We start from the raw sequence: 45,175 nt of genomic DNA on the forward strand, positions 1-45,175 counted from the left end.
CCATTCATGACTCGTACGAGTAAAGCCCAGTTAAAGAAAAACCCTAAATTGCGTGGCAAAGACTTAGAAACCACGCGCAAAGCCTGTGAAAAGTTTAAAGAAATGCCAGTGAGTATTGTTAACTTTGTTGAAGGTACGCGTTTTACTGAGCAAAAGCATTCTCGCCAAAATAGTCCTTTTGAGCACCTATTAAAGCCGAAAGCGGGCGGGGTTGCGTTTGTTATGCAAGCAATGGGTGAACAAATTTCCAAAGTAGTGAATGTAACCATTCATTACCCTGGTGGTATTCCTAGCTTTGTGGACTTTGCTAGTGGTCGAGTAAAGCAAGTCGATGTGCGAGTAGAAGTGATGGAAGTGAGTCCAAATTTGATTGGGGATTATACGGGCGATGCAGAGTTTAGAGTAAATTTTCAAGCTGAGCTAAATCGAATTTGGGAAGAAAAAAATCAACAGTTAGCCGAATTAGAAGCTAAAACGCAGTAGTATTGCTAACGCAGTCGAGAGCACACATATGTTAAAGAAATTTTTACCAAATTGGTTAACAGGCGTTCTAGTTAGTATTGTCTTGTTTGCTAATGTGATTATTTGGGGCACGCTGGTGCTGCTGTTTGGTGTGCTTAAGTTGCTACTGCCATTTAAGGTGGTTAGCGATATTCTTCATTTAGCTTATCGCGGTTGGTGTAAAGGTAACCGCTTAGCCTTGTGGTTAGGTTGCCCAACAATTGAAATTGATATTAAAGGTAAAGTTACTACAGATGGTTGGTACTTACTTATCTCTAATCATATGAGCTGGCTAGATATTGTTGTTCTGAGTGCAATCGATGTTTTACCCGCGCCAAAGTTTTTCTTAAAAGATGAGCTGAAGTATGTGCCATTCATTGGCACTGGCGCATGGGCTATGGGTATGCCTTTTATGAAGCGGGTGAGCAAAGCGCAACTGGCAAAAAATCCTAAGTTGAAAGGGCTCGATGTTGAACGCACCAAACGTAGCTGCCGTGATTTTCGTAATCACCCAACAACAATCATTAACTTTGTTGAAGGCACGCGTTTTACAAGTCAAAAACACAGTAAGCAAAATAGTCCGTTTACTTACCTTTTAAAGCCCAAAGCAGGCGGTATAGCATTTGCTCTTGAGGTGTTAGGTGAGCAATTTGATGCATTATTAAATACCTCGATTATTTATCAGGGGGAGGGCGACCATATTTGCCGTAATCTTATGCGTGGCCGTTTAAACGTGATTAAAGTTGAAGTGCAAGTGCAAGCAATTAGCGCAGAGATGATTGGTGATTATCAGCATGACCGTGCATTTAGAACGGCTTTCCAACAACATATTAATGAGTTGTGGTTACAAAAAGATGCTCAGCTACTAACTTATCACCAAGCTCAGCAAGCTGAGTACCTTGATACCATCAATAAGGAGATTGAAGCGCCATGAAGCAAACTCACCTACAAGAGTTGGTGATGCCTTGGTTTGAATCAATGCCAGACGCGGCGCTAATAAGTGCATTAACCGCTACAGCTATCGGCGTTGGCTCATTACTAATAATTTACATGTTTACCCGTCGCTTATTACTACCGGGTATTCAAAAGGTTGTTACACGCCTGTCTCCTGAGCGTATTGGTGCGCTCACACCTATGCTCAATAAGTTAAACCGTCGTTTTGCAGGGATATTGTGCTGTGTACTTTATTTAGCGACCTTCGATTATGTTTATCCAGTTCATTATGTCGCTGCATTAGTACTTAAAACGGTGGGTCAAATTGCACTGATCATTTACGGTGGCTTCATTTTAAGTAGTGTGGTGAGCATTGCTGGTGGTATTTATAACCAGCTTGATTTTGCGCGCGATATTCCGATTCAGGGCTTGATCCAAGTTGTAAAACTTATCACTTTTATGGTTTGCGCCATTCTCATTGTGAGCATTTTGCTAGAGAAGTCGCCAACTTATATTTTGTCTGGCTTTGGTGCGATAGCGGCGGTGACCTTACTCGTATTTAAAGACACCATTTTGGGTTTTGTCGCCAGTATTCAAATAGCAGCAAATCGACTAGTAACTTATGGTGATTGGATCCAAGTGGATAGCTATGGCGCAGACGGTGAAGTTATCGACCTTGGCTTAAATACAGTAAAAGTGCGTAACTGGGATAACACGATTACAACCATTCCAACTTACATGTTAGTTGCAGGGTCATTTAAAAACTGGCGTGGTATGCAAGAGTCAGGTGGTCGTCGTATCAAGCGTTCTTTAAACATTGATATGAATAGTATTCGTTTGGTGGATGATGCTTTTCGAGAGCAAATTGATGATGCAATTCCTTTGCATGACTACATACGAGTAGCAAATTTACCTAACCCAGTAACAAATCTTGGCTTATTTAGACGTTATGCTGAAGGTTACTTAAAGCAACATGAAAAAATTAATCGTGATTTAACTTTAATGGTGCGAGAGCTGCAACCAATAAATCATGGTTTACCTATTGAGTTTTATTGCTTTAGTGAGGATAAGCGCTGGATTTCATACGAGCACTTGCAAGCAGAGATCATGGATCATCTACTTGCTGTACTGCCTATTTTTGGGCTTAGACCTTATCAAAGTGTTACGGGTCAGTTGAGCACAAGCGAAGCCCAAACTGGCTTAAAGCCTAGTATCAAGGTAGCTAATCCTCCACGTGAGAAAGCTTAAAGCTGAGCAATCAATAAGCTAATCGTAATAAAGCCTAACAAAAGCCACCAAATAGGTGGCTTTGCCATTCTTAGCCACGTAAATGCTGCAATGACTAAAGCTACTTGCCATAGATTTTGCACTGCCGATTGCCAAATCGGTGAATAAAGAGCAGCGGCTAAAAACCCCACTACAGCGGCATTTAGCGCTGCGATACTGCCTGCAAAGCGTGGCTTATCTGCTAACTGTAACCAGCTTTTCATAAAGGCTAACATCAACAAAAAACCCGGTAAGAAAATCAGGATGGTCGCGACAATAGCACCTACAAGTGGAATGCTTGGTGTAACTTGTGCGCCCAAATAAGTAGCGATAGTAAACATCGGTCCAGGTATGGCTTGGGCACTGGCATAAGCCGATAAAAACTGCTCAGTTTCAAGGCTCGGTACACCAGCTTGTAAAATAGGTAACACAACGTGACCGCCACCAAAGACCATAGCGCCAGTTTGATAAAATGGGGCAAACAAAGAAAGCCATTCACCGAAAGGTAAAAAACTAATTAATAACAAGATGGCAAATAAGCCAAGTGGTAACCAAGCTATTTTCACTGATTTTTGCTCTTGGCTTTCAGGTAATTTAAGTTGTGGATAGCACCAACCTATAGCCGCTGCTGCAATAAGTACTAAAATTTGGCTCGATAATTGTGAGAAAATAATCAATACAACAGTACTTAGCACTGCTATAAGTTTATGTAAGTGGTTTTTGCAAAAGCTCATTGCCATGCTATAGGTTGCATCGGCAACAATCACTACTGCAAAGAGTTTTAGCCCAGCAATTACTGCAAAGTATATATCACCAAATTGATGAGCGCTTAGAGCCAGAAAAAACATGATTAAAAATGAGGGTAGGGTAAACCCAATAAAAGCGCACAGGCCACCCAATACCCCTCCTTTTTCAACCCCCATCGCAAAGCTAACTTGACTCGAACCTGGGCCCGGTAATGCTTGGCTAAGACTAATCAGTTGAGCATAGCGTTCAGCAGAAAGCCATTTTAAATTATCAACAAAGTGGCGTTTGAAGTAACCAAGGTGTGCTGCAGGGCCACCAAAGCTCATACAGCCTAATAAAAAGAATTGCTTAAATATGATGAATAACATTGATTTGCCATCAGTAATTTTTTTTCAATTATGACAAAATTGTATGACATTTTTGTGGTTTTTATGACACAAGGCCGTCTACAATATACAGAACCAGTGAACGTAGTCATGAGTATCACTATGAAACACTACATTGCAAGTTTGTTGTTATTTTTTTTCAGTGGCTTAGTATCTGCGAACTCTTATGAGAAAGTGTTGGTGGCTGTTGATCATGCGCCCCCTTATGGCATGATTTCTGATGATGGTAAAGTGAGTGGCGCAATTGTTGATATTATGCGTGAAATGCAACCTAGCTTACCAATTAAGTTTGAGTATGTTGCTTGCCCATTTTCTCGTTGTTTAAAGATGCTTGAGCAAAATGAGCTGGATGTGATGGGCGGCCTTATTCGCACAGAAGCGCGCGAACAAAAAATGCAGTTTCTTACCCCGCCGTATATGATGCTGTCGTCTTCTTTCGTGTTTTATGCAAAAGCTGATAGCGAGCTTAAAATAAACAATTATCAAGACCTAGTCGGTAAGCGCATTGCGGTAATGCGAGGTGCTGCGCATTTTCCCCGCTTCGACACTGATAAAACCCTCACTAAAATCGAGGCTTTAAGCGAACATAATGCTTTTGAGATGTTATTAAAAAATCGTGTTGATTTAGTGATTGCTGTTGAAGAGACTGCAGATCATGCCTCCGTTTTTTTGCAGCGACCTTCACAAGAAATTGTAAAAATGCCTTATCGCTATAAAGATGTTATTTATGGTCACATTGCCCTAAGTAAACAGTTTGCAAGCTCGAGTTTAGCCGAAAAAATTCAAGAGCGCCTCAATACCTTAGTCCTCAATGGCCGTTTAACAGAATTGGTCAAAAGTTATAACTTACCTCCGGTTACTGCTGTAGCAATCGATAAGTAACCCATTCTTCATAGTTTGTTCATAGACGTTCATTCATAATTGTTAACAATTCAATTTGAATAATTGCCATGGAGAGACACATGACTTTTACAAAATCAGTTTTAACAGTGGGCGTATTAGCCGTTTTATTGACAGGTTGTGAGACAACGAATACAGGTAAAGGCGCTGCGATTGGTGCTGCTACAGGTGCCGTTCTAGGTAAAGCAACGGGTGACCATGACGATAAACGTATTTTCATTGGTGCGGCTATTGGTGCATTAGCAGGTGCAGCCGTTGGCGATTATATGGATAAGCAAGAAGAAGCATTTCGCGATGAGCTAGCAGGCTCAGGTGTTGAAGTGGTTCGTGAAGGCGACAATATTCGTCTAGTCATGCCATCAAATATTACTTTTGCAACTGACCAATCTTATATTTCGTCGGGCTTTCATAGCACCTTAGATGCGATTGCTAAGGTGATGAATAAATACGAAAAAACCTACTTAAGCGTAGAAGGTCATACCGACAGCACAGGTAAAGATAGCTACAATATGACGTTATCTCAACAACGTGCGCAAAGCGTAAAAGATTACTTAGTGAATCATCAGATTATGTCTGCGCGTATCAGCACACGAGGCTATGGTGAAACACGCCCTGTGGCAAGCAATGACTCAGCAAATGGCCGAGCTTTAAACCGCCGCGTAGAAATTCAGATCGTACCGAATACACAAGGTTAGATTTTATATCTAGATTTGTGGTCAGGTTTGATATGCCCTTTCAAACCTGACATTTCCCTTCTTAATCTCGATTAAACTGTAATTCGCACAATTGTTTATACAATGGGTTAGTCTCAAACAATTGCTGATGCGTACCCGTTGCAATAATTTCTCCTTTATCCATCACGACAATCACATCGGCGTGTTTAACCGTTGCCAAACGATGGGCAATGATCAGTGTTGTTCTGTCTTTCATTAGATGCTCAAGGGCAGCTTGTACATGAAACTCACTTTGTGCGTCGAGTGCACTGGTTGCTTCATCAAGCAATAAAATTGCAGGGTCTTTTAATATTGCGCGGGCCAGAACTATGCGTTGTTTTTGCCCACCTGAAAGCCTAACACCTTGCTCCCCTAAAAAGCTGTGGTAACCATCTGGCAGTTGACTAATAAACTCATCGGCATGGGCATATTTGGCCGCCGCATATACTTGCTCGTCGCTGGCGCTTGGGTTGCCATAACGTATGTTATGCATTACGTCTGAGCTAAATAAAATTGGGTTTTGTGCCACCATCCCCATTTGCTGGCGTAAGCAATCAAGAGAGAGTGCTTTTATGTTTATTCCTGCCAGCGAAATACTCCCTGAGCTTGGGTCGTAAAAGCGCTGCAGTAACTCAAACAACGTTGTTTTACCAGCCCCCGATGGGCCAACGATAGCAAGAGTTTGACCTTGTTTTACTTGTAAATTCAGCGTATTTAAAGCGGCTTTATCTGGCCTTGAAGGGTAATGAAAAGATACCTCATTAAACTCGATAGCAGGGTGATTAAGTTTGTTTGCTTCAAGTTGTGCATCATGATTTGTATCTGGACTTTTGATCATGCTTTCAACGGCAAGTAGCTCTAACAGCCGTGCTGCTGCACCTGCGGCTCTTTGCAGCTCACCATACACTTCGGCAACGGTTGCTACAGACATCGCCACCATAATCGCATAGAACACGAAAGCACCTAGCTCACCACCTGTCATAGTGCCAGCTAATACGTCACTGCCACCAACCCAAAGCATCACGCTAATAGCACTAAAGGTCAGAAATATCACCGCTGCAATCAAAAACGAGCGCTGTTTGATTCGGCTCTTCGCTACTTGAAACGCCTTGTTGGTCTCTTCGCTAAATGCTGCTTTTTCACGTTCTTCATGGCTATAACTTTGCACTACTTTAATATTTTGAATGATCTCACCAGCATAGGTGCTGATATCGGCAATGGCATCTTGGCTTGAGCTTGCCAGTTTTCTTACTTTTCGGCCAAAAATCATCATCGGCACTAATACTACTGGTACGCAGGCAACAACGACAAGAGTCAGCTTTAGGTTGGTAATAAGTAGCATAACCAAGCCACCAATCAGCATTAAACTACTACGTAGTGCCATTGAAAAAGAGGAACCAATGATAGATTGCAATAAGGTGGTGTCGGTGGTCAGGCGCGACATCAGCTCGCCACTACGGTTTTCTTCAAAGTAGCTCGGGTGTAATGTAACGATGCGTTCAAACACGGCTTTACGGATATCGTTACTGACTCGCTCACCAATCCACGACATTAAATAAAAGCGACAAAAAGTACCTACAGCTAATAAGCTTATTAAACCAATCAACACCATTACTGCTTGTTGAAGCTGAGCTTGTGAGCCTGCAATAAAGCCATGGTCGATAACAAATTTAACGCCTTGTCCGAGTGATAAGTTAACACCGGCCGTAAGCAGCAAGGCGCCAAGGGCTGCAAACACCACCCATTTATAGGGTTTAATAAAAGCTAAAATCGGTAACAGGCTGCTAAATGCGGCCTTTTCTTTATTGGTAGACATGCTAGATTCTTGTTGATGAATAGGGTATAGATATGGTTATCAATGCTCTAAAAATCAACAGTTATTAAGGGATTAGTATGGAATCTACAACGATCAGTGGTCAATTCACCGTAAAATTAAACCCAATTGGCGGCTATGCCACAGGGCAAGATGGCGTAAATTTAGGACGTATGTCGATTGATAAACAGTTTTCAGGTCCATTAGAAGCAACAAGCCAAGGCGAAATGCTCAGTGCCATGACTGCAACTCAGGGCAGTGCAGGTTATGTAGCGATAGAGCAAGTTGTTGGTAGCTTAGAAGGTAAGCAAGGCAGTTTTGTGCTGCAACATTTTGGCACCATGGATAAAGGGGCTGACCGATTGATTTTAGAAGTGGTACCAGACTCAGGCGCAGGTGAACTTGAAGGTATTTCTGGTAAAATGGCAATTCGAATTGAATCGGGTATTCATCATTATGACTTTGAATACCAACTGACGGACTAACATGCAAAAAGTTGTAGAGTTTAAAAAGAAACGCTTTTTTGGCGGCATCGATATTGATGCATTAAATCAACGAGTGTTCGAATTAGGACAAGCAGGTTGGCAAGTGAAAACCATCACTACAGCAACAGGGGTTTATGGTCAGATAACATCCGTTTTATTGCTAATCGAGAATAACGAATAATGACACTAACTGAGTGGTTGAGTTTAGTTTTAATTTGCGTGATGGGAGCGATGTCGCCGGGGCCCAGTTTAGCTGTGGTTTTAAAGCACAGTTTACATGGCGGTATGAAGAACGGCATGTTAGCGGCGTTAAGCCATGGTATTGGGGTTGGCTTTTATGCGTGTGCCTCGTTACTTGGTTTAGGTGCGCTGATGACTCAGTTGCCAACGCTTTATCAAGTGCTGGTCTATGGCGGTGCAGCCTATCTCGCATATTTGGGTATTCGTATTTTGTTAGCTAAACCTAGCTCGCAAACATTGAATGTTGAGCAGACTAAGCCGAGTCCTCGTAGCGCATTGCAAGATGGCTTTGCTATTGCCTTTTTAAACCCAAAACTTGCGGTGTTCTTTTTAGCACTGTTTTCGCAATTTATTGATCCTGAAAAGCTGACTTTGCAAGTTGGTTTAATCATGTGTTTAACGGTATTTGTGCTTGATACGGGCTGGTATCTAGTTGTTGCACTGTTAACCGACATATCAAAAAAGCGTTTTGGTTTCACCAAGACAAATCCATGGCTCGAAAAATTGCTAGGGATAATCTTTATTGCTCTAGCTGTTCGCGTCGTTATTACTTTATAAATCCCTCTATATTGCGATTACATCACTAATAAAAAAGGGTTGTGATCGCTGCTCTCCCCAGCAAGCTCCTATTGCATACGTATTCATCACACAATATTTACCTTTTGGTTACACTTTATTGGTTGTTTTTTGACAACAACAATAACCACAAATACAACACCTCCAACGACAACAGGGTGGAAATCCAATGGGGAAATTCAAGCTAAGTGCGCTTATGCTGGCTTTAGTGGCAGCAAATAGTGCAATAGCGGCGACGGAAGAAGAACGCACATCAGCAAAGGAAATCGATCCTGAGCTTGAAGTAATCGAAGTGCGCGGCTTTAGTCGCAGCTTAATTCAATCATTAAATCAAAAACGCTTTAGCGACACTGTCTCTGAGCAACTATCAGCTGATGACTTAGGGGCATTACCTGATGTGTCTATGGCTGATGCATTAACACGTCTACCGGGGATCTCGGCGGTACGTACCGGAGGCCAAGCTGCCGAAATCAACATTCGCGGTTTATCTGGTTGCTTTGTTTTTTCGACATTAAATGGTCGTGAGCAAGTATCTACTAGTGGTAGTCGTAGTATTGAGTTTGATCAATACCCGTCTGAGTTAATCAGTTCAGCGGCGGTCTACAAGTCGCCAAAGGCATCCCTCATTGAAGGTGGCGTAGCAGGTACGGTAGAGCTACAAACAGCCAGCCCATTGGATAATGACCAGCAACACAAATTTACTGCGAATGTGCGTGGTATGTATAACGACCGTGCTTCAGAGGTCTTTGATGCAACCGAGTACGGCGACCGTATTAGCTTTTCTTACCAAGGTAAGTTTCTTGACGATACGCTAGGTGTCGCAGTGGGTTACGCGCGCTTATTCCAACCAAGTGTGGCGACTCAGTTTATCGGTTTAGCATATAACGGAAACAAAGATGTTGATGGACTGGCAAATGATACCGATGGCCCTGCAGATAATCCTGCCAATGAATACATCAGCGAGGGATTTGAGCTTCAGCACTTAGGTGGTGAAGAAACCCGTAATGGTTATTTAACCTCAATTGAATGGGTGCCAGCCGATAACTTTAAATTAAAGGGTGATGCGTTTTTATCGCGTTTTGATAGCGAGTCATTTGCCCGTGGTTTCCGAGTTAAGTTTGGTGGTCCGTCTGCGGTGTATGCTAACCCAGAGCTTGACGGTAATGCGGTGATTGGTGGTGCAATTAACCGTACATCGAATAGCTTTACCCGTGTTGAAATTGTTAATGATGATAACCAAGATTTCGATGAAGTAGACAGCTACGGCATTAATGCGGATTGGCAAGTTACCGAGCGTTTGAATGTCAATGCTGACGTGTCGCTATCACGTGCTAAGAGTAATTTTCGTAATGGTTTACTTTGGGCATTGGTTGCGGAAGATGCCACCGTTGAGAACCCAGTGTTTGATACCAATGTATCGCTTAACTATCAATTGAACGGCTTAAACTTGCCTGATGTAGGTTTTAACCAAGCCGACGCATTTAGCGATATTGACCGAGTTATGGTCAGTAAATACGGTATTTACCCGTATGAAAATGAAGATGAAGTAAAAGCATTTCGACTCGATTTTAAGTATGAGTTAGAGAATAACTGGTTTAGCTCAATTGAATTTGGTGCTCGTTATTCAGACCGTGAGTACAGCAATAATCGCTCTGTATTTGAATACGGTAACGATGGTGCATTCTCTTCGACTCAACCACCGCTTCGCCTTACCGATGACATGACCACCGTAGTTGATTGGCAAGGTGAGTTTAGTTATTTCCCATCATATCTAGCGATAGATTTAGATAAAGCACTTAACGCATGGTTCCCAAATGGTATTCCGCAACCAGTACAAACCTGGGGTAATGCCGATGGTGTTGTTGATTTAGATGGTGATGGTGAGCCAGATGCACAAGACTATACCACTAACTACTCATGGACCATGTTGCAAAGTGGCTCAGTGTATGAAGAAGTAGTGTCAGCCTATCTGATGCTTAACATTGATACCGAAATTGGCTCTCTACCAATCACAGGTAATATTGGTATTCGCCGAGTGGATACCGATCAGTCCGCGACGGTGCTTGAAAACGTCGGTGGTGACCCACAACTCGGTGCGCAGTATATTGTTGATGACAATGGCATTGTTAACGACCTTTATGCACCAAGCGTGTTAGGCATTAAATACACTGATTACCTGCCTTCATTAAACCTAAACTTTAAAGTGAGTGACGCGACACAAATTCGTTTTGCTGCGGCAAAAGTGATGGCGCGTGCTCCGATTAACCGTTTAGCAGGCGATGCCAGTGCATCGGTTAACAATGACGGCGAAATTAACGGTTCAAGTACTAATAACCCATTCTTAAAACCTTTTTATGCGGATCAGTACGATATCTCGTACGAGCAATACTTTGAAGACACCGATGGTGCGCTGGTTGTTGCTGCGTTTTATAAGAATATCGACTCATTCATAGACACGGTAGCCATAGAGAACTTTGACTTTAAGGGTAATGGTTTTAACGTACCAGAATACATTGTTGACCCTGTCAGCGGTGAGCAAATCGAAACTACTAATGGTGTGTACACCACTGCGGTTAATAATGCCAAAGGGGGTTATATTCGTGGTATTGAGCTTGCCTATACGCAAGTTTTCTCTTTCTTACCCTCGCCGTTTGAAGGCCTAGGCATTAATGCCAGTTACTCATATACCGAGAGCGAAGTGCAGTCTATCACCGACTTAGGTGGTGATTCTGTGTCGCAAGATTTGCCTGGCCTGTCAAACAATGTCTTTAACGGCACACTTTTTTACAGCTATGAAAACTTTGAAACACGTTTGAATGTGCGTTATCGCGATGATTTCGTTTCAGAGCAAGTTGCTGTCAATGAGCAAGTGGTGAACTTTGATGCGGAAACGGTTATCGATTTCCAAACGTCGTATCAGTTCACAGATTCATTCGGCATGTTATTACAAGTGAATAACTTAACCGATGAACCAACACAAAGCTATTTTGGAACAACCAGTAAAACAGGCACCACGCAATTCTTTGGTCGTCAGTTTTATCTGGGTTTTACCTATAACCATTGATCAGTAAGCTGGAGATAATAATATGAAAATAATAGCTAATTTAAACCGCTTACTGATTGCATGTAGCATGGTATTGCTAACTGCATGTGGTGGTGGCGCAAGTGACGATATAGATTCTGGGCAAGTTTTATTAACTTGTAGCGTACCGCAAATCCCTAATGAAGCAGGGACTGAGTGTGTAGATCCACCACCAATTAGTTGTAAAGGCAATTCCGTACCAGATGAAAATAATGAGAGCTGCGTAGTAGGCGCTGATCCCACTTTGCCTGATCCTGTGGTTTTCCCTGCAGACGACGAAGCCATCTTATTCTATAACCGCACAGATAAAATCTATGAAGGATACCGTTTACACTCATGGAATAACGATGACTGTGATGCTTACGCTGCACCGTTTGATGCCACTGATTGGGCAAATGGTCATGAATACGATGGTGTTGACCCTAACTACGGCGCATATTGGATTGTAAAACTAAAAGAGGGTTACAACGAGTGTGCTAACTTCATTGTGCATATTGGAACCGAAGGGTCCGGCAAAGCGTTTGGTGATGTTGACTTAAAAATGCCATTGATGCAGGACGATGAAAAGTTCCAACGTATGAACTTTACTTTTCATGGTGAACCGTCTGTTTTTGAATTCCCAATTTTGAGTTTAGGAGTGAGTCTTTCAGGTGCCTCAGCACATTGGCTTGACCTCTCAACCTTTGTCTATAATCCAAGTAATGAACTGACTAGTATCATTAAATTACACTCATCAAACAATGCAGATTTAGCAATAGATGAAGACACCGAAGAGCTAAATGGTCAAGTGGTTGAGCTTACATCGACATCTTTAAGTGATGAGCAAATCGCTAAAGTACCACACCTTGCCGGATGGAATGCGTACCAAGGTAACTGGGATGCCGCCACTGCAAAAGAGCTTATTAAACAACAACTGGTTGTGGCAGGCTATGACGCTGATGGCAAGCTAACAGAAGCCACTTATGTACAAGCCGCTAAAGCCCTAGATGACTTATATACCAGTGGCGAAAGTGATGCTAATGAAGCACAACTAGGTGTGCATTACGCCAATAATGGCATTGATGTGTCGGTATGGGCACCGACTGCAAGCAATATGAAATTAGCGCTGTATGATGCTGATAAAACAGAGCTTGAACAATTTGCTATGACCTTGGATAGCACAACGGGTATTTGGTCTAGCAATATCGATATTAGTCACGATCGCCATTACTACCGCTTTATGTTTGATGTTTATCACCCAGCGACCAAGCAAATTGAAAGCTTATGGAGCACAGATCCTTACTCATTAAACGTTTCGACCAATGGTTTATATAGCCAATTGATTAACCTTAATGATGAAGATACTAAACCAACCGGCTGGGATGAGCGTATGGTGCCAACGGTTGATTACCCAGAGCAAGCGGTTATTTACGAAGGTCATGTACGTGATTTTAGTGTGCGTGATGAAACTGTCAGTGAAGCAAACCGTGGTAAGTATCTAGCGTTTACTGAACTTGATAGCGCACCAATGCAACATCTTAAAAAGCTGGCAGATAATGGCTTAACTCATTTCCATTTACTGCCACTGACTGATATTGGCACCATAGATGAAGATGCTAGTCAGCGTGTTGATATTACTGCAACCTTAGGTGATTTATGTACCCGCATTGACGATGATGCTGATGCATGTAAAACCGAAGATAAGAGTGCATTGATAGTTGATTTAATGGCGTCTTACCTGCCTGGTTCTGATGATGCTCAAGCACTGGCTAATGCTATGCGTGGTGTTGATAGCTTTAATTGGGGTTATGATCCGCATCATTTTATTGCGCCTGAAGGCTCTTACGCTTCATCGCCTGAAGGTATTGCACGAGTCAAAGAAACGCGTGCGATGATCCAGTCTTTACAGGAAATTGGTTTGCGTGTTGTGCTTGATGTTGTTTATAACCACACTACCTCATCAGGTGTTTGGGATAAATCTGTGTTTGATAAACTAGTACCAGGTTACTACCACAGATATAACGAAACAACAGGCATAATGGAACGCTCAACATGTTGTGAGAATACTGCAACAGAACATGTCATGATGGATAAGTTTGTTACTGACTCTATGGTGATTTTAGCCCGTGACTTTGGTTACGATAGCTTCCGCTTTGATGTGATGGGGCATATGCCAAAAGCCTCAATTATGGCAGCGCTTAATGCAGTGCAAGCAGTTGACCCAGATACTTACTTTTACGGTGAAGGATGGAACTTTGATGAAGTCGCTGATAACCGTTTATTTGTGCAAGCTAAACAAATGGATATGGCTGGCACTGAAGTAGGTACCTTTAATGACCGTATTCGTGAAGCAGTTCGTGGTGGTGCATTCTTCAGCAATAATGCCACAGATGGCAATTTATCTGAGCAAGATACGTTGCGCTTATCGCTGGCAGGTAACTTACAAAACTACATTCTTAAAGACTTTAAAGGTAATTCAGCAAAAGGTACCCGCTTTAGTTGGGGTGGTCAGCCAGCAGCTTATGCACTCGACCCAGCTGATAGCATTAACTATGTCTCTAAGCATGATAACGAAACACTATGGGATCAGCTGCAATATAAGCATGGTACTAACTTAAGTATTGAAGAGCGTGTGCGTGTTCACAATATGGCTTTAGCTATGCCGCTGATGAGCCAAGGTATTCCATTTATGCAAATGGGTGCTGATATGCTGCGTTCTAAATCAATGGATCGTAACAGTTATGATTCTGGTGATTGGTTCAACTTTGTTGATTTCAGTATGGATACCAATAACTGGAATGTAGGCCTGCCACCTGCGCAAGATAACCAAGCGAAGTGGGGCGAAATTGCACCTATTTCTGCAAATACGAATGCGCAAGCGATGGCAAGCGACATTGAGTACGCAAGTAATGTATTTACTGAGTTCTTAGCAATTCGTAGTGCCAGCCCATTATTTAGTTTAACCACAGAGCAAGACATTCTAGACCGCGTTGGCTTCCACAATATTGGTAAGCGTCAACAACAAGGTTTAGTGGTGATGAGTATTGATGATGGTGTTGGGTTGACTGACCTAGATAGCCAATACGATGCCATTGTTGTGGTGATGAACGGTACGGAGCAAAGCTTATCGCATACGGTATCAACGGCTGCGGGTTTTGAGCTTCATCCTGTTTTAAAAGCGAGTGTTGACTCAAGTATGTCAGCGGCAAGCTTTATGGCTGGTGAGGGCGAAGGTACCTTTAATGTTCCGCCATATACTGTTGCTGTGTTTGTGAAACCACAAGCTGATGCTCAAGGCGAAGGCCTAAGTGCCGATGCGACTGTGGGTGCGCCAGATATTGTGCCATTTGGTAGCACAGAGGTTTATGTTCGTGGCTCGTTAAATGACTGGGGTACGGCAAATAGCTTTGAATATGTGGGTGATGGCGAGTACAAAATTGCGATTCCTCTAACAGCAGGCAGCTATGAGTTTAAAATGGCTTCTGAAGATTGGTCTACCGTTGATTTTGGTGCGCTTTCTGCCGATGTTGCTGAAGTGCTCGAAGGCGAAGATGAGCTGCTAACACGCAGTGGCGCCAATATGACCTTTACGGCGGCAATGGATGCTGTTTATGTGTTCTCATTCGATGCCACAGACACCGATAACCCAGTACTTAAGGTTTATAATGAAGAACCATTTGTTGGTACGCCAATTTATGTACGCGGTAGCTTAAACGATTGGGGTACCAGTGACGAGTTAATGTATCAAGGTAAAGGTGTTTATACCTTCACTAAACAATTAACTGCGGGTAGCTATGAGTTTAAAGTGGCCTCTGAAGATTGGAACACGGTGGATTATGGTTCAGGTGAAAGTAGTGCAGCGGTTACAGTGGGTACTGAAAAACTACTCGCAGTAAAAGGCGCAAATATGACAATGGATATTGCAAGCGATGGTCAATATCAGTTTATGTTTGATGCCAGTAACCTTGAAGAACCACTTATGACTGTATTCAATGCAGAAATGTTTGGCGAAACTCAAGTGTACTTACGTGGTAGTGTAAATGATTGGAGCACAGATACCCCACTGATTTATGCTGGTGATGCGATGTACAGTACTAGCATGACTTTAGAAGCTGGTGACTATGAGTTCAAAGTCGCTTCTGAAGACTGGAATACGGTGGATTATGGCGGCAGTGGTGATGCCCCTGTTGCTGTGCTTGGCGAAGCGGCTTTACTAGAAGCCGTTGGTGCCAATATCGCCTTGAGTATCCCAACAGCGGGGGATTATCGTTTTACAGTGCAAGGACCTGATCTGAGTAAATTAACAGTGACGGTTGAAGCAGTGGAATAGCTTTCCCTGCAGTACCCTTAAGCCGGGCTTTGCTCGGCTTTTTTTGTGTTTAATGAAAAGTTTGTATATTGTCATAACTCTCTATCAAGGAGCCTATGATGACAGAAACCAGTTTATTGAGTGCCAGCTTTGATCCAAAAGTAAAACAGTATTGGTTATTACTGGGTATTTTTACCTGTGTGATTAGTATGGTAGGGATCCCTTTCATTCCCATTGTTGCGTTAATAATCTGGCTGGTGGCAGGGCGTATTTTAGCGGCGATGTCAGCCACGTTGTTAACACGTAAGTTAGTGGTAAAACGCGGTGTCTTCTTTAAAGAAGAAAAATCGATCCCACTTGAAAAAATAACCGATGTAGCACTAAGCCAAGGTCCTTTAATGCGTCAATTTGGTCTTTATCGACTGAGTTTTGAAACGGCAGGTCAATCAGGGCAAGGTGCATTAGTATCATTGCTCGGAGTGGTTGATGCAGAGACGTTTCGCGAGGCAATCTTAAAACAAAAAGATGAGATGACTCAAAGCAGCAGTACTAAAGCTGAGCATCAACCTGAAGATAGTCAGTTAGAGCTGCTGCGTTCACTTACTTATAGCGTAAAAAACATTGAGCAAATGTTAGTTACGCTATTAGATGAAAAGCGTTAAACCATTTGTAAAGTAGGGTTACCAGCTTGTACGCTGAGCGCTTTTTGACGCTCGCTAAGCAGTGTGTAATCGGCTGTTTTAACGCTACTTACATAATGCCACTGGGCAAGCGCTTGCTGTTGAGTAAAGGTGACGGTTAAGTAGCCGCGTTCAACTAAGTTATTGTAAGCTAAGTCGTTAACCAATAATGCAATGACTTGCTCAATTTGTGCGACAGCTTCGCTCGATTGCGTATTTAACGCTAAGTAGTTCTCAAGACCTGGTGATGAAACCGAAGATGTTGCAAATTCAACACCAGCTGCGGCTTTAGCAGAAACAGGATTGCTTGCATCAGTGACTAAGTGTCCTGCCCAACTGTTATGCGTATCACCAGCTAAAACGACTAAATTCTTTTGGGCTGCAATTGCAGTTCCTAGTATTTGCTCGCGCTCATAAGCATAGCCATCCCATGCATCAAGATTATAAGGTGCTGTTGTTTCTACGCGTGCTCGCTGTTCACTAGTAACCGTTGGATCGCCAGCTAATATACGTCCTTTAATTTGCGCAAGCTCACTAAATAATGTGTTTGCTTGAGCAAGTAATGCCGAGGGATCAGCACCGTTTGCTTGAGTCACTTGGATATTCATTAGTAACTGTAAAATCTCGAGTGGCAAATGCATTTTGGTCATCAGCACCTGTTGCCCAAGTACTTGCCATTGTGTTGTTGCTGTCGTTAAACCATCAGTCAGCCATGTAAGTTGCTCGTTACCTAATAGAGCACGAGTAGGTGAGCTAATTGCTGCAACAAAGTCAGTTTGTCCTTGGCTGCTGGTTAAGTCGAAATCTGCATAATTAACTTGCTCGTCGCGAGCTAAAACACGGGTATCGAGCATGTGCAATGACACTAAATTACCAAACTCGAAGCGTCGATAAATACGCTCTTTATCGGCAACATTACGGATAGGCATCCATTCAAAGTAGGCTTGTAGCGCATGCATTTTGCGCTCGCTAAATTCACCTTCGCCGTCGTTGTGATTTTCTGCACCACTGTGCCATGTATCATTAGTTATTTCATGGTCGTCCCAAACAGTAATAAATGCACAATGACTATGGGCAGCTTGCAGGTTTTCGTCTTTACGATAATGGGCGTAACGTTTGCGATAATCCGCTAAAGAAATGATTTCATCGTTATTGTCATCAGGTAATAAACGGCCAAGTTCGGCGGCATCTTCAGTGGCATAACCTGTATTACCATATTCATAGATGTAGTCACCTAGGTGCAGTACTGCATCTAAATCGGTTTGTTTTCGATTTCGCCATACACATGAAAGTAGCCAGCAGGATAGTTAGCGCAAGAGACAACAGCAAATTTAACTTGTTCTATGTTGTCGGTTGGAAGCGTTTTACCTACTCCAGTGGGTGAGGTTTTACCATTACTTATGAAGCGGTAGTAATAGGTGGTATTGGCATCGAGGCCTTGCAGATCAACTTTTAAGGTGAAGTCGGTTGCATCGCTTACTTGTGTTTCGCCATCATGGCTAATGGTTGTGAAGTTAGCGTCTGTTGAGGCTTGCCAAACTACGTTAATACTCGTGACGTTTTCAACTGGGGTTATGCGAGTCCAAATAATGAGGCTGTCAGCGAGCGGGTCGCCACTGGCAACACCGTGATCAAAGCTGACAGGGATTTGCTTTATAGTTTCGTCATCATCGTCATTAAGACTACAGCCCGTTAAACCAAAAGATAAAACGGCGGCTCCAAAACCAGCCGCCGATGCTTTTAAAAAGCGTCTGCGCGTAAAAGTCATTGCTCTGTACCTATAAGTAGAAAAGCACGAGCTTATCCGACCAGTGTTACTGTTCTATGAAGTTAAAACACCTGACAAATTTGTTCAGCATTACAGGTGATTACAGTGACATTTTCGTAGCCAACACGAGTCAGTGCTTCGGCACTTAGTGTGGCGCGGGCACTACTTGCACAGTGTAAGTAAATAGGCCTTGCAGGATCTTTTTCAATTTCCATTAATTTCATTTCAAGTACACCACGCGGGATATTAATTGCACCTGTTGCTGCTTTAGTTGCGTGCTCAGCAGGTTCTCGTACGTCTATTAATAAACCGTGGTTTTCGCTTAATTCTTGTTTTGCTTGGTCAGCGCTAATACGGCGCTGGTTGGGGGCAATAATTTTCATTAAGTCAGGAATTGGGGTCAGCATACTAATCCTCCATGCCAAGTTTTCGTAAAAGGGTGATGTATTTAATATATTAGATAACACTACATTAGTAAATTCTAATATTAGACTTTTCTAATATATCAATCTATACTTTAGCGGTATTTTAAGAATATAGAGTAGTGTGATTATGAACATCGATTTTGCGGCTATGGCCGACAATGTGGAACAAGCAGAGCAAATGCTAAAGATATTGGCGAATAAAAATCGTTTGATGATCTTATGTTCGTTGCAAGATGGTGAAATGAGCGTGAGCGAATTAAACGAAGCTGTGCCGTTAGCGCAGTCTGCATTATCGCAACACTTAGCGGCGCTGAGAAAAGCTCAGATAGTTGCTACTCGACGCGAAAGCCAAACTATCTATTATCGCGTGGTTGATGAAAATGTAGTATCGATCCTAGCAACTCTATATGGCTTATTTTGTAAAGGTAATTAACCTGTGAGTGCTATCGATAATGCTGTTAAAAGCAGCTTGAGCGGCCGCCTTCCTGTTGTTATTTTTATTATGTCGGTGTTGCTTGGCTTAATGGCATTAAAGCAAACCCCGCGTGAAGAGGAACCGCAAATTGTGGTTCCTATGCTTGATATATATGTAGCAGCGCCAAACGTCGAAGCGCCAGAAGTAGCCAGGCTGGTAACTGAATCATTGGAGAAGTTATTAGCGCAGTTAACGGGCGTTGAGCATATTTACTCGACTACACAAAGTAATGCTGCTGTTGTTACTCTTCGCTTCGAAGTCGGTCACGATCGCGAGCAAGCCATTCTCGATACTTACGCTAAACTCTATAGCTATCAACACACGATGGCGTCAGTGATCAGCTCATGGCAAATACGTCCGGTTGAAGTGAACGACGTGCCAATAGTAATGCTGGGCTTATTTAGTAAAGATCCAAAACTTTACGATGACTATCAACTAACCCGTTTTGCCAACGAAATCGCTAACAGCTTACAGCGCATCGAAAACACCAGCGAAGTGAAAGTGATTGCTGGTAGAACTCGTCAATTAACGATTAACCTTGATGCAAGCGCTTTAGCTGCACATCAAACAACCCTAACCGATGTGTATTATGCGCTTAGCGTATCTAACCAATTAGTGAATGTGGGCAGTGTTGTTGAGGGTAAGCAGCAAATTGCCTTACAAGTGGGTGATGTTTTACGTTCTCAATCTGCGATTGAACGGCTTGTTGTCAACGTGGTAAACGGTAAGAGTGTTTACCTAAGTGATGTGGCCCAGGTGAGTGATGGTCCAAGCGAAGCACAAAGTTATCAATGGTTGGCTAAATCAGATAATCAGCAACAACTTCCTTTAGTCACAATTAGTGTCGCTAAACAAGCTGGCACCAATGCGGTCGCTGTGGCCAACGAAGTGCACAGCATGATGGACACTTTATCGGCTAATCTATTGCCAGATGAAGTGGGCTACACCGTACTGCGTGACTATGGCCAAACCGCGAACGAAAAAGTAAATAACCTTACCTCAAGCTTAGTGTTTGCGGTATTTACCGTGGTTATTTTTGTTGGCGTATTTTTAGGTTGGCGACCAGCGATTGTTGTTGGGCTAGCGGTACCAATTTGCTACGGCATCACCCTGACACTTGATTTTGCCTTTGGCTATACAATTAACCGAGTCACGCTGTTTGCACTCATCCTTTCTTTAGGTTTATTGGTAGATGATCCCATTACTGGGATAGACAACATAAGTCGCTTTTTAACCCACAAAGGCGATAAAAAACAGTGCATAGTTGATGCCATGAGCGAAATTCGTGTGGCGCTGTTTATGTCTACATTGACCATTATGGTGGCGTTTATCCCACTTGCATTTATCACCGGCATGATGGGGCCGTACATGGCACCGATGGCATTTAATGTGCCGGTTAGTGTGATGGTTTCAACCATAGTGGCATTTTTTGTTACGCCTTGGTTGGCAATGAAACTACTTAAAGCGCCAGTCGATGACAGCGTACAACTCGATGCCAATCAGCATGGCTTATATGAGCGCATATTATCACCATTACTTGAGTCTAAAGGCCGCGCCAAACTCGTTTTATGGACTACATTAGCCTTGTTTGTCGCCAGTGCCATGTTACCCGTAATGCGTGCAGTGCCTTTAAAGCTATTACCGTTTGATAATAAAAACGAGTTACAAGTTTTAATTGATATGCCAGAAGGTACAAGCCTGGAGCAAACCGCCGCTTTCACTCGACAAGTACAAACCATCACTTGGCAACTAAATGAAGTAAGCGAGGCGGCAGCCTACGTTGGTCAGCCATCAAGCATGGACTTTAATGGTATGGTGCGTGGGTATTATCGACGTGAAGCAGCGAACCTTGCTGAGCTCAGAGTATTATTGCTCGATAAGACTGAGCGTGATCATCAATCTCATGGCGTGGTCATGCGCTTGCGAGCAGCATTAGCGCCACTGGCAACCGATGGCATTGTAATTAAAGTGGTTGAAGTGCCACCGGGTCCGCCTGTTTTAAGTACCTTAGTGGCTGAAGTTTACAGTGAGCCATTTGTTGATACAGACACGCACTATCAAGCAGCCCTTGCTGTTGCTGCAAGGTTAAAACAAGAGCCGCATGTGGTTGAAGTTGATACCAGTATTGCTGCCAATGCACCCTTACAGCGTTTTGTTACCGATAAAAGTAAAGCGTCATTGTCGGCGGTGTCTACGCAAGATATTGCCCAGACCTTAGCCATTGCCTCACATGGGAAAAATGTTGGGGTGTTATATGTTAGCGGCGAAACAGACCCTGTCGATATTAAACTGCAACTGCCTTATCAAGATCGTAACCAATTTGCTCAATTGCTGGCATTACAAGTTCGTGGTGATAGGGAGCTTGCAAAAACCAGTGATGAATTTGGGCTGCAAAGTGCACCACGTCCGCTGGTGGCGCTTTCTGAGTTAGGTGAATTTCAGCATCAAGATGTTGCCAAGCCAATTATGCGTAAAGATCAGCGTAATGTTGTGTATGTAATGGCTGAGCTAAATGGCCGTACACCCGCTGAAATTATTGCTGACGTCAATGCCGACTTAGGCATCAGCGCTGACGAATTTAGCCAAACTGATTGGCAAAGTAGGCACTTTTTCAACAATGGTGGTAGCCAAGCTTGGCAATTACCTGCAGGCACTGACGTGACCTTTAGTGGTGAAGGTGAATGGCGAATTACCATCGATGTATTCAGAGATATGGGGATTGCCTTTGCGTTTGCGCTAACAGCAATTTTCATCATCTTACGCATTCAAACACACTCTGCGAGTTTGTCACTGATCATCATGTCGGCTATTCCATTAACCGTAATAGGGATCATGCCGGGCTTTTGGCTATTAAATCAATTTGGAGAGCGCAGCATTGCTGGTGCTCCAGAGCCGGTGTTATTCACTGCAACAGCCATGATTGGCATGATTGCACTTGCTGGTATTGTGGTTCGTAACTCACTTATTTTAGTTGAGTTTATTAATCAAGCTCGCGGCCAAGGTATGGCAATTAAACAGGCTTTGATTGCCGCAGGTACGGTGCGTATGCGCCCAGTGTTACTGACCGCGGGAACCACCTTATTAGGTAACTTGGTGATCACCCTAGACCCGGTATTTAGCGGTCTAGCGATCGCAATTATTTTTGGTATTGTGGCATCAACATTGTTCTCATTATTTGTTGTGCCGCTGGTTTATTATTTAGTGTTTACAAAGGATGCAGCCAAAGAGGAACAAGCTCATGCAGGGTAAATCGAAACTTATTGGTTCAATCATCGCGTTATCTGTGATCATTGTGGCGGTACTTTACATGGCGGGCAGTTTCTCCGATAAGCAAGCTGCAGGCATGAAAAACCCATCGGCAAATGATTACACTGGTCAGTTAGTGACAGTGACACTGGCAGATATTGCGCGTGATGAAGTTGTACCGGGCACTGTGATTGCAAAGCAAAATACGCAAATTTCATCACGGGTTATGGCACAAGTTGAGCGTTTAAATGTACGCGCTGGCGATACTGTAAAACAGGGTGATGTGTTAATTACCTTGCAGCAAGATGACTTTAAAGCTGGGCTTGCTCAAAGCGAAGCACAAATAAATGCAATTAATGCGTCGCTGACTCAAGCAGAGAAACAACTAAAGCGTATTAACGATTTATACAAGCAAGGCTTGGTATCTGTTAGCGAATACGACGATGCAAAAGCAAGGTTCGATAACTTAACGGCGAACCTAGCGATTGCTAAGCAGCAGCAAACACAAGCGCAAGTTGCACTGAGTTTTACGCAAATTAAAGCGCCGATTTCAGGTGTTGTGGTTGAACGTTTTGCAGAGCCTGGCGATACCGCAACTCCTGGCACGCCATTACTCGCACTGTATAACCCACAACAATTGCAATTAGCATTTAATGTCAGAGAACAACAAGCAATTAAGTTGAATGTTGGGCAAACTCTAACGGTTAAATTACCTGCTTTATCTACGTCAATGCCTGCCACAGTGACAGAAATTGTGCCCGTTGCTGATAGTGCTGCGCGTAGTATGGAAATCCGTTTAGAAACAGATACCCAAACTGGGTTAATGCCTGGTCTTTATGCACAATTACAATTACCACTCGCCACTGAAAAAGGGGTGTTGATTGAGTCAAGCTGGGTGCACCAATATGGCCAATTGAGTATGGTCTATTTACTTGAAAATAATCAGATAGTGCGTCGCTATGTGCGCCTTGGCGAAATGCTCGATGGTAAGCAGCACATCGTTTCAGGTTTAAACCCGGGTGATGTGCTGGCTGTTGATTTTAAAGCTAAATAAAGGTCGCTATTTCGTCTAGCGACTTTTTCACTAAGGCATGCTCAGGGATGGTTGCATCTGTTCCTGGGTAGCCTGCAATTAGCAGCATGTAAGGGCGCTCATTATCTTTATCGCGGCCACAAATTTCGGTTAAAAAGCTCATTGGCTTTGGTGTATGCGTGAGGGTTGCAAGGCCAGCTCTGTGTAGTGCTTGAATTAAAAAGCCGGTTGCTAGGCCAACAGATTCATGAACATAGTAATTGGTATTTTTGTCATCGGCAGAAATACCGCCTTTCTTTTGACTAAACACGGCAATTAGCCAAGGTGCATGCTCAAGGTAGGGCTTACTGGCATCGGTGCCAAGTGGTTTTAAGGCATCTAACCATTCTTCACCCGCACGACCTTCATAAAATGAGCGCTCTAGTTTTTCAGCGGCTTCTCGAATTTGTTTTTTTACATCGCTGCTGTGTATTGCTACAAAGTGCCAAGGTTGATGATTGGCCCCACTTGGTGCAGTGCCAGCCGCTCTAATACAGGTTTCGATTATTTCTTTTGGCACTGGGCGGTCGCTAAAGCTGCGAATACTGTGGCGACGCTGACTCACGGCTAAAAACTCTTCGGCGCGTTTTAGCATCTCGTCATGAGGGTACTCAATAAAGTCATTGAGTGGCTGATTTTTGTGTTCTTGCATGGCTTTTCGCTTCTTGTGTGTTGATGATTTTAATTTTGAATATGTTGGTTTCGGCGGTACTCGTTTAATTCATTGCTCAACCAATCTTTTGCATTGAGTAACGACCCATTGCTGAGTCTTACTTTATAGGGCTTACCGCTCCATGAACTTTTACTTGCTAGGTTTTCGATAAACTTTTCGGCAGTTTTTGCATAGCGGGTTGCTTTTCGATACTTCATAGCAAGGTGTTCGGCAGCATCTTGGCTTGAGTGCTCTGTACCATTGCGAATAAATACGGCATCGCTTTTAGCTACAAAATCAATGAGGTGATTTATCTCTTGTTCTGGGGTGGCTGCATCACTGAATTGGCTAATGCTCAATAATATTAACGCGATAAACCAATATCTTCTTATACATAATCTCATAGCGTTTGATGCTCTATCGTCAGGGTTGCAATAATTGGGTTATGATCTGAGCTTGCAAGCTCAGGTACTATGGTTGTCTCTATTTTGACACCGCGCACCCACACTTGGTCAAGTGCTAATCCAAATGCTTTGGTACGTTTATCATCTAAATAAATCGCTTCGTGCAAACCTAGTTGGGTTAATGTTTGCTGTAATAAGGCTTGGCGTTCATCACTCCAGGTATTGAGATCACCGGCAAATACAATAGGGCCTTTATGCGTTCGCATAATAGCGGCGGCATCGTCGAGCTGTTGTTTAAAGTCACTAACGCCAAAAGCAAAGTTAATGGCATGCAGGTTAATACTCAGTAATAACTGTTGATCTGGCAGTGCATACTCCACAATATTGGTGGCTTTTGGGCTCCGTAGCCAAGGTTCTTTGTGGGTGAGTGTGCAATGCACCGTAGCTGGCCAGCGGCTGAGTGTCATAACCCCAGATTGCACGCCACCACTCTTATACCCTTTAGCAAAGCGCCAATAAGGTTTGAGCTTTGTAAGCGCAGGTTCTTCGATAGCTTCTTGCAGTAACACAATATCAGCATCGGCATTTAGGTTTTGCAAATCGGTGAGCAAGCCATCTATTTGCGCCTTGTAAATATTCCAACTCAATAACTTGAACTGATAGGGCAAAATATAATGTTCAGCGTAAGTTTGCATACGACTTTGTGCTAACTGCTGTTGGCAATTAGCAAGGTTCACAGCGGTTTTGGTTATACCTTGTTGCTCATCAGAGCTAGGATCGCTTGAAAAGCTATACCAAGACAGCACACTTAAACACACAAGTAATAAAAATATTCGTAGATATGCCGTCATAATGACCTTTAGTTACTTTCCTTGAGAGTTAGTCGTCGATAGCCCCAGTTTAGTTCAAAGGCTAAATGTTAGAAACTGTAGTATTTCCTACAATTTCTATACGATTTCTTACCCAAAATGAGTACTCATATTCTTATACTTACTGAGCTTAACAACTCAGACAAAGGAACTACTCATGAAACAAATGGCCTGTATGCTGCTTGCCTTATCGGTGACAGCGTGTTCATCAGTCACCATAGTGCCAGAAAAAACAACCAATAAATTAGCCACTAAAGCTGATTACCAAGATAGCCGACCATTCTTTTTGTGGGGCCTCGTTGGTGAAGAGCGCGTTGATGTAAAGGCTATTTGCCAAGATAAAAAAGTTGCCCAAATGCAATCGCAACAAACATTCGCTGATGGCGCATTAGGACTCGTTACACTCGGAATTTATGCTCCTCACACAGTAAAAGTATGGTGTGAGCAACAAGCACAGGAGCAACAATTATGAAAAGCCTACTAGCAACAACTGTGTTAGTGGCAACCTTAAGTGGTTGCACAAATATCTACTTTGATAATGGCAGTGCTGCACAAGCCAATAAAGCGCCTGCAACAGAGCAATGGCATCATAACTTTGCCGCGGCGCTTTACGAAGGTTCAGAGCCTGTCGACCTATCTGAGGAGTGCCCTGATTCCGAATGGCAAACCGTTCACACTTATAAGTCGTTCACCAATGGTTTAGCTGAAGCTGCAGTAAACCAAGTTGGGCCTATTTGGTACCCGAAAACAGTTGAAATAAGCTGTGCTCAAGTAGCTTATAAGCCAGACTAGTTATTCATAACGCAGTGCATCAATTGGGTTTAAGCGTGCCGCTTTAATAGCGGGCGCTAAGCCAAACACAATACCAATCAATGAAGTAAAGCCAAATGACAGCATAATCGCCCAACCCGGTATGTAGGCATCTGGCATGCTCGGCACTAAAACTGAAATTAGTGCCGCAGCACCGTAGCCTATCGCTAAACCAATTAAACCACCAAACAGTGATAGCACCACCGCTTCAACTAAAAATTGCAGCATAATAAAACCAGGTGTTGCCCCTAATGCTTTTAAAGTGCCGATCACACGCGTACGTTCTGTTACCGAAACCAGCATGATATTCATCACTCCGATACCACCAACTACCAGGCTGATACCTACGATCCCCGCGGTAATTGCGGTTGCACTTCCGGTAAATTTATCGATATTAGCACGGGCTTTTTCGGCGGTTTCAAATTCAAAGTCGTCATCTTCACCGTCTTTCAGTTTATGTAATTGACGTAAGATGCGGCGAATTTTAGCCAGTACTTGCGCTTCGTTAGCATCGTCTTTCAAACGAAACATCATTTGTACATTGGTATCAACACTGCCGCCCTCTAGCGCACTCATGGTACTTATCGGAATATTAATGTAATCGTCTTGGTCAAAACCTAATAAACTACCTTGTTTTTCAGCAACACCAATAATGCGAAACCACTCACCACCGAGTTTGATATATTCACCTACAGGGTTTTCAGGCAGGTTAAGCTTTTCGATAATTGAAGGGCCAATAAACGCCACTCTACGGCGTTTTGCATCATCTTCTGCGCGAATAAATCGGCCGAGTTCTGGGTAGGTGCGGTAAGCTTTTTGGTAGTCTTGCTCTGTGCCCATTACCCGTGAAGCATGGCTTTTATTGCCATACTCTGCTGCACCCGAAAAGCGCCAAGTAAACATAAGCGCAGTAAAGGTTTCAGCTTCTTTCACGCGTGCTTTTAGAGTTAGAAAGTCGCTGTAGGTTAACTTTGCTTGTTGCCCTACCATTTCTTTTTCTACGCTAGTGTAAGGCTTTATATTGGTGACATCTGGAGACATATCAGCAAGCTGATCATTAATTTGCTTGGTAAACCCTTGCATTACTGCTACCACGGTCACAACTGCAGCAACACCAATAATAATGCCCAAGCAGGTAAGGGCACTACGCATTGCATTGGCTTTAATTGCCATCAGTGCTGCTTTTGTGCCTTCCATTACAGCGATAGCAGATTTAAACATGTTGTCTTGCTCCTTCGCCTTTGCGGGTATCACTAACAACTTTGCCATCAACTAAACGAATAACACGTTGGCAGTGATCAGCAATATCTTGTTCGTGAGTAACCAAAATAATGGTGTGTCCTTCGTTATGAAGCTCATCAAACAGCGCCATGATTTCAGTGGTGGTTTTACTATCTAGGTTACCGGTAGGCTCATCACCAAGTAGAATATGGGGCTTAGTAACTAGTGCGCGAGCTATAGCGACACGTTGACGTTGACCACCAGAAAGTTGGCTTGAAAGGTGATTCACCTTATCGCCAAGACCAACCCGTTGTAATGATTCGAGCGCTTGTTGCTTTCGCTCTTTGGCTGAGATAAATCGATACACTAAGGGCTGCATAACATTTTCAAGGGCGGATGCTCTTGGTAATAAATTGAAACTTTGAAAAATAAAGCCAACACTTTCATTACGCTGATGAGCAAGCTCCGTTTCGGTCATGCGCTTTACGAGCTTATCTTTTAAATAGTAGTCACCACTGGTGGGAGTATCTAAGCAGCCAAGCAAGTTCATCAGGGTTGATTTACCTGAGCCGGAAGGGCCAATAATGGCAACATACTCATTTTGAGCAATTTCAATATTAATATCATCAAGGGCTTTGAAAACTTGTTCGCCCATTTTGTATTGTTTATTGATATTACTGAGTTTGATCACCACAGACATTAGCTAGCACCTTTTTCAGGGCTGTTTTTAACGGCTACCGTATCACCCTCTTTTAGTGAGCTAAGTGGTCTAGCGGGGCCGATAACAATACGGTCACCCTTTGCAACTCCACTGGTTAGTGCTTGTTCGATATCTGACGAAATACCTACCGTTACCGCTGTTTTAGTTACTGTGTTATCTGCGTTAAGCTTCCAGACAAAGTAGCTATCATCCTCTTTTTGAATGGCTTCGATGGGGAGTTTTAAGCCATTTTCGGCGATGCTCGTGGCGATTTCTGCGCGGCAACTCATTCCGGCATATAGCTGGCGGTCAGTGGCATCAAGTAGTACTTTGACTTTAAATGATAAGCCTTGTGAACCGGCTTGATTTTTTGCTGATGTGCCAATGTTTATTACTTTGCCAGTAAAAGGTTGATTTGGGTAAGCGGCAGCATAGATATCTGCATGTTGGTCTAATTTGATACCGGCGATATCGGTTTCATCCACTCGAAGTTCGGCTAATATTGCGCTTGGATCGGCTACTAGCATCAAGTCTGAGCCAATAATGTTGGTTGTTCCCGCAATAACGGTTTCACCTTCTTTAATATTTACCGAAGCAAGTAGGCCACTCATTGGAGCGCGAAACACGCTTTTATTTAAACGGTCTTCAGCAATCAATAATGATGCTTGGGCTTGGTTGTAAGCTTCACGTTTTGCTTCAATATCTATTTTTGCTAAATCGCGGGCATTTTGTAGGTTTTCATACACTTCTTGGCCAGCAAGGCCAACTTCATAAAGCTCTTTTTGGCGGCTTAATTGACGCTCGATATTTTTTAATCGGGTTTCGCTATGTTTAATATCGATTTCGGTCGCACGAAGCACGGCTTTATTGCGGGCAACTTCAGATTCAAACGCGGTCGTATCTAGGCGCATTAAAATATCGCCCTCAGTGACACTTTCACCTTCCTCTACAAACACTTTCGCTACACGGCCAGTCACTTCTGAGCGCAGTTGCACTTGGGTGTTAAAAACTAGGTTGCCAGAGGCTAAAATTGAATCGGCAATATTGCCTTGTTCAACTTCTGCAATATGCATTTCTGGTGCATCTTTATTGCCTGTGACTTGCTTTGATACTATTAAAGCGACAAATGCCGTAACAGCTAGGCCAATAATAATGGCTTTTTTCATGTTACTTCCTTGGTAGTTAAGAGCGGCATATTGCCGCTCAAAGCAGAATTAAACGAGAGCGATTACAGTCCAAATACCGTAAATAACAATACTTGGTAGAGCTGCAAACAGTAACGCTTTATTGAAAGTGAAATTAGTCCAGCTCTTTAAACCGATAGCAGCGATAAAAATGCTCCAAATAGAAAAGATATTTAGACTTTCAAGTAAGGTGTAGAGTGGATGGCCAATTTCTAAACCAATTAAAAGTTGGTTAATTGAAGCATAGTTAAATAATGATTGTGATATTTGGTCAGTGCTTGCAGTTAATACTAAGATGAGTAAACCTAGGCTTGAAATAATCATTGGCATCATAGTCCACACACCAAAGCCATACCACGCACCATAGCCATAATTAGCTTCTGGGTCTTGCTTAGATACAAATAGGTAGTAGCCTGCCATTAGAGCATTAATAACAGCCAAACCAATAATGCCACCAAACATAGCAAACCATACTTGCATATCTATGGTTTGCTCCATGCTTTGGCGAATCATTTTTTGCTCAGCAATAGTGGCATCAACACTGGCCGCTGCCACTTGTTGATCGATTAAAAACTGCGGGTCAGCCTTATTGTAAAAAGCAAACATGCTGGCAGCGAGAATGCCGGCAAGTAAAATAAAGGCAACAAAAGACCAACCTTTTGCTTCTTTTAAGCCATTAAAAGCTTTGCTCGGGCTGATAAAAATATCAACCAAAGCAGTCATGACATTTGATGATTTCATTTTTTATTCCTTGTTTTATAACATTTGTTTTTAGGTACTAAAATATCCTGTTTAGTAACAAATTAGCAATTTGTTTTGTAACTGTATGTTAACAGATGTGATAAGTAAATCTGTGATATGGTTTAAGGATTAATTTGAGTCGAATTTATTAGGAATAGTAGGTCGTTATGGTGAATAGCAAAGGTCGTTGTATTGATGAGTTGGTATTAGGATTCTGGCGCTTGTTAGATTGGCAGGTAACGCCACAGCAATGCTTAAGTTTTTTAGAAAATGCAATAGAGATGGGGGTGTCACATACCGATCATGCTGACATCTACGGTGAATACGGTTGTGAAGCCGAATTTGGTAAAGCACTTAAACTAAAACCAAGTATTCGTGATGAAATCAAAATAATCACTAAATGTGGTATTAAGCCTGCGTTTGCAAGCCTAGGATTGCAAGGCAAAGCAAACCATTATGATTCAAGTGCTGCGCATATAATTGCCTCAGCACAGCAGTCACTTAAAAACTTCAACACTGATCGTTTAGATGTATTACTTATCCATCGCCCCGATTACTTGATGAACGCCGATGAAATGGCACAAGCATTTAATACCCTAAAAGCAAATGGTGACGTGATTGATTTTGGGGTATCTAATTTTACCCCATCGCAATTTAGCTTGTTGCAGTCGCGTTTAGACTTTGACCTTGTGACTAATCAAATTGAGTTTTCACCTTATGAGATGAAAGCCATTGATGATGGTAGTTTAGACCAATGCCAATTGCTCGATATCAAACCTATGCTTTGGTCGCCATTAGCTGGGGGTCGTTTATTCTCAAGTGATGATGAAAAAGCGGTGCGTTTACGTGCAGTGTTGGAGCAGGTTGGTGCTGAAATTGGTGCCAGTGCTATCGACCAAGTTGTATATACTTGGCTGTTAATGCACCCAAGTGCACCGTCTGTGGTACTTGGTACGGGTAATATTGAACGTGTTAAATCAGCGGTTGAAGCTAAGCAGCTTACAATGAACCGTGAACAATGGTATCGCATTTGGCAAGGCTCAACTGGTCATAGTGTACCATAAGTGTATTGATATAAATGAGAAAAGGGCCTTAACGGCCCTTCGTGTTGCAGCAAGTAACACATTCTTTATAAAGTGAAGTCAACCGCGTAAGCGACGTACACTTTTACATCTGAACCATCAATGTCGTTGTCTGAAAGACCGAAAGTAAAGCCGTCTTTCGACACTGAAACACCGTAGTCGATGATGTCATCATCACCAATGAAATCCCCTGAGTAATGACCTAGGTGAAGGGCCATTTCTGCACCGGTACTGCCAACTGGGAAGCTGTAGTCAGCATTTAAATAAAGTGAATCACCAAAATCTGTACCGTCACCGCTTGCTGCTGATGTTGCTAGGACTGCTGCACCAAAGGTGAAGCTGCCCATGCTAATGCTACCGTAGATTTCAGAGAAGTCTGCATCTGTGTAAGACGCTGCATCTGGGTATGCATAATAAATGTAGCCAACATCGTAGCTAAAGGTTTCATTGATTTCACCGCCAAAACCAGCATAAAGGTCTAGCTCGTAAGTCATGTCGTCAGCCCAGCTAGCATTCGATACCCAAGTACCCGCATAAAAGCCAGATTCACTTGCGTAGTCGATACCACCTTGGATTGCAGCATCACCACCGCCTTGCTCTTGACCACGCCATAAGTAGTTTGAAGTTGCCGCAGCGTTTGCTGTGACTTCTGCGTAGCTATATGTTGAGCTCAAGGTTAATAGCGCAAGGGCGCTTGCTGCGACCGTTTTTTTTAGTTTTAGCATGTTTCTGTATCCTGTTGTTATGTTGATTTTGTCCCATTTTCAGATTGCAGTCTGGTTATTATTTGAGGACATTTTCTATGTGTTGTCTGGATACGATATTGCACTGGTTGTGCCAAGTTAATTTTGAGCGGGATATTTTATGCTTAAAGTCTTTAAAAACAGGCTTTTAAACTTATTTAATTGTGAAAAGGATGGTTATTTGAATTGTTCATGCGCACATGTGTGGTGCAAAAAATAACCCGGTTGCACAATTGCGAAGCAACCGGGTTTTGCTTATTTGAGAGTAACTTAGCCGAAAATTGCACGCATTAGAGTAATGGTTTCTTCAACACTGCGGCCTTTTTCAACTTCACTGATGATTGAATCGCGCTTAGCTTTGATATGTTCAGGGATATCATCACTTGCTAATGCGCGGTCCACCAGTATCTCTGCTGATTCTTTGCCACGGCGTACGGTCTTTTTACCTGCTGAGCTTGTGGTACTCTTAGGTTTGTTTAACAACTTAATATAGTTAGAGTTATCAGCGGTACTTTTATCTGCATAATAAAAGAAGCTAGGCAATAGGGCTTTGATTTCAACCAGAGATTGTTCAAGCTCATTTGCTGCACTGGCCATTTTGAACCAAGGCATACTATGAATGGCTTCAACAACATCTTGCCAGTAGCGCTCAAAATCACGGTTATTAAGCTTAGTAATGCCTAATGCCGCACAAAGGGCATCAAGTTTACTATTTACGATTGGTGTAAACACGTCAGGTCGGCGCATCGCAAGCAAGCGAGTAGCAGGAGCAAGCGTTGGCTTTTCATCGCTGCCATTAAATGCCATGAAGTAAGCAACCATAAAATGCTGATAATGTTCTTGCGTTACTTCACCCTCAAGTGGAATGTGTACAAGCGCCTCATCGAATGCACCTGGTAAATCACTCAACATTTGGTGGAAACCTTTTGCGTTCTTAGTAGAAGCAAACCATTCAACGTCGAAGTTATAGCTGCTTGGATCAAGCGAGGCACTGTGTTTACCTGAAAACGCTAAACGGTCTTCTGGGATCATCTCTTTTAGGGATTGCGATTTAATTGCAGCAATGTAATTAGCTAAACGTAATTGCTCATCAAGGGCTACAAGCTCTTTATGCTGCTCGATAAAGCCTGCGATTACAGGCCATGGCGCAACCCTTAATGTTTTTAACTGCAAAAAGCTGATTGCAGAAATTAATAAGTCATGAAGTTTTTTAAGAGTGGGTAATTGCTTATCTTCTAACAGATCGTAGTTAATGCGATCGCGGCTTGCACTTAATAGCTCATAGCACCAACCCAAAAAGTCTTCAGGGTGGTTTTCTACTTTAACTGCCATAAGGTTTAAGCTGATATCAGAGGCTTGCTTGAGGATATTTTGATAAATTTGACTTTCTTGCTCGCCAAGCGCCATTTTTGACGGTGAAATAAGCAGTTTCTTCATGCTTAATCGATACTCCAGTTTTGACCAAATTGGGTTGTTTAATTTTAGTACACAGGGTGCAAAAACAACAGGGTCGTGCATCATACCGAAGTAATGAAATGATGCAATCTTACTGATAATTTATAAGTAAGATTGCGACTAACGTGGTTAATTAATCATTGTCATCGAGTGTAAATAATTGCTCAACACTGAGTTCAAAGTGAGCAGCAATTTTTAACGCGATAATCACCGAGGGTATAAAGCGGCCAAGGGATTTTTGTAACCTGTAGGTATCAAAAAGTTTCAGCGCTGATTCATATTCTTGTACCTAAGCTTGTTTACAAACCTTTTTGTGTGTTCGGCAATGCAATTACGCCTAACTCCCGCTATGATAAGAACATTGTTTGCCCATTTTTAAGGATGATTATGAAAACCTTACTGAAAATCGTTGGTGTCATCTTCGTATTACTGATTGCATTGGTAGTCGCTGCACCATTCCTAATACCTACAGACGCGATATTTAATAAAGTATCGGAGCAAGTAGAACAAACCACAGGTCGTAGTCTGACTATTAATGGCGATAAAAAGCTGTCGGTATTTCCATCATTAAAACTCGAATTGAATGATGTGCACTTTGCCAATATGCAAACAGGCTCGCAAAAAGATATGGCAAGCATGCAGCAACTTGCTATCCGTATCCCGTGGATGTCGTTATTTGGCGGTGAGTTTAAGCTTGATAAATTTGTGATTAACGAACCAACGATTTTGTTAGAAACCGATAAAAATGGTAAAGCAAACTGGCAACTATTTGATGCGGTTGCTGAGCAACCACAGACAGAGCAGCAAAAGAGTTCTGGCGCTGTTAACTTACCAGATAACTTTGATATCGAACTTGGTGAAGTGGCAATCTACGGTGGTACTTTCACTTATCTAGATGGTAAAACCGGAGCAAAGCAACAGATAAGCGATTTAGAGTTAGCCATCTTACTACCTTCTCTTCGCAAGACCTTAGAATTAAAAGGCGGTATTACCTATATGGGTGAGCGCTTTGATTTAGATGTCACGCTAGATACACCTGTTAAAGCGATTGAAGGCGAAACCTTTAATGTAAGCACTGAGGTTGATTCACGCTTAGTCGATTTGAATTTTAAAGGTGCAATTGCAGAAATGGGTAATGACGTGCAAGGGCTTCTTTCTGTAAGTGGTGACTCAGTAAAAAACATTGCGAGCTGGCAAGGTGTTGAGCTTAATGCAAAAGAAAATGCGTTTAATGCCTTTAATGTAAAGGGTTCAATGCACCTAAAAGGACAACAGTTTAAGCTTACTGAGCTACTTGCCACACTAGATGAGCTGCAAATTAAAGGTAAAAGCGATATTAAGCTTGGTGATCGTTTAGCTGTGAATGCCGATATTGATTTAGGTATGCTTGATCTAAACCCTTACCTACCAGAGGGCGTAGCTAAAGAAGAGCAAACAGAGCCTGCAGCAGATGCGCCAGCACAGCCAATTGTTTGGGATGATACTGCAATTGATATGAGCGGCTTAAATGCACTTGATGCAAATGTAGTCGTGCGTTCAAGTGGCTTAAAAGCAAATGATATTACCCTTGGTGAAAACCAGTTAACGGTGAACCTAAAAAATGCAGTGGCTAAAATCAGTCTAGACAAGTTTGTTGCTTATGAGGGCAATGGTAAAGGTGTGATAACCGTTAACGCCAAGCAAACACCTTATAAAATTAGTACTAACTTTTCTTTAGATAAAATTGATGCGCAGCCATTACTAACTGATGCGGCTGGTTTCGATAAGTTAATGGGTAAAGGTTCTCTAAACTGGGATCTAACGACCACAGGTCAAAGCCAAAAGAGCTTTATCAATGCTTTAAATGGTCAGTTAGGCTTTGAGTTTGCAGATGGTGCGGTAAAAGGGGCCAACATTGCAGAGATGGTTCGTAAAGCAAAAGAGCTTATCAAAGGTAACTTAAGCGCAGTTTCAGAAGGTTTAGATACTGGCTTTGATAACTCACAGCAAACAGACTTCTCAGCATTGCAGGGCAGTTTTGTATTCACTAACGGTGTTGGTGAAAATAAAGACTTGTCACTACTTAGCCCGCTTATTCGCATTACAGGCTCAGGTAAAGTTGATTTACCTATGACGAATGTAGACTATCGCTTGGTAACGGGGATTGTTGATTCAATCGAAGGGCAAGGCACGACCGATGACAGTACCGGCTTTAAAATTCCACTGCGTATCAAAGGCCCATTCCATGATGTTGGTTATAGCTTAGATGTCAGTGATGCGGCTAAAGAAAAAGTCAAAGAAAAAGCTAAAGATAAAATCAAAGACAAATTAAAAGGTCTATTTGGTAATTAATAAAAATTTAATTAAAGTCAAAAACAGGGCGCATTTGCGCCCTGTTTGTTTTATAATCAATAACAAACCAGCAAGCTGCTGTAATTCCTCATTGCAAGCATTGCGATTAATTCCAAATTAATTAAAAAATAACCTACCACTTCCTTGCCATTGCTGCTACAATTGCCCGCCCTTAAGAGACAACTTGCTTGTTTTTTGAGTGGAATTTAACCGAAATGTCTTGATTTTAAACAAAATTAAGGCGTGTTGTAATTTCTACACCGGAGGTCATTAACATGATCCAAATGCAAACTCAGCTGGACGTTGCTGATAACAGCGGCGCTCGCAAAGTGCAGTGTATTAAAGTCCTTGGCGGTTCGCACCGTCGCTATGCAGCGGTTGGCGATATCATCAAAGTTTCTGTAAAAGAAGCTATTCCTCGCGGTAAAGTGAAGAAAGGTGATGTTAAAAACGCGGTAGTTGTGCGTACTAAAAAAGGCGTTCGTCGTCCGGACGGTTCTTTGATCCGTTTCGATAGCAATGCGGCTGTTATCTTAAACGATAACTTACAGCCAATTGGTACTCGTATCTTCGGCCCTGTGACTCGTGAACTTCGTACTGAAAAGTTCATGAAAATCGTTTCACTAGCACCAGAAGTACTATAAGGAGTCTATCATGGCAGCAAAAATCCGTCGTGATGACGAAGTAATCGTACTAGCAGGCAAAGACAAAGGTAAGCGCGGTAAAGTGCTTTCAGTTGTTGCTGAATCTGGTCGAGTATTTGTCGAAGGCATCAACTTAATCAAGAAGCACCAAAAGCCTGTTCCTCAGTTGAACCAAGCTGGCGGTATTGTTGAGAAAGAAGCGTCTATCGACGTATCAAACGTTGCGATCTACAACTCGGAAACGGGTAAAGCAGATCGTGTAGGTTTCAAGATTGAAGATGGTAAGAAATTACGTATCTTTAAATCTACTGGTAAAACTATCTAATAGTTGGAGTAGAATGATGGCGAAACTGCATGAAGTATATAAAGACAAAGTAGTTGCTGAGCTTCAAGAGAAGTTTGGTTTCAGCTCTGTCATGCAAGTCCCTCAGATCGAAAAGATCACATTAAACATGGGTGTGGGCGAAGCTCTAGCTGACAAGAAGATCCTAGATAACGCTGTTGCGGATCTAGAAGCAATCTCTGGTCAGAAACCTCTAATCACTAAAGCACGCAAATCAGTTGCTGGCTTCAAAGTGCGTGAAGGTTACCCAATTGGTTGTAAAGTAACCCTACGTGGCGAGCGTATGTGGGACTTTTTTGAGCGTTTGGTTTCAATCGCTATCCCACGTATCCGTGACTTCCGTGGTGTAAGTGCTAAGTCTTTTGATGGACGTGGTAACTACAGCATGGGCGTACGTGAGCAAATCATCTTCCCAGAAATCGATTATGATAAAGTAGACCGTGTTCGCGGTATGGATATCACAATCACTACTTCTGCGAAAACAGATGATGAAGGCCGTGCGTTGTTAGAAGCGTTTAACTTCCCATTCAAGAAATAAGGGTAGGGTTATGGCAAAGAATTCTATGAAAGCGCGCGAAGCAAAGCGTGCGAAATTAGTTGCTCAGTTCGCTGAAAAGCGTGCGGCACTAAAAGCTATCATCAGTGATGTTAATACATCTGACGATGATCGTTGGGACGCGGTATTAAAGCTACAAGCTTTACCACGTGATTCTAGCTCTTCACGTCAACGTAATCGTTGTAACGTTACGGGCCGCCCACATGGTTACCTTCGCAAATTCGGCATGAGCCGTATTAAAGTTCGCGAAGCAGCTATGCGCGGTGAAATTCCTGGCCTTAAAAAGGCTAGCTGGTAATAGTATCACGGGAGTAAGACTATGAGCTTGCAAGATCCTATTGCGGATTTGTTTACACGTATCCGTAACGGTCAGTCAGCGAAGAAAGTATCAGTAACGATGCCAACTTCAAAACTGAAAGTAGCAGTAGCTAAAGTATTAAAAGATGAAGGTTATATCGCAGATTACGCTGTAAGCGGTGAAGCGAAGCCTGAGCTTTCTATCGATTTAAAATATTTCGAAGGCAAAGCTGTTATTGAAAATATCCAGCGTGTTAGCCGCCCTGGTCTACGTATCTATAAGAAACGTGACGAATTACCAAAGGTAATGGGTGGTCTTGGTATCGCTATCGTATCAACTTCTAAAGGCCTAATGACAGACCGCGCAGCACGTAGTGCCGGCGTTGGTGGTGAGATCATTGGCTTTGTAGCTTAATCGGAGGGGAACTATGTCTCGCATAGCAAAGGCACCAATCAATGTTCCTGCCGGTGTAGAAGTTACATTAAAAGGCCAGGACATCACAGTTAAAGGCAAAAACGGTGAATTAACTCGTACTATCAACGACGCTGTTGAAGTACAAGTTAACGACAACGTTATTACAACTTTACCTCGTGAAGGCGTAGCTAATGCATGGGCACAAGCAGGTACTGCTCGCGCTCTAATCAACAACATGGTTGTTGGTACGCATGAAGGTTACGAGAAGAAACTTCAGTTAGTAGGTGTTGGTTACCGTGCAGCAGCTAAGGGCAAAGTATTAGACTTAACTCTTGGTTTCTCACACCCAGTGAATTTCGAAGTACCAGAAGGTATTACGATTGAAACACCAAGCCAAACAGAAGTTCTAGTTAAGGGCGTAGACAAGCAGTTAGTTGGTCAAACAGCTGCTAACATCCGTGCATACCGTAAACCTGAGCCTTATAAAGGTAAAGGTGTTCGTTACGCGGACGAGAATGTACGCCGTAAAGAGGCTAAGAAGAAGTAAGGTAAGACGATGGATAAAAAAACAGCTCGTCTACGTCGTGCTAAGCGCACTCGTAGAAATTACATTGAACAAGGCACAACGCGTCTTGTTATCCACCGCACGCCACGTCACATTTACGCTCAAGTAGTTACTGCTGAGGGTACTGTACTGGCTGCTGCTTCTACTGTTGAAAAAGCAATTAGCGAAACAGTTAAAGGCACAGGTAACGTTGCAGCTGCTCAAGCAGTTGGTAAAGCGGTTGCTGAACGTGCAGCTGACAAAGGCATCGAAAAGATTGCTTTTGATCGCAGTGGCTTTAAATATCACGGCCGTGTGAAGGCGCTTGCTGATGCAGCGCGTGAAGCCGGTCTGCAATTCTAGGAGTAGACAATGGCTAACGTAGAAGCAAAGCAACAACAGCCTGATTTGGCTGAAAAGCTAATCGCGGTAAACCGTGTGTCTAAAGTGGTTAAAGGTGGTCGTATCTTTAGCTTCACTGCACTAACAGTAGTTGGTGACGGCGCAGGTAAAGTAGGTTTTGGTTATGGTAAAGCACGTGAAGTTCCAGCTGCTATTCAAAAAGCAATGGAAAAAGCACGTCGCAACATGATCAGTGTAGACCTTAACGGTAACACGCTACAGCACCCAATCAAGGGTCGCCACGCGGGTTCTAAAGTATACATGCAGCCTGCTTCTGAAGGTACAGGTATCATCGCCGGTGGTGCGATGCGTGCAGTACTAGAAGTAACTGGTGTACAGAACGTATTGTCAAAAGCATACGGTTCAACTAACCCGATCAACATCGTTCGTGCAACGATTGCTGCTCTAGAGAACATGAACTCTCCAGAGTCAATCGCTGCTAAACGTGGTCTTAGCGTTGACGAAATCACGGGGTAAACCATGGCTAATAAAACTGTAAAAGTAACACAAGTAAAGAGCTCTATCGGTCGTTTACCGAAGCATAAAGCTACATTACGCGGTCTTGGTCTACGTCGTATCAATCACACTGTTGAGTTAGAAGACACAGCATGTGTGCGTGGTATGATTAACCAAGTTTCTTACATGGTAAAGGTTGAGGGTTAATTCGATGCATTTGAATACACTTTCACCTGCTGCTGGTGCAAAAACTGAAAAGAAACGTCTAGGTCGTGGTATTGGTTCTGGTCTTGGTAAGACTGGTGGCCGTGGTCATAAAGGCCAAAAATCACGTTCTGGCGGTAAAGTACGCGTTGGTTTCGAAGGCGGTCAAATGCCTATGCAACGTCGTCTACCTAAATTTGGTTTCACTTCACGTAAATCATTAGTATCTACTGAAGTTAACCTTTTTGAAATCGCTAAAGTTGAAGGCGATGTAGTAGACGTAAACGCGTTACAAGCAGCTGGTCTAGTTAAAAAGAACATCCAGTTCGTTAAAGTAGTTAAATCTGGCGAAGTTTCACGCGCAGTTACCGTTAAAGGTCTTAAAGTGACTAAAGGTGCTCGCGAAGCTATCGAAGCTGCCGGAGGCAAGGTAGAAGACTAAGGAAGTACTAATGGCTAAACCAGGTCAAGATATGAAAAGTGCACAAAGTGGGCTTTCGGAATTGAAGCGTCGATTACTATTTGTATTAGGTGCTATCATTATTTACCGTCTAGGTTCATTCGTGCCGATCCCTGGGATTGACGCCGCTGTACTTGCCGATTTCTTCGAGCAACAAAAGGGCACCATTGTTGAAATGTTTAACATGTTCAGCGGTGGTGCGCTTGAGCGCGCTTCAGTGTTAGCACTGGGTATTATGCCGTACATCTCGGCTTCGATTATTACGCAACTATTAACGCATATGTATCCGCCGTTTATAGAGCTTAAGAAAGAAGGTGAGCAAGGGCGTAAGAAAATTAGCCAGTACACACGCTACGGCACGCTTGTGCTTGCTACAATCCAATCAATCGGTATTGCTACCAGCTTACCGGGCATGATGGACGGGTTAGTTGTTAACCCAGGTATAGGTTTCTACTTCACTGCTGTAGTGAGTTTAGTAACTGGTACTATGTTCCTAATGTGGTTGGGCGAACAAATTACAGAACGTGGTATCGGTAACGGTATCTCAGTTCTGATTTTTGTTGGTATTGTAGCTAACCTGCCGTCTGCTATTGGTTCGACAGCCGAAATGGCGCGCCAAGGTGATCTGAATGTACTTGTACTGTTATTGATTGCTGTAATCGTATTCGCTGTTACTTACCTAGTTGTATTCTTTGAACGTGGCCAACGTCGTATCGTCGTTAACTACGCAAAGCGTCAACAAGGTCGTCAGGTATTTGCTGCTCAAAGCACGCACTTACCACTGAAAGTAAACATGGCGGGTGTTATTCCACCAATCTTTGCTAGCAGTATAATTCTGTTCCCTGGTACAATTGCAAGCTGGTTCGGCCAGGGTGAAGGTCCGGTCGCTGATGTGCTACAAGCAATCGCTACAACGTTGACTCCAGGTCAACCTTTATATGCGATGGTTTTAGCTGCGGCTATTATCTTCTTCTGCTTTTTCTACACCGCGTTGGTATTTAACCCGCGTGAAACAGCAGATAACCTGAAAAAATCTGGCGCATTTATCCCAGGTATTCGTCCAGGTGAGCAGACATCTAAATACATTGATAAAGTGATGACACGCCTGACATTGGCAGGTGCTTTGTATATAACCTTTATCTGTCTGGTGCCCGAATTCATGACTATGGCATGGCAAACGCCATTCTATTTCGGCGGTACATCAATTTTGATTATCGTTGTTGTAATCATGGACTTTATGGCACAAGTACAGACGCATCTGATGTCACATCAGTATGATTCTGTGCTGAAAAAAGCAAACCTTAAAGGCTACGGTCGATAAGGTCATTTTACGGAGTTGAGCAATGAAAGTACGTGCTTCCGTTAAGAAAATATGCCGTAACTGTAAAGTTATTAAACGTGCTGGTGTAGTACGCGTAATTTGCAGTGAGCCTAAGCACAAGCAAAGGCAAGGCTAATTAAACAGTCGTGCAGGCTGAGTTATTTACTCGGCCTGTGTTTTTAGTTGTGATTTGGTCTTCGTTTGAGTATCCTTACGGGCTTTTCAAACAGATGATTACCAAATTCAAATATAGGAGATGTGTTAGTGGCCCGTATCGCTGGCATTAACGTCCCTGATCATAAACACGCAGTTATCGGTTTAACTGCTATTTATGGCATAGGTAAGACTCGCTCTAAGGCTATCTTAGCAGCGACTGGTATCGCCGAGACCACAAAAATCGGTGAACTTTCAGACGAAACACTTGACGTATTGCGTGAAGCAGTTGGCAAGTACACTGTAGAAGGTGACCTTCGTCGTGAAGTTACATTAAATATCAAGCGCCTTATGGACCTTGGTTGTTTCCGTGGCCTACGTCACCGTCGTTCGTTACCACTACGTGGTCAACGTACTAAGACTAACGCGCGTACTCGTAAGGGTCCTCGCAAGCCTATCAAGAAATAAGGTGGGGTAGATTATGGCTAAAGCACCAATTCGTCGTAAGAAGGTTAAAAAGCAAGTTGCTGATGGTATGGCTCACGTTCATGCTTCTTTCAACAACACTATTGTAACAATTACCGACCGTCAAGGTAATGCACTATCTTGGGCAACAGCAGGTGGTTCAGGTTTCCGTGGTTCACGTAAATCTACTCCATTCGCGGCTCAGGTTGCTGCAGAGCGTGCAGGTACTGCTGCTCAAGAATACGGTTTAAAAAATCTAGAAGTTTTCATCAAAGGTCCAGGTCCAGGTCGTGAATCTGCTGTACGTGCTTTGAATGCTGCTGGTTACCGTATCACCAACATCACTGACGTGACGCCAATCCCTCATAATGGTTGTCGTCCACCGAAGAAACGTCGCGTTTAACAATAGGTTAGGAGAAATAACATGGCAAGATATTTGGGCCCTAAGCTCAAGCTGAGTCGTCGTGAAGGTACTGACCTGTTCCTTAAGAGCGGCGTAAGAGCTATCGACTCTAAGTGTAAACTTGAGACTGCACCTGGTCAGCACGGCGCTCGTAAAGGTCGCTTATCTGATTACGGTTTACAGCTACGTGAAAAGCAAAAAGTACGTCGTATCTACGGTGTATTAGAAAAGCAATTCCGTAACTACTACAAAGAAGCTGCTCGCCTTAAAGGTAATACAGGTGAAAACTTGTTACAGCTTTTAGAGCAACGTTTAGACAATGTTGTTTATCGCATGGGTTTTGCTAGCACACGCGCTGAAGCACGTCAGTTAGTAAGCCACAAAGCGATTTTAGTTAATGGTCGTGTTGTGAACATTCCTTCATACGTAATTACTCCAGAAGATACTGTTGTAATTCGTGAGAAGTCAAAAACACAAGCACGTATCATCGCTGCTCTAGAGTTGGCTGAGCAACGTGAAAAGCCGACTTGGGTTGAAGTTGACGGTAAGAAAATGGAAGGTAGCTTCAAGCGCCTACCTGAGCGTTCAGATCTGTCTGCGGACATTAACGAACAACTAATCGTCGAACTTTACTCTAAGTAAAGTTAAGAGTTAAGAGAGGATAAAATGCAGGGTTCTGTTACCGAATTCCTAAAACCAAGGTTAGTCGATATCGACGCTATCAACCCAACGCGTTCTAAAGTAGTTTTAGAACCATTAGAGCGTGGCTTTGGTCACACTTTGGGTAATGCCTTACGCCGTATACTGTTATCATCTATGCCTGGATGTGCAGTAACTGAAGTAGAAATCGACGGTGTATTGCATGAGTACAGCGCGAAAGAGGGCGTACAAGAAGACATCATTGAAATTCTGTTAAACCTTAAAGGTCTAGCAGTAACTTTAGAAGGCAAAGATGAAGTTTTTCTGACCCTGACTAAATCTGGTGTAGGCCCTGTGACTGCGGCTGATATTCAGCACGATGGTGATGTAACTATCGCCAACCCAGATCACGTTATCTGTCACCTTACGACAGATAGCAGCGAGATCAGCATGCGTATTCGTGTTGAGCGCGGTCGCGGTTATGTGCCGGCATCTAGTCGTTTATCCTCTGATGACGATGAGCGTCCAATTGGTCGTCTGCTGCTTGATGCATCATTCAGCCCAGTTGAACGTATTGCGTACTCGGTTGAATCAGCCCGTGTTGAGCAACGTACAGACTTAGACAAGTTAATCATTGATATGGAAACAAACGGCACTCTAGATCCTGAAGAAGCGATCCGCCGTGCGTCTACTATCTTAGCTGAGCAATTAGATGCATTCGTAGATTTACGTGATGTAACTGAGCCAGAAGAGAAAGAAGAGAAGCCAGAATTCGATCCTATTCTGCTTCGTCCAGTTGATGATCTTGAGCTAACAGTACGTTCAGCAAACTGTTTGAAAGCCGAGCAAATTCAATATATCGGTGATTTAGTTCAGCGCACTGAAGTTGAGCTTCTTAAAACGCCTAACTTAGGTAAGAAGTCTCTAACTGAAATTAAAGACGTGCTAGCTTCACGTGGTCTTTCTCTAGGTATGCGCCTAGAAAATTGGCCGCCTGCAAGCCTAGCTGAATAATCTAAATCACTATATTAGTTTAGTTAGAAGGATAGGGTCATGCGCCATCGTAAGAGTGGTCGTCAATTAAACCGTAACAGCAGCCATCGCAAAGCGATGTTCAGCAACATGGCTGGTTCTTTGGTGAAACATGAAATCATCAAAACAACTTTGCCTAAAGCTAAAGAGTTGCGCCGTGTAATTGAACCTTTAATCACACTGGCTAAGACTGACAGTGTAGCAAACCGCCGTTTAGCGTTTGCTCGCACGCGTGATAATGAAGTAGTTGGTAAATTATTCAGCGAAATCGGTCCACGTAATACAGACCGTCCTGGTGGTTACACTCGTATTCTTAAGTGTGGCTTCCGTGCTGGTGATAATGCACCAATGGCTTATATTGAACTAGTTGGTCGCCCAGCGACAAACGAAGAAGTTCAAGAAGACGCGCAGTCTGCAGAGTAAGTCGTAAAGACACCAAAAAGCCGAGCTTATGCTCGGCTTTTTACTTTCTAAAATTCACTACTAAAAATTCACTATCAATAAAACAGCTCTATCAACCCCAAACATTACCATGCAATCTTGAAGCACCTAGCACCTAGCACCTAGCACCTAGCACCTAGCACCCAGCAATTAAGATCACATATAAAGATCAATTCGCGTTCTTTTATAGTTAAATCACCTTCTATACAACTTAAATACAAGCTCATTTATAAAAAACACTGCCTAAATAGCCATAATACGAGTAATTTAGTGCTATTTTTACCCGTTTCGTTCGTATTTTGCGCGAACAGTCATTTTTTTCATAAAAACTTCAAAAAACAGTTGATCTCAATTCGGATCTCCCTATAATGCGCATCCACCGACACGGCGGACTGCTTACAAAAAAGCAAAACGACGAGTTGGTTGAGTCAAGTAAGACTGAGTTTTGAAAAATTAAACTTTTCTCAAAATTAAGTGTTGACAAAAATAACGGCTTGCGTAGAATGCACAGCCCTTGAGACGCAAAAGTATCTCAAACGTTCTTTAACAATATAAAGCAATCATCTGTGTGGGCACTCGTACAGGTTGAGTTCTAACAGCGAAGCTTAGTTT

Annotated in this window: 47 protein-coding genes and 2 pseudogenes (1 of these 49 running past the window's edge); 35 read left to right on the plus strand and 14 right to left on the minus strand. The window is 42.9% G+C overall.

What is annotated here, in order from left to right:
- The 3 genes in view from ISP07_RS13030 to ISP07_RS13040 are tightly spaced (at most 28 nt apart) and all read left to right on the plus strand, a layout consistent with a single transcriptional unit that may run on beyond the window.
- Positions 1-483 carry the 3' portion of an acyltransferase gene (locus ISP07_RS13030; RefSeq protein ID WP_054554421.1) on the plus strand. 396 nt of this gene lie to the left of the window's left edge, so the window shows 483 of its 879 coding nt (coding positions 397-879); its start codon lies beyond the left edge, outside the window; its stop codon occupies positions 481-483.
- Positions 484-511: 28 nt separating this feature from the next.
- Positions 512-1,435: an acetyltransferase gene (locus ISP07_RS13035; protein WP_209327869.1), complete on the plus strand. Its 924-nt coding sequence runs from the start codon at positions 512-514 to the stop codon at positions 1,433-1,435.
- Entirely contained in the window at positions 1,432-2,682 is a 1,251-nt protein-coding gene (locus ISP07_RS13040; protein WP_209327870.1) for a mechanosensitive ion channel family protein, read from the plus strand. The genes ISP07_RS13035 and ISP07_RS13040 overlap by 4 nt, the downstream gene beginning before the upstream one ends.
- Here the strand turns inward: ISP07_RS13040 and chrA are convergent.
- Positions 2,679-3,815: a chromate efflux transporter gene (gene chrA / locus ISP07_RS13045; protein WP_209327871.1), complete on the minus strand. Its 1,137-nt coding sequence runs from the start codon at positions 3,813-3,815 to the stop codon at positions 2,679-2,681. The genes ISP07_RS13040 and chrA overlap by 4 nt on opposite strands.
- A gap of 120 nt (positions 3,816-3,935) precedes the next feature.
- Here chrA and ISP07_RS13050 point away from each other — a divergent pair, with 120 nt between their 5' ends.
- Both ISP07_RS13050 and ISP07_RS13055 read left to right on the plus strand, forming a co-directional pair.
- On the plus strand, positions 3,936-4,715 hold the full coding sequence (locus ISP07_RS13050; protein ID WP_161804360.1) for a substrate-binding periplasmic protein: 780 nt from the start codon (positions 3,936-3,938) through the stop codon (positions 4,713-4,715).
- A gap of 80 nt (positions 4,716-4,795) precedes the next feature.
- Positions 4,796-5,428: an OmpA family protein gene (locus tag ISP07_RS13055; RefSeq protein WP_054562840.1), complete on the plus strand. Its 633-nt coding sequence runs from the start codon at positions 4,796-4,798 to the stop codon at positions 5,426-5,428.
- A 61-nt stretch (positions 5,429-5,489) separates the two neighbouring features.
- On the opposite strand, the gene ISP07_RS13060 is transcribed toward ISP07_RS13055, so the two are convergent.
- Positions 5,490-7,262, minus strand: a complete 1,773-nt coding sequence (locus ISP07_RS13060) for an ABC transporter transmembrane domain-containing protein (RefSeq protein ID WP_209327872.1) — start codon at positions 7,260-7,262, stop codon at positions 5,490-5,492.
- A gap of 77 nt (positions 7,263-7,339) precedes the next feature.
- On the opposite strand from ISP07_RS13060, the gene ISP07_RS13065 reads away from it, so the two are divergent.
- From ISP07_RS13065 to ISP07_RS13090, 6 genes are all read left to right on the plus strand, one after another.
- Positions 7,340-7,744: a DUF3224 domain-containing protein gene (locus tag ISP07_RS13065; protein WP_054554415.1), complete on the plus strand. Its 405-nt coding sequence runs from the start codon at positions 7,340-7,342 to the stop codon at positions 7,742-7,744.
- A gap of 1 nt (position 7,745) precedes the next feature.
- Entirely contained in the window at positions 7,746-7,925 is a 180-nt protein-coding gene (locus ISP07_RS13070) for a DUF4177 domain-containing protein (RefSeq protein WP_054554414.1), read from the plus strand.
- Entirely contained in the window at positions 7,925-8,542 is a 618-nt protein-coding gene (locus ISP07_RS13075; protein WP_054554413.1) for a LysE family translocator, read from the plus strand. Before ISP07_RS13070 ends, ISP07_RS13075 begins: the two co-directional genes overlap by 1 nt.
- A 187-nt stretch (positions 8,543-8,729) precedes the next feature.
- Positions 8,730-11,624: a TonB-dependent receptor gene (locus tag ISP07_RS13080; protein WP_209327873.1), complete on the plus strand. Its 2,895-nt coding sequence runs from the start codon at positions 8,730-8,732 to the stop codon at positions 11,622-11,624.
- Positions 11,625-11,646: 22 nt separating this feature from the next.
- Positions 11,647-15,951, plus strand: coding sequence for an alpha-1,6-glucosidase domain-containing protein (locus ISP07_RS13085; RefSeq protein ID WP_209327874.1), 4,305 nt, complete (start codon positions 11,647-11,649; stop codon positions 15,949-15,951).
- Positions 15,952-16,049: 98 nt separating this feature from the next.
- Positions 16,050-16,592, plus strand: coding sequence for a PH domain-containing protein (locus tag ISP07_RS13090; protein ID WP_054554410.1), 543 nt, complete (start codon positions 16,050-16,052; stop codon positions 16,590-16,592).
- On the opposite strand, the pseudogene ISP07_RS13095 reads toward ISP07_RS13090, so the two are convergent.
- Positions 16,589-18,378, minus strand: a pseudogene (locus ISP07_RS13095) (alkaline phosphatase D family protein). The gene ISP07_RS13090 and the pseudogene ISP07_RS13095 overlap by 4 nt on opposite strands.
- Before the next feature lie 62 nt (positions 18,379-18,440).
- Complete coding sequence (locus tag ISP07_RS13100; protein ID WP_054562833.1) at positions 18,441-18,785, minus strand: rhodanese-like domain-containing protein; 345 nt, start codon at positions 18,783-18,785, stop codon at positions 18,441-18,443.
- A gap of 145 nt (positions 18,786-18,930) precedes the next feature.
- Between ISP07_RS13100 and ISP07_RS13105 the strand changes: the two genes are divergently transcribed.
- Genes ISP07_RS13105 through ISP07_RS13115 form a run of 3 tightly spaced genes read left to right on the plus strand, consistent with a single transcriptional unit; the run spans position 18,931 to position 23,578 of the window.
- On the plus strand, positions 18,931-19,236 hold the full coding sequence (locus ISP07_RS13105) for an ArsR/SmtB family transcription factor (RefSeq protein ID WP_054554407.1): 306 nt from the start codon (positions 18,931-18,933) through the stop codon (positions 19,234-19,236).
- Positions 19,237-19,239: 3 nt separating this feature from the next.
- Positions 19,240-22,527 (plus strand): efflux RND transporter permease subunit, encoded by a 3,288-nt coding sequence (locus tag ISP07_RS13110; protein WP_209327875.1) that lies wholly within the window; start codon positions 19,240-19,242, stop codon positions 22,525-22,527.
- Positions 22,517-23,578 (plus strand): efflux RND transporter periplasmic adaptor subunit, encoded by a 1,062-nt coding sequence (locus ISP07_RS13115; protein ID WP_209327876.1) that lies wholly within the window; start codon positions 22,517-22,519, stop codon positions 23,576-23,578. Before ISP07_RS13110 ends, ISP07_RS13115 begins: the two co-directional genes overlap by 11 nt.
- Here ISP07_RS13115 and ISP07_RS13120 read toward each other — a convergent pair.
- From ISP07_RS13120 to ISP07_RS13130, 3 genes are read right to left on the minus strand one after another with little or no spacing between them, the layout of a single operon-like run.
- Entirely contained in the window at positions 23,571-24,248 is a 678-nt protein-coding gene (locus ISP07_RS13120; protein ID WP_055198623.1) for a nitroreductase family protein, read from the minus strand. The two genes, ISP07_RS13115 and ISP07_RS13120, sit on opposite strands and share 8 nt — an antisense overlap.
- A 29-nt stretch (positions 24,249-24,277) precedes the next feature.
- The gene (locus tag ISP07_RS13125) at positions 24,278-24,607 is read right to left on the minus strand and encodes a DUF5329 domain-containing protein (RefSeq protein WP_228290613.1); all 330 of its coding nucleotides are present in this window, start codon (positions 24,605-24,607) and stop codon (positions 24,278-24,280) included.
- A gap of 41 nt (positions 24,608-24,648) precedes the next feature.
- Complete coding sequence (locus ISP07_RS13130) at positions 24,649-25,503, minus strand: endonuclease/exonuclease/phosphatase family protein (RefSeq protein WP_209327878.1); 855 nt, start codon at positions 25,501-25,503, stop codon at positions 24,649-24,651.
- Between the two features lie 175 nt (positions 25,504-25,678).
- Between ISP07_RS13130 and ISP07_RS13135 the strand changes: the two genes are divergently transcribed.
- Complete coding sequence (locus ISP07_RS13135) at positions 25,679-25,993, plus strand: Bor family protein (RefSeq protein WP_054554401.1); 315 nt, start codon at positions 25,679-25,681, stop codon at positions 25,991-25,993.
- Positions 25,990-26,313, plus strand: coding sequence for a Bor/Iss family lipoprotein (locus ISP07_RS13140; RefSeq protein ID WP_138618390.1), 324 nt, complete (start codon positions 25,990-25,992; stop codon positions 26,311-26,313). The genes ISP07_RS13135 and ISP07_RS13140 overlap by 4 nt, the downstream gene beginning before the upstream one ends.
- Here the strand turns inward: ISP07_RS13140 and ISP07_RS13145 are convergent, their stop codons facing one another.
- The 4 genes from ISP07_RS13145 to ISP07_RS13160 are packed head-to-tail and all read right to left on the minus strand — an operon-like array spanning position 26,314 to position 30,177.
- Complete coding sequence (locus tag ISP07_RS13145; RefSeq protein ID WP_138601053.1) at positions 26,314-27,552, minus strand: ABC transporter permease; 1,239 nt, start codon at positions 27,550-27,552, stop codon at positions 26,314-26,316. It lies immediately after the preceding gene.
- On the minus strand, positions 27,545-28,252 hold the full coding sequence (locus ISP07_RS13150) for an ABC transporter ATP-binding protein (RefSeq protein ID WP_138618388.1): 708 nt from the start codon (positions 28,250-28,252) through the stop codon (positions 27,545-27,547). The genes ISP07_RS13145 and ISP07_RS13150 overlap by 8 nt, the downstream gene beginning before the upstream one ends.
- Positions 28,252-29,418, minus strand: coding sequence for an efflux RND transporter periplasmic adaptor subunit (locus tag ISP07_RS13155; protein ID WP_209327879.1), 1,167 nt, complete (start codon positions 29,416-29,418; stop codon positions 28,252-28,254). The genes ISP07_RS13150 and ISP07_RS13155 overlap by 1 nt, the downstream gene beginning before the upstream one ends.
- A 48-nt stretch (positions 29,419-29,466) precedes the next feature.
- Entirely contained in the window at positions 29,467-30,177 is a 711-nt protein-coding gene (locus ISP07_RS13160) for a YIP1 family protein (protein WP_209327880.1), read from the minus strand.
- Between the two features lie 167 nt (positions 30,178-30,344).
- Between ISP07_RS13160 and ISP07_RS13165 the strand changes: the two genes are divergently transcribed.
- Positions 30,345-31,241: an aldo/keto reductase gene (locus ISP07_RS13165; RefSeq protein ID WP_209327881.1), complete on the plus strand. Its 897-nt coding sequence runs from the start codon at positions 30,345-30,347 to the stop codon at positions 31,239-31,241.
- Between the two features lie 65 nt (positions 31,242-31,306).
- Here ISP07_RS13165 and ISP07_RS13170 read toward each other — a convergent pair whose 3' ends face one another.
- The 3 genes and pseudogenes from ISP07_RS13170 to ISP07_RS20745 form a co-directional block, all read right to left on the minus strand.
- A complete protein-coding gene (locus tag ISP07_RS13170; RefSeq protein ID WP_054554395.1) occupies positions 31,307-31,984 on the minus strand; it encodes a TorF family putative porin in 678 nt (225 codons plus the stop codon).
- A gap of 288 nt (positions 31,985-32,272) precedes the next feature.
- A complete protein-coding gene (locus tag ISP07_RS13175; RefSeq protein WP_054563031.1) occupies positions 32,273-33,439 on the minus strand; it encodes a hypothetical protein in 1,167 nt (388 codons plus the stop codon).
- Positions 33,440-33,590: 151 nt separating this feature from the next.
- Positions 33,591-33,683, minus strand: a pseudogene (locus tag ISP07_RS20745) (transcriptional regulator); the annotation flags it as partial.
- A gap of 161 nt (positions 33,684-33,844) precedes the next feature.
- Here ISP07_RS20745 and ISP07_RS13180 point away from each other — a divergent pair.
- From ISP07_RS13180 to rplQ, 18 genes are all read left to right on the plus strand, one after another.
- Complete coding sequence (locus ISP07_RS13180) at positions 33,845-35,788, plus strand: AsmA family protein (protein WP_209327882.1); 1,944 nt, start codon at positions 33,845-33,847, stop codon at positions 35,786-35,788.
- A 275-nt stretch (positions 35,789-36,063) separates the two neighbouring features.
- Entirely contained in the window at positions 36,064-36,432 is a 369-nt protein-coding gene (gene rplN, locus ISP07_RS13185; RefSeq protein WP_010378257.1) for a 50S ribosomal protein L14, read from the plus strand.
- A 10-nt stretch (positions 36,433-36,442) separates the two neighbouring features.
- Positions 36,443-36,757 (plus strand): 50S ribosomal protein L24, encoded by a 315-nt coding sequence (rplX, locus tag ISP07_RS13190; RefSeq protein ID WP_054554391.1) that lies wholly within the window; start codon positions 36,443-36,445, stop codon positions 36,755-36,757.
- Positions 36,758-36,773: 16 nt separating this feature from the next.
- Positions 36,774-37,313: a 50S ribosomal protein L5 gene (gene rplE / locus ISP07_RS13195; RefSeq protein ID WP_054554390.1), complete on the plus strand. Its 540-nt coding sequence runs from the start codon at positions 36,774-36,776 to the stop codon at positions 37,311-37,313.
- Positions 37,314-37,323: 10 nt separating this feature from the next.
- Positions 37,324-37,629, plus strand: coding sequence for a 30S ribosomal protein S14 (gene rpsN / locus ISP07_RS13200; protein WP_054554389.1), 306 nt, complete (start codon positions 37,324-37,326; stop codon positions 37,627-37,629).
- 21 nt (positions 37,630-37,650) lie between these two features.
- A complete protein-coding gene (rpsH, locus tag ISP07_RS13205; RefSeq protein WP_054554388.1) occupies positions 37,651-38,043 on the plus strand; it encodes a 30S ribosomal protein S8 in 393 nt (130 codons plus the stop codon).
- A 13-nt stretch (positions 38,044-38,056) separates the two neighbouring features.
- Positions 38,057-38,590 carry a 50S ribosomal protein L6 gene (rplF, locus tag ISP07_RS13210; protein WP_054554387.1) on the plus strand — a complete coding sequence of 178 codons (534 nt, stop codon included), beginning with the start codon at positions 38,057-38,059 and terminating at the stop codon, positions 38,588-38,590.
- 9 nt (positions 38,591-38,599) lie between these two features.
- Positions 38,600-38,950, plus strand: a complete 351-nt coding sequence (rplR, locus tag ISP07_RS13215; protein ID WP_036974021.1) for a 50S ribosomal protein L18 — start codon at positions 38,600-38,602, stop codon at positions 38,948-38,950.
- Between the two features lie 9 nt (positions 38,951-38,959).
- Positions 38,960-39,466, plus strand: coding sequence for a 30S ribosomal protein S5 (gene rpsE, locus ISP07_RS13220; protein ID WP_036974018.1), 507 nt, complete (start codon positions 38,960-38,962; stop codon positions 39,464-39,466).
- 3 nt (positions 39,467-39,469) lie between these two features.
- Entirely contained in the window at positions 39,470-39,652 is a 183-nt protein-coding gene (gene rpmD, locus ISP07_RS13225) for a 50S ribosomal protein L30 (RefSeq protein WP_016710201.1), read from the plus strand.
- A 4-nt stretch (positions 39,653-39,656) separates the two neighbouring features.
- The gene (gene rplO / locus ISP07_RS13230; RefSeq protein ID WP_054554386.1) at positions 39,657-40,091 is read left to right on the plus strand and encodes a 50S ribosomal protein L15; all 435 of its coding nucleotides are present in this window, start codon (positions 39,657-39,659) and stop codon (positions 40,089-40,091) included.
- 10 nt (positions 40,092-40,101) lie between these two features.
- Positions 40,102-41,430, plus strand: coding sequence for a preprotein translocase subunit SecY (gene secY, locus ISP07_RS13235; RefSeq protein WP_036974013.1), 1,329 nt, complete (start codon positions 40,102-40,104; stop codon positions 41,428-41,430).
- A gap of 22 nt (positions 41,431-41,452) precedes the next feature.
- On the plus strand, positions 41,453-41,566 hold the full coding sequence (rpmJ, locus tag ISP07_RS13240) for a 50S ribosomal protein L36 (RefSeq protein ID WP_002959476.1): 114 nt from the start codon (positions 41,453-41,455) through the stop codon (positions 41,564-41,566).
- Between the two features lie 128 nt (positions 41,567-41,694).
- A complete protein-coding gene (gene rpsM, locus ISP07_RS13245; RefSeq protein WP_036974011.1) occupies positions 41,695-42,051 on the plus strand; it encodes a 30S ribosomal protein S13 in 357 nt (118 codons plus the stop codon).
- A gap of 13 nt (positions 42,052-42,064) precedes the next feature.
- On the plus strand, positions 42,065-42,451 hold the full coding sequence (rpsK, locus tag ISP07_RS13250) for a 30S ribosomal protein S11 (RefSeq protein ID WP_036974009.1): 387 nt from the start codon (positions 42,065-42,067) through the stop codon (positions 42,449-42,451).
- Between the two features lie 21 nt (positions 42,452-42,472).
- Positions 42,473-43,093, plus strand: a complete 621-nt coding sequence (gene rpsD, locus ISP07_RS13255) for a 30S ribosomal protein S4 (RefSeq protein WP_036974007.1) — start codon at positions 42,473-42,475, stop codon at positions 43,091-43,093.
- 24 nt (positions 43,094-43,117) lie between these two features.
- The gene (locus ISP07_RS13260) at positions 43,118-44,104 is read left to right on the plus strand and encodes a DNA-directed RNA polymerase subunit alpha (RefSeq protein WP_004589198.1); all 987 of its coding nucleotides are present in this window, start codon (positions 43,118-43,120) and stop codon (positions 44,102-44,104) included.
- A gap of 39 nt (positions 44,105-44,143) precedes the next feature.
- A complete protein-coding gene (rplQ, locus tag ISP07_RS13265; protein ID WP_004589197.1) occupies positions 44,144-44,545 on the plus strand; it encodes a 50S ribosomal protein L17 in 402 nt (133 codons plus the stop codon).
- Positions 44,546-45,175: the final 630 nt, after the last annotated feature.

The sequence above is a fragment of the Pseudoalteromonas sp. PA2MD11 genome, assembly GCF_017808125.1.
Taxonomy (GTDB): Bacteria; Pseudomonadota; Gammaproteobacteria; order Enterobacterales; family Alteromonadaceae; genus Pseudoalteromonas; species Pseudoalteromonas simplex.

What these genes read in the sequence shown, in the direction of transcription:
- ISP07_RS13035 (WP_209327869.1), top strand. Translation starts at nt 512, where the DNA reads ATGTTAAAGAAATTTTTACCAAATTGGTTAACAGGCGTTCTAGTTAGT.
- ISP07_RS13040 (WP_209327870.1), top strand. Translation starts at nt 1,432, where the DNA reads ATGAAGCAAACTCACCTACAAGAGTTGGTGATGCCTTGGTTTGAATCA.
- chrA (WP_209327871.1), bottom strand. Translation starts at nt 3,815, where the DNA reads ATGTTATTCATCATATTTAAGCAATTCTTTTTATTAGGCTGTATGAGC.
- ISP07_RS13050 (WP_161804360.1), top strand. Translation starts at nt 3,936, where the DNA reads ATGAAACACTACATTGCAAGTTTGTTGTTATTTTTTTTCAGTGGCTTA.
- ISP07_RS13055 (WP_054562840.1), top strand. Translation starts at nt 4,796, where the DNA reads ATGACTTTTACAAAATCAGTTTTAACAGTGGGCGTATTAGCCGTTTTA.
- ISP07_RS13060 (WP_209327872.1), bottom strand. Translation starts at nt 7,262, where the DNA reads ATGTCTACCAATAAAGAAAAGGCCGCATTTAGCAGCCTGTTACCGATT.
- ISP07_RS13065 (WP_054554415.1), top strand. Translation starts at nt 7,340, where the DNA reads ATGGAATCTACAACGATCAGTGGTCAATTCACCGTAAAATTAAACCCA.
- ISP07_RS13070 (WP_054554414.1), top strand. Translation starts at nt 7,746, where the DNA reads ATGCAAAAAGTTGTAGAGTTTAAAAAGAAACGCTTTTTTGGCGGCATC.
- ISP07_RS13075 (WP_054554413.1), top strand. Translation starts at nt 7,925, where the DNA reads ATGACACTAACTGAGTGGTTGAGTTTAGTTTTAATTTGCGTGATGGGA.
- ISP07_RS13080 (WP_209327873.1), top strand. Translation starts at nt 8,730, where the DNA reads ATGGGGAAATTCAAGCTAAGTGCGCTTATGCTGGCTTTAGTGGCAGCA.
- ISP07_RS13085 (WP_209327874.1), top strand. Translation starts at nt 11,647, where the DNA reads ATGAAAATAATAGCTAATTTAAACCGCTTACTGATTGCATGTAGCATG.
- ISP07_RS13090 (WP_054554410.1), top strand. Translation starts at nt 16,050, where the DNA reads ATGACAGAAACCAGTTTATTGAGTGCCAGCTTTGATCCAAAAGTAAAA.
- ISP07_RS13100 (WP_054562833.1), bottom strand. Translation starts at nt 18,785, where the DNA reads ATGCTGACCCCAATTCCTGACTTAATGAAAATTATTGCCCCCAACCAG.
- ISP07_RS13105 (WP_054554407.1), top strand. Translation starts at nt 18,931, where the DNA reads ATGAACATCGATTTTGCGGCTATGGCCGACAATGTGGAACAAGCAGAG.
- ISP07_RS13115 (WP_209327876.1), top strand. Translation starts at nt 22,517, where the DNA reads ATGCAGGGTAAATCGAAACTTATTGGTTCAATCATCGCGTTATCTGTG.
- ISP07_RS13120 (WP_055198623.1), bottom strand. Translation starts at nt 24,248, where the DNA reads ATGCAAGAACACAAAAATCAGCCACTCAATGACTTTATTGAGTACCCT.
- ISP07_RS13130 (WP_209327878.1), bottom strand. Translation starts at nt 25,503, where the DNA reads ATGACGGCATATCTACGAATATTTTTATTACTTGTGTGTTTAAGTGTG.
- ISP07_RS13135 (WP_054554401.1), top strand. Translation starts at nt 25,679, where the DNA reads ATGAAACAAATGGCCTGTATGCTGCTTGCCTTATCGGTGACAGCGTGT.
- ISP07_RS13140 (WP_138618390.1), top strand. Translation starts at nt 25,990, where the DNA reads ATGAAAAGCCTACTAGCAACAACTGTGTTAGTGGCAACCTTAAGTGGT.
- ISP07_RS13145 (WP_138601053.1), bottom strand. Translation starts at nt 27,552, where the DNA reads ATGTTTAAATCTGCTATCGCTGTAATGGAAGGCACAAAAGCAGCACTG.
- ISP07_RS13150 (WP_138618388.1), bottom strand. Translation starts at nt 28,252, where the DNA reads ATGTCTGTGGTGATCAAACTCAGTAATATCAATAAACAATACAAAATG.
- ISP07_RS13155 (WP_209327879.1), bottom strand. Translation starts at nt 29,418, where the DNA reads ATGAAAAAAGCCATTATTATTGGCCTAGCTGTTACGGCATTTGTCGCT.
- ISP07_RS13160 (WP_209327880.1), bottom strand. Translation starts at nt 30,177, where the DNA reads ATGAAATCATCAAATGTCATGACTGCTTTGGTTGATATTTTTATCAGC.
- ISP07_RS13165 (WP_209327881.1), top strand. Translation starts at nt 30,345, where the DNA reads ATGGTGAATAGCAAAGGTCGTTGTATTGATGAGTTGGTATTAGGATTC.
- ISP07_RS13170 (WP_054554395.1), bottom strand. Translation starts at nt 31,984, where the DNA reads ATGCTAAAACTAAAAAAAACGGTCGCAGCAAGCGCCCTTGCGCTATTA.
- ISP07_RS13175 (WP_054563031.1), bottom strand. Translation starts at nt 33,439, where the DNA reads ATGAAGAAACTGCTTATTTCACCGTCAAAAATGGCGCTTGGCGAGCAA.
- ISP07_RS13180 (WP_209327882.1), top strand. Translation starts at nt 33,845, where the DNA reads ATGAAAACCTTACTGAAAATCGTTGGTGTCATCTTCGTATTACTGATT.
- rplN (WP_010378257.1), top strand. Translation starts at nt 36,064, where the DNA reads ATGATCCAAATGCAAACTCAGCTGGACGTTGCTGATAACAGCGGCGCT.
- rplX (WP_054554391.1), top strand. Translation starts at nt 36,443, where the DNA reads ATGGCAGCAAAAATCCGTCGTGATGACGAAGTAATCGTACTAGCAGGC.
- rplE (WP_054554390.1), top strand. Translation starts at nt 36,774, where the DNA reads ATGGCGAAACTGCATGAAGTATATAAAGACAAAGTAGTTGCTGAGCTT.
- rpsN (WP_054554389.1), top strand. Translation starts at nt 37,324, where the DNA reads ATGGCAAAGAATTCTATGAAAGCGCGCGAAGCAAAGCGTGCGAAATTA.
- rpsH (WP_054554388.1), top strand. Translation starts at nt 37,651, where the DNA reads ATGAGCTTGCAAGATCCTATTGCGGATTTGTTTACACGTATCCGTAAC.
- rplF (WP_054554387.1), top strand. Translation starts at nt 38,057, where the DNA reads ATGTCTCGCATAGCAAAGGCACCAATCAATGTTCCTGCCGGTGTAGAA.
- rplR (WP_036974021.1), top strand. Translation starts at nt 38,600, where the DNA reads ATGGATAAAAAAACAGCTCGTCTACGTCGTGCTAAGCGCACTCGTAGA.
- rpsE (WP_036974018.1), top strand. Translation starts at nt 38,960, where the DNA reads ATGGCTAACGTAGAAGCAAAGCAACAACAGCCTGATTTGGCTGAAAAG.
- rpmD (WP_016710201.1), top strand. Translation starts at nt 39,470, where the DNA reads ATGGCTAATAAAACTGTAAAAGTAACACAAGTAAAGAGCTCTATCGGT.
- rplO (WP_054554386.1), top strand. Translation starts at nt 39,657, where the DNA reads ATGCATTTGAATACACTTTCACCTGCTGCTGGTGCAAAAACTGAAAAG.
- secY (WP_036974013.1), top strand. Translation starts at nt 40,102, where the DNA reads ATGGCTAAACCAGGTCAAGATATGAAAAGTGCACAAAGTGGGCTTTCG.
- rpmJ (WP_002959476.1), top strand. Translation starts at nt 41,453, where the DNA reads ATGAAAGTACGTGCTTCCGTTAAGAAAATATGCCGTAACTGTAAAGTT.
- rpsK (WP_036974009.1), top strand. Translation starts at nt 42,065, where the DNA reads ATGGCTAAAGCACCAATTCGTCGTAAGAAGGTTAAAAAGCAAGTTGCT.
- rpsD (WP_036974007.1), top strand. Translation starts at nt 42,473, where the DNA reads ATGGCAAGATATTTGGGCCCTAAGCTCAAGCTGAGTCGTCGTGAAGGT.
- ISP07_RS13260 (WP_004589198.1), top strand. Translation starts at nt 43,118, where the DNA reads ATGCAGGGTTCTGTTACCGAATTCCTAAAACCAAGGTTAGTCGATATC.
- rplQ (WP_004589197.1), top strand. Translation starts at nt 44,144, where the DNA reads ATGCGCCATCGTAAGAGTGGTCGTCAATTAAACCGTAACAGCAGCCAT.